The following is a 56,418-nucleotide window of genomic DNA, read 5'->3' on the forward strand; positions in this document are numbered from 1 at the left end:
AGTCGCCCGCGGTCGCGGACACGCTCGGGTCCGAGGACGAGGCGCTGGAGGGCGTCGAGTACCGGGAGTCGCTCAAGCCGCTGCTGGAGGACCTCCCGCCGCGCGAGAAGCGGATCCTGCTGCTGCGCTTCTTCGGCAACATGACCCAGTCGCAGATCGCCCAGGAGGTCGGCATCTCCCAGATGCACGTCTCGCGGCTGCTCGCCCGCACCCTGGCCCAGCTGCGCGAACGCCTGCTCGTCGAGGAGTAGGGGCGGAACCCGGGCATCCGGCCGGCGGGGACGTCCGGCCGGGTCGGGCGGCCCGCCGGTTCCCGGCCCGCCTCGGTCCCGCGGGCCCCGCCCGGCTCCCGGCAGGCTCTCAGGCGTCCGGGGTCGTGGTCCCGGGGCGGCGGATGCCGAGTTCCTCGATCGTCGTGGGCCTGAGCAGCTGGTAGAGCGAGGTCACGACCACCACGGCGAGCACGATCCCGGTCGGGATCAGCGCGCCGTGGGACCTCAGCAGCGTCCACGCCACCGGAAGCCCCATGATCTGCGTGATGAGCGCGGGGCCCCTGCTCCAGCCGCGCCGCAGCAGCAGACCGCGCGCCGCGATCAGCGGGATCAGGCCCAGCGCGATCAGGGTGAGGCCGCCCATCTCCGCCTGCTGCGGGCTCTCGGGGTGTCCGAGCATCCCCATCACCAGCATGTAGATCCCGCCGACGACGAGCGCCGCCCCCTCCAGGGCGGTGAGTGCCGCCACGAGCGTGATCCTGCTCGGCTTCGCCGGTCCGGCCGACGGCGAGGGCGACGAAGGCGACGAGTCGGGCGCGTTCTGCTGAGTACTCACCCCTGCAGGTTGGCATCCCGGCCCCGCGAAAGCGAAGCCGGGGTGGCGAACACCACGGGGCGCGGGCACCTGCCCGCCCCACCGCGCGTGGCTCGTCACCGAGCGTGAGGTCATGGCACAGGACTTCAGGGCGATACCACCGGGTAGGTACTCTGGCCGTCATGCGCGCACTTCTCGTGGTCAATCCAGCTGCTACCACCACCAGTGCGCGGACCCGTGACGTACTCATCCACGCCCTGGCCAGCGAGATGAAGCTGGAGGCCGTGACCACGGAGTACCGGGGGCACGCCCGGGACCTCGGTCGGGAGGCCGCGGACTCCGGGGAGATCGACCTCGTGGTCTCGCTGGGCGGCGACGGCACGGTCAACGAGATCGTCAACGGACTGCTCCACAACGGCCCCGACCTGGACGTCCTGCCCCGGCTCGCGGTGGTCCCCGGCGGCTCCACCAACGTCTTCGCGCGCGCCCTGGGCCTGCCGAACGACGCGGTCGAGGCGACCGGCGCGATCCTGGACGCGCTCGCCAACCGCACCGAACGCACCGTGGGCCTCGGACTGGCGGCCGGCACCCCGGGCACCGAGGACGAATCCGTCCCTGAACGCTGGTTCACTTTCTGCGCCGGGCTCGGATTCGACGCGAGCGTGATCGGCCGCGTCGAACAAAAGCGCGAACTCGGAAAACGATCGACACACGCGTTGTACGTGCGCCAGGTGGTCCGGCAATTCCTGGAGGAACCGCACCGTCGGCACGGAACGATCAGGCTGGAGGCCCCCGGCCTGGAACCGGTCGACGATCTCGCGCTGTCCATAATCTCGAACACCTCCCCTTGGACCTACCTGGGGAACCGCCCCATATACGCCTCCCCGACGGCCTCCTTCGACACCGGTCTGGACGTGCTCGGACTCAAGCGGCTCTCCACCTCGGCGGTCGCCCGCTACGCCACCCAGCTGCTCACGTCGAGCCCCGAGAAGGGCCCTCGCGGCAAGCACGCCGTCTCCCTTCACGACCTCACGGACTTCACCTTGCATTCAAAGGCGCCCCTCCCTTTCCAGATGGACGGCGACCATCTCGGAGTGCGCACGAGTGTGACGTTCACAGGCGTACGCCGTGCACTGCGTGTGATTGTGTGAGTGGAAGGGCCCAAAGTCCTTTAAGTCGAACGTTTGGGCTGGACTCCACCCCATAGAAGTACGGCTGTGACCTAGTCGACACCGAGGAATCAAAAAAAACTTTCCAGAAGGGGTTGTATCCGTCGCCGAGGTTTGCGAATCTCTACATGGCGATCGGGACGGCCCGCGACAACGGCCTCCACTGAGAGCCAGAACCCCTCCTCATTTCACAGGACCACAACCAGTTCATCTGGGCGTCGGCCCGTTACCTGCGGGGGGATTCGTGAAAGCGTTCACATTCACAAGCACTGTATGCAACACCAAGGAGAGGTAGCAGCCATGGACTGGCGTCACAACGCCGTTTGTCGTGAGGAAGACCCCGAGCTGTTCTTCCCCATCGGCAACACCGGTCCTGCGCTGCTGCAGATCGAGGAAGCCAAGGCCGTCTGCCGTCGCTGCCCCGTCATGGAGCAGTGCCTGCAGTGGGCGCTCGAGTCCGGTCAGGACTCCGGTGTCTGGGGTGGCCTCAGCGAGGACGAGCGCCGCGCGATGAAGCGCCGTGCCGCTCGCAACCGGGCGCGTAACGCCAGCGCCTGAGCCGACGCCACCGCTACGAGCCTCAGCCCGGCGGCGCGTACAGCGCGTACGCACAACCCCGCCCCCGAGTCGCAGCGCGCAGTACCCCCCAAAGCGCATGCATGAACAGCGAGCCCGGACCGTCCACCACGGTCCGGGCTCGCTGCCGTCTGTACCGCCGGAACCGGCACCCCTCTGCCGAACGGGACTACTTGTGGGACCGGACCGGGATGTCGAGGACGACCTGGGTGCCACGCCCCGGCGCCGGGATCATCGCGAAGGTCCCGCCCAGCTCCCCCTCCACCAGCGTCCGCACGATCTGCAGACCCAGGTTGCCGGCGCTCTGCGGGTCGAAGCCCTCGGGCAGACCGCATCCGTCGTCCTGAACCGTGATCAGCAGCCGCTGTTCGACGGAGGTGCCGCCGCGCACCGCGGACACGTCCACCGTGCCGTGCTCGGCGAGTGTGAAGGCGTGCTCCAGCGCGTTCTGCAGGACCTCCGTGAGAACCATCGCCAGCGGGGTGGCCACCTCGGCGTCGAGGATGCCGAAGCGCCCCGTGCGGCGGCAGGTGACCTTGCCCGGAGAGATCTCCGCGACCATGGCGATGACCCGGTCGGCGATCTCGTCGAACTCCACCCGCTCATCCAGATTCTGAGACAGCGTCTCATGGACGATGGCGATCGAACCGACGCGCCGCACTGCCTCGTTGAGGGCCTCGCGCCCCCGGACCGAGTCCATCCGCCGGGCCTGGAGCCGCAACAGGGCGGCGACGGTCTGGAGGTTGTTCTTCACCCGGTGGTGGATCTCCCGGATGGTGGCGTCCTTGGTGATCAGCTCCCGCTCGCGGCGGCGCAGTTCGGTGACGTCCCTCAGGAGGACCAGCGAACCGATCCGGACACCCTTGGGCTTGAGCGGGATGGCCCGGAGTTGGATCACTCCGCCCGCGCCCTCGACCTCGAACTCACGGGGCGCGTAGCCACTGGCCAGTTTGACCAGCGCCTCGTCCACCGGGCCCCGGGACGGGGCGAGTTCGGCGGTGATCGAGCCCAGGTGCTGGCCGACCAGGTCGGAGGCGAGACCGAGGCGGTGGTACGCGGAGAGGCCGTTGGGGCTGGCGTACTGCACGACGCCGTCGGCGTCGAGCCGGAGCAGCCCGTCGCCGACGCGGGGCGAGGCGTCCATGTCGACCTGCTGGCCGGGGAACGGGAAGGTCCCGGCGGCGATCATCTGGGCCAGGTCGGAGGCCGACTGCAGATAGGTGAGCTCCAGCCGGGACGGCGTGCGCACGGTCAGCAGGTTGGTGTTGCGGGCGATCACACCGAGGACCCGGCCCTCCCGGCGCACGGGGATCGACTCCACCCGCACCGGGACCTCCTCGCGCCATTCCGGGTCGCCCTCGCGCACGATCCGGCCCTCGTCCAGCGCCACGTCGAGCATCGGCCGGCGACCGCGCGGCACCAGGTGTCCCACCATGTCGTTCTGGTAGGAGGTCGGTCCGGTGTTGGGCCTCATCTGGGCCACGGACACGTAGCGGGTGCCGTCGCGGGTGGGGACCCAGAGCACGAGGTCGGCGAAGGACAGGTCGGAGAGCAATTGCCACTCCGAGACCAGCAGATGCAGCCACTCCAGGTCGGTGTCACCGAGGGCTGTGTGCTGGCGGACGAGGTCGTTCATGGAGGGCACGTGTGCGAGCGTACCCGCGCCCGGGGCATGGTTCCGAACCGGACGACGCCGTCGTACGTGGAAGGAAACGGGCCCGTGGAATTGCCGTGCCCCGATGGATGGACAGGGACGAATGGTCTAGTCCACAATGCTGGGGACAGAGCTTCCGCTCTCCCCGCACAGGAGGGCGGATCGAGGCATCCGCGCTCTCTGCCCTGACCGCGCGGGCGCCTCTCCCGGCCGACGGCACCGCACACCGCCGGCCGAGCGGGCCGTCCGGTGGACGGTCACATTCCGGGCTGCGGTGCCGGACGGGCTGAGGGTCCCGTCCCGGCGCCGCGGCCCGCGGGTGTTTCCGGGCCCCACGGCCCGCGGTGCCTCCCACGATCCGCGTGCTCCCCCCGGGCCCGATATGTAAGCGGGTCCGGGGGATCCGGCCCGGCGTCAGCGGGACCCGGCGAGCCGGGCCGCGTCAGCGGGTCTCGGTGATCTTGGCCAGGGCGCGCGGGGCGTCCGGGTCCTGGCCGCGCGCGATCGCCACCTCGTACGCCAGCCTCTGCAGCGGCAGGATCTCCAGCACCGGCTGGACCTCCTCGGCGACCCCGGCCGTCGGCAGTACGAAGCCCGCGGACGCCTCAGCCACCCGCGCCTCGGGACCGACCACGACGAGATCCGCGCCCCGGGCCCGCAGCCGGTTCAGGACCGGGCCGAGCGCCTCGCCGCCCCGGCCGTCGGTGACGACCGCGATCACCGGGGAGACGTTGTCCACCATGGCGAGCGGGCCGTGCAGCAGATCGGCGCCGGAGTAGGAGAGGGCGGGGATGTAACTCGTCTCCATCAGCTTGAGCGCGGCCTCCTTGGCCGTCGGATAGCCGTAGCCGCGCGAGGTGATGACCATGCGCTCCGCGAAGCGGTAGCGCGACGCCAGGGCCCTGACCTCCTCGCGGCGGGCCAGGACCGCCTCGGCCGTCTCCGGCAGGACCGCGGCCGCCGCGCCGTCGCCGCCGCGCAGGCCCTCCACGAAGAGATAGAGGGACAGCAGGGAGGCGGTGTACGTCTTGGTGGCCGGGAGGGCCCGCTCCGGGCCCGCCAGCACGTCGATGTGGTACTCGGAGACCGCGGCGAGCGGCGAGTCCGGGTTGTTGGTGACGGCCAGGGTGATCGCCCCGGCCTCCCGGGCCGCCCCGGTGGAGGCCACCAGGTCGGGCGAGCTCCCGGACTGGCTGACGGTGACGGCCAGGACGTCCGCCAGCCTGGGCCTGGCCCCGTACGCGGTCGTGGTGGACATCGAGGTCAGGCCGCAGGGCAGCCCGAGCCGGATCTCCAGCAGGTACTTGGCGTAGAGCGCGGCGTTGTCCGAGGTGCCGCGGGCGGCGAGGAGGGCGAAGCGCGGCTCGCGTGCCGCGATCTCGGCGGCCACCTCACGGATCGCGGGGGCGCCCCGGTCGAGGACACGCCGCAGCGCCGCGGGCTGCTCGGCCATCTCACGGGCCATGATCCGGCCCGGTTGCTCGCTCTCCCCCGCCGAGGACGTGGCTGCCATGTCGAGTGCCTCCCGGTCCTCCCAGGGGTGTTCCGATACGACCCCTGTCCGGAAAGTGTTCCCGTGCGCCGGAGACACCTCCCGGACCAGTCGAACACGGGGGCGCGCAGGCCCGCCAGCGGGGCGCGGCCGGGACGGGCACGGCCGCCCCCGTCCACGCCGTGTCCACGCCTTGTCCACGCCGTGTCCGCGTCGCCCGCTTCTGCTAGATTGGAAGCTTGATTGGTCTATACCACCTGATACCACTCTTCAGATCGGCAGGCCCAGCGTGGAAGTTGTCATCGTCCCGGACGCCAAGGCAGGCGGCGAACTCATCGCGGAGGCCATCGGCGCCCTGCTGAGCCGCAAGCCCGACGCCCTTCTCGGCGTTGCCACCGGCTCTACCCCGCTGCCCATCTACCGCGCGCTGGCGGAGAAGGTCCGCTCCGGTGCCGTGGACGTCTCGCGCGCCCGCATCTGCCAGCTCGACGAGTACGTCGGACTGCCCGCGGGCCACCCGGAGTCCTACCGCTCCGTGGTGCTGCGCGAGGTCGTCGAACCGCTCGGCCTGTCCGAGGAGTCCTTCATGGGCCCCGACGGCTCCGCCGAGGACATCCCGGCCGCCTGCGAGGCGTACGACAAGGCGCTCGCCGAGGCCGGCGGGGTCGACATCCAGCTCCTCGGCATCGGCACCGACGGCCACATCGGCTTCAACGAGCCGTGCTCCTCGCTCGCGTCCCGGACCCGGATCAAGACGCTCACCGAGCAGACCCGGATCGACAACGCGCGCTTCTTCGACGACGACGTCTCCCAGGTGCCGCACCACGTGATCACCCAGGGCATCGGCACCATCCTGGAGGCCCGTCACCCGATCCTGCTCGCCACCGGCGAGGGCAAGGCGGACGCCGTGGCGCAGACGGTGGAGGGGCCGGTGGCCTCGGTCGTGCCGGCCTCGGCGCTGCAGCTGCACCCGCACGCGACGGTGGTGGTCGACGAGGCCGCCGCCTCCAAGCTGAAGCTGGCGGACTACTTCCGTGCCACGTACGCGGCGAAGCCGTCCTGGCAGGGGCTGTAGACACACCGCGGCCCGGCCGGAGACGTCAGGAGGCCCGGAGCACCCGCCTCGGGTGCTCCGGGCCTCCTGGCATCCGGACCGGCACGATCCGCGCGAACGGACAGCCCAGCCCGTGCGGGCGGACGTCGTACGGGACCGGGGTGTGGTGCGGCCCCCTCTCCCCGCACCACGCCTCGGTTCTCAGTCCTCCGTGCCGCCCCGCGCGATGATCTCCGCGGCCGCCTGCCCGCAGACGCGGGCGGCGCCGTGCGTGGCGATGTGCAGGGCTCCCCTGGCGGGTGCCTGCGGGACACCCATCTCGACCACGACCGTGTCGGGGCGCCGCGCGACCAGGGCGTCCAGGGCCTCGCCCATCCAGGGGTGACGGTGGGCGTCGCGGACGACCACGACGATGCGCCGCTCCCCCGCCGCCCGCACCACGGCGGCCGCGGGCTCCCCCGTCCCGCCGTCGTACGTGCCCGTCCGCGTGCCCGGCACCAGCCGGTCCAGCTCTGCGGCCACGCCCCAGGGCGTCTCGTCTCCGACCGCGATGTTCGACGCGGAGGTGAACGAGGCGACGTAGGCGGGCGCGGTCAGCGGCTCGGCGGAGCCGGTCACGCGCACGGCGCGGCGGGCGGCGACCAGGCCGATGCCGGAACCGGCCGCGGTGCCGGGCGCGGTCCCCTCCTGCGCTGCCGCGCCCGGCTCCGAACCGGCCCCCTTCGCCGCCCGCGTCCAGGACGCGAGGGCGCGTACCCGCGCGGCCGCGTCCGCGAGCCGCTCCTCGGGGAGTTCACCGCTGCGCACCGCCGCGACCAGCGCGTCGCGCAGCCGCAGCACGGTGCCGTCGTCCTCCAGGCCGCCGCCGACGCACAGCGCGTCGGCGCCCGCGGCGATGGCGAGGACGGAACCGCGCTCGATGCCGTAGGTCCCGGCGATGGCCCGCATCTCGACGGCGTCGGTGACGATCAGGCCGTCGTAGCCCAGTTCCTCGCGCAGCAGGCCGGTGAGGATCCGCGGGCTGACCGTCCCGGGGCGGTCGGCGTCGAGCGCGGGGAGCAGGATGTGCGCGCTCATCACGCACTTGGAGCCCGCCTCGATGGCGGCGCGGAAGGGCACCAGCTCCCGGGCGTGCAGGGTCTCCAGGTCGACGTCGATGCGGGGCATCGCGTGGTGCGAGTCGATGGCGGTGTCGCCGTGCCCGGGGAAGTGCTTGGTGCAGGCCGCGACTCCGGACGCCTGGAGCCCCTCGATGTACGCGGCGGTGTGCCGGGCGACGAGCCGGGTGTCGGCGCCGAAGGCGCGCACGCCGATGATCGGGTTGTCCGGGTTGGAGTTGATGTCCGCGGACGGGGCCCAGTTGAGGTCGACGCCGCACTCGGCGAGCCGGCGGCCCAGCTCCTGGGCGACCGCGCGGGTCAGGTCCACGTCGTCGACGTACCCGAGCGCGAGGTTGCCGGGGAAGGAGGAGCCGGTGCGGACCTCCAGCCGGGTGACGTCGCCGCCCTCCTCGTCGATCGCCACGAGGAGGTCCTCGCGCTCGGCCCTGAGCTGGGTGGTGAGTGCGGTGACCTGCTCGGGCGTCTGGACGTTGCGGCCGAACAGCGCGACGGAGGCGAGCCCTTCGTCGACCCTGCGCAGCACCCAGTCCGGGGCGGTGGTGCCGGTGAATCCGGGCTGGAGGACGGCGAGGGCGTCACGGGTGAGGGTGTCCGTGGCAGAGGTCAGGGTGGTCATGAGGCAGCGTTATCCCTTCACGGCGCCGTCGGTGAGGCCGCTGACGGCCCTGCGTTGCAGGAAGACGAAGAGGATGAGGATCGGGATGGCGAAGATCGACGCCGCGGCCATGGTGGCGCCCCAGTCGTTGCCGAACTGGCTCTGGAACTGCGAGAGCCACAGCGGCAGCGTCTTGGCCTCGGGGTCCTTGTTGAGGATCAGGACCAGCGGGAACTCGTTCCACGCGGTGATGAAGCCGAAGAGCGAGGTGGCCATCAGTCCGGGCGCGAGGAGCGGCAGGATCACCTTGACGAACGCCTGCGGGCGGGTGCAGCCGTCGACCATGGCGGACTCCTCCAGTTCCTTGGGCACCGCGGCGACGTAGCCGCGCAGCGTGAGGAGCGTGAAGGGGAGCACCATCATCATGTAGAAGAGCGTCAGCGGGACCAGGCTGTTGAGCATGTCCGCGTCGCGCACCAGCATGTAGATCGCGATGACCATGACCTCCCAGGGCGCCATCTGGGCCACCATGAACGTCACGATCAGGCCCTTGCGTCCCCGGAACCGCATGCGCGCCACGGCGAACGAGGCGAAGAGCGCGAGGAACAGGGAGAAGATCACCGCGAGCAGGGTGACGGTCAGCGAGTTCCGGACCAGTGTCCAGAAGTGCTCCACGCCGACGGCCTTCTCGAAGTGCTCGAAGGTGATCTCGGTGGGGAACCAGACCGGGGTCTCGGTGATGATGTCGCCGGTGGGCTTGAAGGCCGTGGTGAACATCCAGTAGACGGGGAAGACCAGCCCGACGAACAGGATGACGGCGAGGGCGTTGGGCCAGACGCGGCCGAACAGCGAGCGCTTCACAGCTCGTCCTCCTCTTGCTTGAGAACGATGCGGAGGTAGTAGGAGGTCAGCCCCAGCATGATCAGGATGGTGAGCAGGGAGATCGCGGCACCCATGCCGTAGTGCTGGTTGCCGACACCCTCGACGAACGCGTAGATCGGCAGCGTCTCGGTGAGGCGGGTGGGTCCGCCCTGGTTGATGATGTAGATCTGCGGGAACGCCTTGAAGACCCAGATGACTTCGAGGAAGGTCGTGGCGTAGAGGAAGGGCCGCAGGAAGGGCATGGTCACGGAGGTGAAGCTCTTCCAGGCGCCGGCGCCGTCGAGCGAGGCCGCCTCGTACAGTTCCTTGGGGATGGTCGTGGTCGCCGCGTAGAGGTTGATCGCGACGAACGGGATCGACTGCCAGACGATCATCAGGGTGACCACGAAGAACGTGGAGAACTGCGATCCGGTCCAGTTGAAGTCGGCCATCGAGTGCCAGCCGAGCTTGTCCAGGACGTAGTTGACGACCCCGAAGCGCGAGGCGAACAGCCACTGGTACACCGTCGAGGCGGCCACGATCGGCATGGCCCAGGCGAGGATGAGCCCGAGCATCAGGGCGAAGCGCATCTTCTTGCCGAGGCGGGCGAGGAGCAGGCCTATGAGGGTGCCGAGCACCATGATCAGCCCGACGTTGACCGCGGTGAAGACGATGGTGCGGAGGGTGACTCTCCAGAAGTCCTCACCGGTGAGGATCTCCTGGTAGTTCTTGAAGCCGTTCCACTCGGTGACATGCTGGATGAGCTGCCCCATGTTGAGGTTCTGGAACGACAGCAGGATGTTCTTCACCAGGGGATACCCGAGGAAGACCGCCGTCACCGCGAGCGCGGGAACCATCAGCAGGTACGGCGCGGCGCCGGCACCCACTCTCCGCTTTCTGTCCCCGTGCTGCCCGACGGGTGGTGTCCCGCCCTGACCGCGGACCGCGGCCGTCTTGGCCACGTCCGAGGGATCGGTTTGCACTGCCATGCTCGCCATCTCTTCCAACAAAGCCCTACACGGAACGGCGCGTACGGCCGGGGCGGCGGGTGGTGACCCGCCGCCCCGGCGCGGGACGCGTGACTGCGATTACTGCTGCTGGCTGAGGCGCTTGTTGAGCTCGCCCTCGACCTGCTTGGCGGCGTCGGCCGGCGACTTGCCCTGCAGGACCAGCGTCATGTAGGTCTTGATCGGGTTCGGCGGGTTCTCGACCGGCGCCCACTCCGGGATCAGCGGCGTGGTACCACCGGACTTGGAGGCGGCCGGACCGGCTGCCTCGGCCGCGGGCTGGCCCACGGTGTACTTCTGCATGGCGTCGTTCTTCGGAGACCAGCCGACCTCCTTGATGAGCGCGCCGTCGTTCTTCTCGGAGAGCGCGATCTTCAGGAACTCCTTGGCCAGCTCCTGCTTCTTGCTGCCCGCGGCCACGGCGAGGTTGGAGCCGCCGAGGAACACGCCCTCGGGCTTGTCCGCGGTCTCACCGGGGATGGTGAAGAAGCCGATGTCGTCCTTGATGGCGGGGTTGGCCTGGATGGCGGTGCCGGCCTCGTAGCCCATCGCGATGATGGCACCGGTCTTGCCCTTGGCGAAGACCTCGGCCTGCTGCGGGGTGGCCTCGTCCTTGTCCTTGGGCGCCTTGGAGTAGGACTGGTACTGCTTGTAGACGTCCATGGCCTCGGCGACCTTCGGATCGGCCAGGTTGGAGACGTACTTGTCGCCTTCCTTCTTGACCGGCGAGACGTCCTTGCCGACGAGCAGGCCGTCGAAGAAGTACCAGTTCTGGCCGGGCAGGTAGACGGGCTCGGCGTTGCCCTTCTCCTTGATGGCGTCGAACGCCTTGAAGAGGTCGGCGCGGGTCTTCGGCGTCTCGGTGATGCCGGCTTCCTTGAAGACCTTCTTGTTGTACATGACGACGCGGTTGCCCACGTACCACGGCAGGGCGTACTGCTTGTCCTCGTAGATGGAGGGCGCGTTGACGCCGTCGGCCCAGGCGGAGCCGATCTCCTTCTTGAGGTCACCGAGCTCGGCGAGGCCACCGGTCTTGGCGTAGGCCGGGGTCTGGGTGTTACCGATCTCCAGGACGTCCGGCGGGTTGGACTCGGAGAGGGCCGTCGTGACCTTCTGCTGAATACCGTTCCATTCCTGGACCTCGATCTTCAGCTTGGCCTTGGTCTTCTGCTCGAACTCCTCGGTGACGGCCTTCGTCCAACCGGGCGGGTTCGATCCGGACATGGTCCAGACGGTGAGCGTCTCGCCCTTGTAGCCGTCCGCACCGGCCTTCTTGCCACCCTTGTCACCGTCGTCCGACCCGCACGCCGCGAGGCCGATCATCATGCCCGCGACGCCGATCGCCGCGATGAGCTTGCGCTTCACGCCAAACCCTCCTCAGGGATACTGCAACCCCGCCCACCACCGCGAAGACATTCGACGATTACTGCTGGGGCTGGACCTGGTCTTTAATGGTTTAGACCAGTACCCGGAGCTTGGCCTAGACCTTTATGGGTGTCAAGGGTGTATAAGAGGTGCACTCGCGTCCGTTATAGGACCGACATCAAAGGGAGGGCGACGACCCGTGACCGGACCGTGCCACCATGTGAGCCGCGACAGACGGAGGAACCGGTGACGGCAGCAGCGCAGCAGTCGGGAAGGCGGGCCATGGGCGCCGACGGGGGCAGTGCGGAGAACGAGACGGGTGCGGCCACACGGACGGCGCGCGTCCCGAAGTACTACCGACTGAAGCGGCATCTCCTCGACATGACGGACACCATGCCGCCGGGCACCCCCGTGCCGCCGGAGCGCACCCTGGCCGCCGAGTTCGACACCTCGCGCACGACCGTGCGCCAGGCGCTCCAGGAACTGGTCGTCGAGGGCCGGCTGGAGCGCATCCAGGGCAAGGGCACCTTCGTGGCCAAGCCGAAGGTCTCGCAGGCCCTCCAACTCACCTCGTACACCGAGGACATGCGTGCCCAGGGACTGGAACCCACGTCCCAGCTACTGGACATCGGCTACGTCACGGCCGACGACACGCTCGCCGGGCTGCTCGACATCACGACCGGCGGCCGGGTACTGCGGATCGAGCGGCTGCGGCTCGCCAGCGGGGAGCCGATGGCGATCGAGACCACCCACCTTTCGGCCAAACGCTTTCCGGCGCTGCGCCGTTCACTGGTGAAGTACACGTCGCTCTACACCGCCCTGTCCGAGGTGTACGACGTCAGGCTGGCCGAGGCCGAGGAGACCATCGAGACCTCGCTCGCCACCCCGCGCGAGGCGGGGCTGCTCGGCACGGACGTGGGTCTGCCGATGCTGATGCTCTCCCGGCACTCGCTGGACGGGAGGGGCGAGCCCGTGGAGTGGGTGCGGTCGGTCTACCGGGGCGACCGGTACAAGTTCGTGGCGCGCCTGAAGCGGCCGATGGACTGAACGGTCCCGAGCGCGGGCGCCCGCCGGGTGGTTCGGCGGTCTGCGCGTGTCCCGGTCGGCGAACGGTCCGTGCGCGAGCGCCCGCCGGGCCGCGCGACCGGCTCGCCCGGTGGACCGTCCCGTCCGGCCCCGCCCGTCCTCACGGTCCCGCCGGTCCGCCCGGCCCTCCCGACCGCCCCCGTGGAACGCGTCCACGGGGGCGGTTCGCATGCCGCACGTCCTCAACTCCCGTACGTCTGACCATATTCCGAATATGTGCACCCGACCGCGGACCCGATTCCGGGCGGAAATGCGGTCAGGGGGTGACGGCGACCGAATCCCTCCCCTAGATTTCCTGCGCGTCGCAGCAGGTGATCAGCGAGGGGACGGAGTCGCCGCATGACAGCAAGCCCGAAGGACGTGCCCGCAAGCCCGGACGGGAGGCCGCCCGCGATCACGCCGGTGCGGGTGGTCATCGCCCTCTGTCTCGCCGCGCCGTTCGTCGCGATGCTCTGGGTGAGTTCGTACGCGAAGGTGGATCCCGCCTTCATCGGTATTCCGTTCTTCTACTGGTACCAGATGCTCTGGGTGCTGATCTCCACCGCGCTCACGGCCGTCGCCCACAAGCTCTGGCAGCGCGACCAGCGCGCCCGCAAGGGGGGTGACCAGGCGTGAAGGACGGTGTGAACGGCGTCGCGCTCGGCGTCTTCGTCTTCTTCTTCGCGGCCGTCACGGTCATGGGCTTCCTGGCGGCGCGCTGGCGCAGGGCCGAGAACGGGGCCAGCCTCGACGAATGGGGCCTGGGTGGAAGGTCGTTCGGCACCTGGGTCACCTGGTTCCTGCTCGGCGGCGACCTGTACACCGCGTACACCTTCGTCGCCGTTCCCGCGGCGATCTACGCGGCGGGCGCGGCGGGCTTCTTCGCCGTGCCGTACACGATCCTGGTGTATCCGCTGATCTTCACCTTCCTGCCCCGGTTGTGGTCGGTCTCGCACCGGCACGGGTACGTGACGACGTCCGACTTCGTCCGCGGGCGCTTCGGCTCGAAGGGGCTGTCGCTGGCGGTCGCCGTCACCGGCATCCTCGCCACGATGCCCTACATCGCGCTGCAACTCGTCGGCATCCAGGCGGTGCTGGACGTGATGGGCGTCGGCGGCGGCGAGAACACGCACTGGTTCGTCAAGGACCTGCCGCTGCTGCTCGCGTTCGCGGTGCTCGCCGCGTACACCTACTCGTCGGGGCTGCGGGCCCCCGCGCTGATCGCGTTCGTCAAGGACGGCCTGATCTACCTGGTCATCGTGGTGGCGATCGTCTACATCCCGATCAAGCTGGGCGGGTTCCACGACATCTTCGCCGCCGCCCAGGAGAAGTTCGCCGGCCCGCCCGGCGGGAAGCCGACCGGCGCCCTGGCACCCGGCGAGGCGAGCCAGTGGGCTTACGCCACCCTCGCGTTGGGCTCGGCGCTGGCGCTCTTCATGTATCCGCACTCGATCACGGCGACGCTCTCCGGCCGCAGCCGTGACGTGATCCGGCGCAACACCACGATCCTGCCGCTGTACTCGTTGATGCTGGGCATGCTGGCGCTCCTCGGCTTCATGGCGATCGCCGCCGGGATCAAGGTGGAGAACGGGCAGCTGGCCATCCCGCAGCTGTTCGAGAACATGTTCCCCGACTGGTTCGCGGGCGTCGCGTTCGCCGCCATCGGCATCGGCGCGCTGGTGCCCGCCGCGATCATGTCGATCGCGGCGGCGAACCTCTTCACCCGCAACATCTACAAGGACTTCCTGAAACCGGACGCGACCCCGGAGGAGGAGACCAAGGTCTCCAAGCTGGTGTCGCTGCTGGTGAAGGTCGGGGCGCTGGCCTTCGTCCTCACCATGGACAAGACGGTCGCGATCAACTTCCAGCTGCTGGGCGGGATCTGGATCCTCCAGACCATGCCGGCCCTGGTCGGCGGCCTGTTCACCCGCTGGTTCCACCGTTGGGCACTGCTCGCGGGCTGGGCGATCGGCATGGTGTACGGGACCGTCGTCGCGTACGGGGTCTCCAGCCCGACCCAGTCGCACTTCGGCGGACCCTCCGCGAAGATCCCCGGCATCGGTGAGATCGGCTACATCGGCCTGACCGCGTTCGTGCTCAACGTGGTGGTGACGGTGGTGCTGACCCTCGTCCTGAACGCCGTGAAGGCGCCCGCCGGCATCGACGAGACCTCCCCCGCCGACTACACGGCGGACACGGGCGAGCCGGGTGTCCGGGTGGAGCTGCCGCCGGCCGTGCCGGAGCCGCCGAGCGCGGCGGCGGCACCGGGCGCGGATCGCTGAGGGTTCCCGCCACGACGGCCCGGAAGCGGCCCGCCACGCCCCTTGCCCGAGGGGTGCGGCGGGCCCGTCCGTCTTCCTCTCCCCAGGGCCGCAGTGCGCGTTCTACGGCCTCGACGCGAGTCGACCGACACAACATCTGGGGGCGGCGGCATCGGGCGGCCCCCACATGTATGCTCATGCTCGCTGTCGCCGCAGGGGAATCCGGTGTGAATCCGGAACTGTCCCGCAACGGTGTATTCGGTGTGCTTTTGCACACCCGAGCAAGTCCGACGACCTGCCGACAGCGCATCCGGCTCGACCGAACCGGATGCCAGACGTCCCGGGCCTCGCGGATGGGCCGGCGGACGCCGTACGCAGTGCCCCCGTCCCGGGCCCCGTACTGCCCGGCCGCCCGTCCCCGCAGGCCCCGAGCCGAGCGAGGGAGAGCACCGCGTGACCATCGCGCCAGCCGATCCGGCCTCAGTCGCAGTGTCCGAAGCGACCGTGTCCGAAGCGGCCGAGTCCGAAGCGGCCGAGTCCGGGGGAACCGCACACGACGGGCCCGGTACCGCACACGACGAGCCCGGGACCGCGCTGCTGCGGACCCTGACCGCCCTCACCGTCGACCTGCCCGACACCGACCCCGGCCGGGTGGCCGCCGCCGCGCTGCGCGGGCGCAGCGCCCGGGCGGACGAGGCCGAGTTGCGGGCGCTGGCGACCGAGGCCGCCGCGGGGCTGATCTCCGAGGACCCCGCCTACTCCCGGCTCGCCGCCCGGCTGCTGACCCGCGCCATCGCGGACGAGGCGGCGGGGCAGGGCGCGGTCTCCTTCTCCGCGTCCGTCGCCGTCGGCCACCGCGAGGGCCTGATCGCGGACCGCACCGCCGCGTTCGTCCAGGCGCACGCCGCCACCCTGGACGCGCTGGTCGAACACTCCCTCGCCGACGGCGCCGACGACCGGTTCGGCTACTTCGGGCTGCGCACCCTGCACAGCCGCTACCTGCTGCGCCACCCGCACACCCGTCAGGTCGTCGAGACCCCGCAGCACTTCATGCTGCGGGTGGCGTCCGGGCTCGCCGAGGACGACTCCCCGCGTGCCGTGGACGAGGTCGCGGCGCTGTACGGACTGATGAGCCGACTCGACTACCTCCCGTCCTCCCCCACGCTGTTCAACTCCGGTACCCGGCACCCGCAGATGTCGTCCTGCTATCTGCTGGACTCCCCGCTCGACGAGCTCGACTCGATCTACGACCGCTACCACCAGGTGGCGCGCCTCTCCAAGCACGCGGGCGGCATCGGTCTGCCGTACTCCCGCATCCGGGCCCGCGGTTCGCTGATCCGGGGCACCAACGGGCACTCGAACGGGATCGTGCCGTTCCTGAAGACGCTCGACGCCTCCGTGGCGGCGGTCAACCAGGGCGGCCGTCGCAAGGGCGCGGCAGCCGTCTACCTGGAGACCTGGCACGCGGACATCGAGGAGTTCCTGGAGCTGCGCGACAACACCGGCGAGGACGCCCGCCGTACGCACAACCTGAACCTCGCGCACTGGATCCCCGACGAGTTCATGCGCCGGGTCGACGCGGACGGCGAGTGGTCGCTGTTCTCCCCGTCCGACGTGCCCGGGCTGGTCGACCTGTGGGGCGAGGAGTTCGACGCCGCGTACCGGGCCGCCGAGGCGAAGGGGCTGGCCCGCAAGACGCTGCCGGCCCGGGAGCTGTACGGGCGGATGATGCGCACCCTCGCGCAGACCGGCCAGGGCTGGATGACGTTCAAGGACGCCGCCAACCGGACCGCGAACCAGACCGCCGAGCCGGGCCGCGTCGTCCACTCGTCGAACCTGTGCACCGAGATCCTGGAGGTCACCGACGACGGCGAGACGGCCGTCTGCAACCTGGGCTCGGTCAACCTCGGCGCGTTCGTCGCGGGCGGGGACATCGACTGGGAGCGGCTGGACGCCACCGTCCGCACGGCCGTGACCTTCCTGGACCGGGTCGTCGACATCAACTTCTACCCGACCGAGCAGGCCGCCCGCTCCAACGCCAAGTGGCGTCCGGTGGGCCTGGGCGCCATGGGCCTCCAGGACGTCTTCTTCCAGCTGCGGCTGCCGTTCGACTCCGCCGAGGCCCGCGTGCTCTCCACGCGGATCTCCGAGCGGATCATGCTGGCCGCGTACGAGGCATCCTGCAACCTCGCGGAACGGTCCGGTCCGCTGCCCGCCTGGGAGCAGACGCGGGCCGCTCGCGGCGTGCTGCACCCCGACCACTACGCCACGGAGCCGAACTGGCCGGAGCGCTGGGAGGCGCTGCGCGCCCGGGTCGCGAGGACCGGCATGCGCAACTCGCTGCTGCTCGCCATCGCGCCGACGGCGACGATCGCCTCGATCGCGGGCGTGTACGAGTGCATCGAGCCGCAGGTCTCCAACCTCTTCAAGCGCGAGACGCTCAGCGGTGAGTTCCTCCAGGTCAACGCGTACCTGGTGGACGACCTGAAGCGGCTGGGCGTGTGGGACGCGCGGACCCGCGAGGCGCTGCGCGAGGCGAACGGCTCGGTACAGGGCTTCGCCTGGATCCCCGAGGACGTGCGGGCGCTGTACCGCACCGCGTGGGAGATCCCGCAGCGCGGCCTGATCGACATGGCTGCGGCCCGTACCCCGTTCCTCGACCAGAGCCAGTCGCTGAACCTCTTCATGGAGACGCCGACCATCGGCAAGCTCTCCTCCATGTACGCGTACGCCTGGAAGAAGGGGCTGAAGACGACGTACTACCTGCGCTCGCGCCCGGCCACCCGGATCGCCCGCGCCGCCTCCGGCCGTACCGCGGCGACCGCCCCCGTCCCCGCCCAGCAGGCTCCGGTCCCCGACGCGGACGCGATCGCCTGCTCCCTGGAAAACCCCGAGTCCTGCGAGGCCTGCCAGTAATGACCGACATCAACTCCGAGAAGAACCTGCTCGACCCGGGCTTCGAACTGACCCTGCGCCCCATGCGCTACCCGGACTTCTACGAGCGCTACCGGGACGCGATCAAGAACACCTGGACCGTCGAGGAGGTCGACCTCCACTCGGACGTCGCCGACCTCGCGAAGCTCTCGCCGGGCGAGCAGCACATGATCGGCCGGCTGGTCGCGTTCTTCGCGACCGGCGACTCGATCGTCGCGAACAACCTCGTCCTCACGCTCTACAAGCACATCAACTCCCCCGAGGCGCGGCTGTACCTGAGCCGTCAGCTGTTCGAGGAGGCCGTGCACGTCCAGTTCTATCTGACGCTGCTGGACACCTACCTGCCCGACCCGGACGACCGGGCGGCGGCGTTCGCGGCGGTCGAGAACATCCCGTCCATCCGTGAGAAGGCCGAGTTCTGCTTCAAGTGGATGGCCGCCCTGGACGGGCAAGGAGGGGTCGAGAAGATCGACCGGCTGGAGACGAAGGCCGACCGCCGCCGTTTCCTGCTGAACCTGATCTGCTTCGCGGCGTGCATCGAGGGCCTGTTCTTCTACGGCGCGTTCGCGTACGTCTACTGGTTCCGTTCGCGGGGACTGCTGCACGGTCTCGCCACGGGCACCAACTGGGTGTTCCGTGACGAGACGATGCACATGAGCTTCGCGTTCGACGTCGTGGACACCGTCCGCAAGGAGGAGCCGGACCTCTTCGACGACGAGCTCCAGCAGCAGGTGACCGACATGCTGAAGGAGGCCGTGGCGGCGGAGCTGCAGTTCGGCCGCGACCTGTGCGGCGACGGCCTGCCCGGCATGAACACGGAGTCCATGCGGCAGTACCTGGAGTGCGTGGCCGACCAGCGGCTGGCGCGCCTCGGCTTCCCGACGGTCTACGGCTCCGAGAACCCGTTCTCGTTCATGGAGCTCCAGGGCGTGCAGGAGCTGACGAACTTCTTCGAGCGCCGGCCGTCCGCGTACCAGGTGGCGGTGGAGGGCTCGGTCGACCTCGACGAGGACTTCTGACCTCCTGCTCCGGAAGTGTCCGGACCAGTCCTGGGGCGGGTTTCGAGAGTGGCGCCGTCCGCCCGAAGGCCGGACGGGACTTTCGCAACCCGCCCTGGGACCGGAAACGTCTACCGGCTCGCGACGCCCGGCACGGCACCTCGCCGCGTTGTCGCATCACCCGAGTACGTCCAGTACGAGGGCGATCCTCGCCTTGCGATGCACCGCACCGGACGCCGCGAGCTTCCCGGCAAGCGATTCCGGCCACAGCACTAGACCCGGGCCCAGCTTCTGAGGTGGGGACGCCGCGCGGCCGTGACGGGCCGCGCGGCGTCCGCCGTTCCCGGCGGCGCCTCCGCGCGTCCCCGTTCCGCCTCCCGCAGCTCGCGGTCGATGCGGCGTTCCCGGGCGAGTCCGGCCAGGGTGGGCAGCAGGAAGAGAACGATGAGAGCGGAAATGCCAAGGATGTCCAGGAGCGTGTTCATGGCTCCACTCTCGTCCGCGCGCCCGCTCCCCGGCAGTGGCAGGACTGCCATACACCATCGATTTGCTGCCACACTGGTGGGATGCTGAACAACGTCGCCGCTCTGCTGCTCGACGAGGTCCACCCCTTCGAACTGGGGGTGCTGTGCGAGGTCTTCGGCCTCGACCGCAGCGCCGAGGGCCTTCCGGTCCACGATTTCGCCGTGGTGTCCGCCGAGGGCCCGGCGCTGCGGACGCACGCCGGGTTCACGATCGGCACCCCGTACGGCCTCGACCGGCTGGAGGAGGCGGATCTCATCGCCGTACCGGCCTCCGGCGACTCCGGTGGCCGGGACTACCCCGAGGAGGTCCTCGACGCCCTGCGCCGGGCCGTGGTCCGGGGCGCGCGGGTGCTGAGCGTCTGCTCCGGCGCGTTCGTCCTCGGTGCGGCCGGGCTGCTGGACGGCCGCCGCTGCACCACCCACTGGCGCCACACCGACCAGCTGGCCCGGCGCTTTCCACGCGCCGTCGTCGAACCCGACGTGCTGTACGTGGACGACGGCCCGGTCGTCACCTCGGCGGGCACGGCGGCCGGGATCGACGCCTGCCTGCACCTGGTCCGGCAGGCGTACGGCTCCGACACCGCCAACGCGATCGCCCGCCGCATGGTGGTGCCGCCCCACCGGGACGGCGGTCAGGCGCAGTACATAGAGCGGCCGTTGCCGCGCACCCGTTGCGACACGGTCGGGGAGACGCTGGTGTGGATGGAGCGCCACCTCGACCAGGAGATGACGGTCGACCAGCTGGCGGCACAGGCGCACATGTCACCGCGCACCTTCGCCCGCCGTTTCCAGCAGGAGACCGGCACGACGCCGTACCGCTGGCTGCTGCGCCAGCGGGTGCTGCTGGCCCAGCACCTGCTGGAGACGTCCGACGAGACGGTGGACACGATCGCCGGGCGCACCGGGTTCGGGACGGCGGCGGCGCTGCGCCATCAGTTCGTCCGGTCGCTGGGCACCACCCCGCACGCCTATCGCCGCACCTTCCGCGGCGCGGCCGCCTGACCCGGGACGGCCGTCGGTCGCGCTCCGGCCCGGACGCCCCGGCGGGCGCCCGGGCCGGGGCCGGGGTCAGACGCCGCAGTTCGGGGCCGACCAGTAGTGGCTGGGGCCCTGGTTGACGTGGATGTGGTCGCCGTGGTCCGGGTAGCCCGGGCCGAGGATCCCGTTGAAGCCGTGGTTGCGGGCCTGCTTGGCGAGGGTGCACAGGGAGTGCGGCCCCGCGCCGAGATCCGCCGCGTCCCCGTACATGTGACGGCTGTTGGCCGCGCCGCCGACCGCGCTGTTGCAGGTCCGGGACCGGAAGCCGCTGGTGACCCGGATCGACTGGTCACCGAGTGCGTGCCGCAGCGCCTCCAGCTTCCACATGGTGCTCAGCGCGTTCGCCTTCGCCGTGCCCGCCGCCACGGCACCGCCCGCCCAGGTGCTGTTGCACTGGTTGAGCTCGGCGTACGTGAAGTGGGCCGGGGTGCAGTCGTTGTCCTGGAGCTCGTAGATCTTGGCCTGGGTGGCCGGGCCCGCGATGCCGTCGGCCGCCAGGCCATAGGCGGCCTGGAAGCGCTTGACGGCGGCGGTGGTGGCCGGTCCGTAGGAGCCGTCGATGGCGAGTACGGAGTTGTACCCGGGGTAGCCGGCCACCCGGATCTGGAGCTGGACGACGTCGTTGCCGGTGGCGCCCGGGGACAACGTGCGGGTCCAGGTGTAGCAGCCGTCCGCCTGCGCGGTGCCCGCGGTGACCACGGCCCCACCCCACGCGAAAGCCATGGTCATGACAAGGCCGAGCAGGAGTCGCGCGGTGCGTCTGAGCATGAAGGGCTCCCTGTCGCTGCGAAGGCATGATGAGGATGTGGTCAGAGAGCCTGTCGGAGGAGTCGACGCGCGTCAACCACTCTTGGGCGAAAGGAAGTTGACGAACCGGTGAGCGCGGAACGCGGTGGGCCCGACTCCTCCGTGAGCGGGAGGAACCGGGCCCACCGGTGGACCGCGATCAGCGCTCTCAGTCGTTCGGCACGGTCTCGTAGCGCGGCGTGCCCTCCGCCATCTGCCGCAGCGCGTCCTTGCGGTCGCGCTTGGACAGCCGGTCGATGTACAGGTATCCGTACAGGTGGTCCGTCTCGTGCTGCAGGCAACGGGCGAAGTAGCCGGTGCCCCGCACCTTGATCGGGTTGCCCTTGGCGTCCTGTCCCCGGACCACCGCGTAGTCCGGGCGGGCCAGCGGGGCGTACGCCGTGGGCACGGAGAGGCAGCCCTCGTTGGAGTCGTCCAGCACCCGGTCCTCGGGCGCCAGCTCCTCCAGCACGGGGTTGCAGACGGCGCCCACGTGCCGCACGCCCTCGTCGTCGGGGCAGTCGTAGACGAAGACCTTCAGGTCGACGCCGATCTGGTTGGCGGCCAGGCCCACGCCCTCCGCGGTCCGCTGACTGGCGAACATGTCGTCGATCAGCCGGGCCAGGTCGTCGTCGAACTCGGTGACGTCCTTGCACTCCTTGTGCAGCACCGGGTTGCCCACGACCGTGATCGGACGGGAGGTGCCGCGCTCGCGATGCGCCGTCTCACGCTCCTCGCAGTCCTCGGTGTCGACGACGAATTCCTCGTCGTCGGCGCTGATCCGCTCGTCCGTCTCCTGCTGCGCCATGTCCGCCGTACGCCTTCCTCAAAAACCTGAAACCCGGGCATCCGAAACCATCCGTGGCGTCCGGGCCCCGAGCACCCGGGCACCGCGACGGTGCCCGTACAGCCTACGGGCACCGGTCAGCAGACTTCTTCGAGATCCCGCCACTCGCGGCTGTCCGGGCTGTCCGCGACCCAGCCGTCCAGCAGCCCGCGCACCAGCCCGGCCGGGGCCGCTATCCCGCACTCCCGCTCCGGCACCCACAGCTCACCGGCCGTGCGGTGCCCCAGCGGGCCCGGGTGCCCCGGCTCGCTGTGGTCGTGCGGATCCAGGTGCTCGCCGTCGCCCTCGTCGCTCTCCATCCGGCTCTCCGAACAGGCCCGGCACAGCAGGCGCACGGACGACGACCAGTCCTCCGCGGCGAACCCGGCGTCGGACGCCAGCCGCTCCAGCGCGTCCCGGTCCGCCTCCGTGGCCGCCTCCAGCAGCACCACCCAGGTGGGGACGGGCGACGGCGCCCACAGCTCGATCTCGTCGAAGACCGGGTAAGCGGGCCCGGCGGCGGTCACCCGCTCCCCGTTCGGCACACCGTCGTGGAGGACGACCTCGCCCCAGCGGCGGCCGGACGACGGCAGCGGGATGGAGAGCACTTCCATCCTGGCCGGATCGAGCCTGCGCCCCCACACCACCTCGGCCTCGCCCTCCGGCGACAGCCGTACCGCGGCGCTGCCCAGCTCCATGCCGACGGGCTCGCTGCCCGCCGCCGACGTGTGCTGGCCGGCACCCGGCACCTTCAGGCCGTACGCCTGCCAGGCGCGGCGCGCCAGCGGCCAGTCCTGGAGCGCGGTGGCGGCGATCCCGACGTTCCACCAGTCGGGAGCGCCGGAGTCCTTGTCGAGCAGCGCGACGGCCCTCAGGCCGGCGGCCCTCGCCTGTTCCCAGTCGTGCCGGAACTTGTGCAGCAGTGCCAGGTTGAACCACGACTCCGAGAGCCAGGGCTCCAGGTCCGCCGCGCGTGTCAGCAGCGCGCCCGCGTCCTCGTACCGGCCGTCGCCGATCAGCGTGAACGCGCGGTCCGTGGCCTGCCGCCAAGAGGCGGAGGGCCGATGCCGTACCTTCCCGAAGATCCTCACGATTCCCGCCCGTCCCGAGTGAGAGCACGCCCTCGTTTTCCGCTCTCTCTTCGCATCCAACCATGCCGGGCCGGACGCCCGCTCATTACCCATGGGTTACCCGGACGGGGCGGGAAGCAGACCGCCCCGGGCCAGAACACGGGCCAGCGATTCCACGACCTCGGGCTGGTAGTCGTGCCCGGTACCGAGCCTGAGTTGTTCCAGCGCGCCGAGCGGCCCGCTGAGACCTTCCCCGGCCAGGTCGTCGTATGCGTTGACCGCCCGGACGATCCTGGCGGACAACGGCTGCTCGCGGTAGGGGTCGGCCTGCCGTTCCACCACGACCGCCACCTCCCCGTCCACCCCGGTCTGCCGGACGACCGCCCCGCCGAGCAGCGCGATGCGGCGCTGCTCGGCGGCGGGCAGGGTGGCGGTGGCCCCGTCCGGGACCGGATCGACGAGCGAGAGCTGGCCGATGTCGTGCATCAGGGCCGCGTACTCCAGCACCAGCAGCCGGTTCCCGGACAGGCCCAGCTCGCGGCCGACGGCGACGGAGAGCTCCGCGACCCTGCGGGCGTGCCCCGGCCGGGTGTGTCCGGCGATCTCGGTGGAGCGGGCGAGCGAGGTGATCGTCTGCCGGTAGGTGGTGCGCACCGCGACGAACCTGCGGAACGCGACCTGGGTCAGCAGCAGCGGCACGCACAGCACGGGCAGCGCCCACAGCCCGGCGACCGCGACCCCGAGGGCCATCACGACACCGGTCGCGCAGACCGCCGAGCCGATGCCGACGAGCCCCCGAAGCTCGTCGCGGAGCAGCGGCCCGTACGGCGCGGGGGCGCCGGCCGCGCCCCGGCGGCCGTGCGGGACGGACCGCGAGCGCGCCAGCAGGGCGGCGAGCACGGCGTCGCACAGCCCGGTCAGGACGAGGAGCAGCAGCGGGAGGAGCACGTGGTACGGCCCCTCGCCGAACCGGCCCACGGTGTGCGCCGAGCCGTACAGCGGCTGGAAGCACACGGCGGCGAAGGCGACGGTCAGGACGCGGCGGGCGACCCGGTCGGGCGTCGGCGCGCTGCCGCGCGCCAGGTGCGGCACGCAGGCGACGAGCTGCGCCGCGAGGAGCACGGCGATCACCTGGAGGACGTCGTGCCCGGCCGGTTCGCCGCCGACCCGGCCGAGGAGGGCGTACGCCAGCGCGCCCGCGGCCCCGAGCGGTGCGGGCTCGCGCTCGCCGGGCAGCGCGCCCCAGCGGGCCAGCTCACCGACGGCGATCAGCAGCCCGAAGGCGAGGGCGGTACCGGGGTCGTGGACTCCGGCCCAGAGCGTGTGGCCGAGCCCGCCGAGGGCCAGGAGCCCGGCGGCGGCGCGGACGGCGAGCACGGCGGGCGGCACCGCGCCGGGCCGGACGCGGGCGCGGATCACCGCGTACGGTCCGCGGTCCGTGGCGGACCGGGGACGGCGGGTGCCTCCCCGTGGGGCGCACCGGGCCGTTCCGGCGCACGCGGCCCGTCCGGCCCGTATCGCGCGTCCGTTCCGTCCCTCGGGGAGGGCGGAAGCGGCGTTCCGGCGCCGCCCGTGCCGGGGGCCTCCGCCCCGGCGCTCCGGGGCCGCGGAACGGTCTCGTCCGCCGTCACCGCCGGGGTCCCCGGCCAGCCGTGCCGGTCCAGGGCGCGCGCCAGTGCCCGCACCATCCGCGGGTCGAACTGCGTGCCCGCGCACCGCTTCAGTTCCGCGAGCGCCGCGTGCACCGGCCGTCCCCGCCGGTAGGACCGGGTCGACGTCATCGCGTCGAAGGCGTCGGCCACCGCGACGACCCGGGCGAACTCGGGGATCTCCCGCCCGCTGAGACCGTACGGATATCCGCTGCCGTCCAGCCGTTCGTGGTGGTGCAGGATCGCGGCCCGCGCCTCGCCCAGGAAGCCGATCCCCCGGACGATCTCGTGCCCGTACTCCGGATGCAGTTCGATCACCCGCCGCTCCTGCGGGGTGAGCGGTCCGTCCTTGCGGAGCACCCGGGTCGGCACGCCGAGCTTGCCGACGTCGTGCAGGATGCCGGCGAACCGCAGAACCTCCAGGCGGCCCCGGCCCATGCCCAGTTCACGGGCGATGAGGACGGACGCGTGGCCCACCCGTTCGCTGTGGCCCCGGGTGTAGGCGTCCTTGATGTCGACGGCCTGCACCAGTGCCCGGATGGTGGCGCGGTGGGCGGCGTGCTCACGGTGGGACTGGGCGAAGACCCAGCACGAGATGTACATCGGCAGCAGCACGATGAGGGCGGAGGGCGGTCCGTACGGGCCGCGCCACAGCACGGCCATCATCAGTCCGGCGAGCCCGTGCACCAGGTGCGGCCCCAGCGCGCGGGACAGCAGTCCGCTCCAGGCGTGCCGGACCGGCACCCGTTCGGCCACGGCCAGGATCGAACCGTCCAGCACGGTCAGCACGAGGCTGAAGACCAGGGCGGCGGCGCAGGCCGGCACCAGGGCGTACGGGAAGTCGGGGAGCCGGTCGCCGCCGGCAGCGGTGCCGCCGAGCGCGGCCCGGCCGCCGAGCAGGGCGTGGACGGTCGAGGCCACCCAGACCGTGAGGGCGAGCTGCGCGGCCCGCCAGACGCGCCGGGCCGTGGCGGGCGGATCCTCCGCCCGGCCGACCAGCGAGCCGGGGACGGCGACCAGGGCCGCCGCGGCGGGTGGTAGCAGAAAGGCTCCGGCCAGCAGCAGCGGGAAGAACGATCCGGCGCTGATCGGCACGGAGCCCAGGAACGGCCAGCGCCCCGGCAGTTCACAGACGAGGTAGAGGCCGGTGAGCAGTCCGAGGGTGACCCACGGTGTCCCGGCCCCCGGCCGCAACGCGGGAAGCCCGCACGTCAGGGCGACGGCCGCGGCCGTCCCGATGTAGGCGCGTGTCGTCCCGCGTGTGGTTGCCACCCGCCCCGCCGCCCCTCAGCTCCATCGATGGAGGCGTCACGCTAGCGAGTCGCGCGTCCTGCCGAGCGGCAATAAAGCCGATTAGCGCATTCGGGTGATGCTGTTCGGGCCGACGATCGTTCGGGCCGGGAAGCGGCCGGACGTCACTCCTTGGCGGCGGTCGGCCGGTCGGTCCCCGGGGACGTCACGTCCTGCTCCGGGACGACCTGGCCCGAGCGGATCAGCTCGATCCGGCCCATCACCTTGGACCGCAGGTCGCTCGGTACGTCGTCCTGGCCGCAGCAGCGCTTCACCAGCTTCTTCACCGCCTGCTCCAGGCCGTACTTCTCCAGGCACGGGGAGCACTCCTCGAAGTGGACCTCGAACTTGGTGCAGTCGCTGTCGGGCATCTCGTGATCGAGGAACTCGTAGAGATGATCGAGGACCTCTGAGCAGTCCGTCTCATGCGGCTCTCCGCAGCTCATGAGCCCGAGCCTTTCCGATCGTCCGACCCTCCGGCACCGGCCGGGACGAGCCCGCGCTCCCGGGCGTAGTCCTCCAGCATGCCGCGCAACTGGCGGCGGCCCCGGTGCAGTCGGGACATCACCGTACCGATGGGAGTCCCCATGATGTCCGCGATCTCCTTGTAGGCAAAGCCCTCGACATCGGCGAGATACACGGCGATGCGGAACTCTTCGGGGATCGCCTGGAGGGCGGCCTTCACGTCGGAGTCCGGCAGGTGGTCGAGCGCCTGCGACTCCGCGGAGCGCAGCCCCGTCGACATGTGCGACTCGGCGCGCGCCAGCTGCCAGTCCTCGATCTCCTCGGCGGCGCTGCGCTGGGGTTCGCGCTGCTTCTTGCGGTACGAGTTGATGAACGTGTTGGTGAGGATGCGGTACATCCACGCCTTGAGGTTGGTGCCCTCACGGAACTGGTGGAAGGATCCGTACGCCTTGGCGTACGTCTCCTGGACCAGGTCCTCGGCGTCCGCGGGGTTGCGCGTCATGCGCAGCGCGGCCGAGTACATCTGGTCGAGGTAACCGAGAGCGTCCCGCTCGAAGCGCGCGTTGCGCTCGGCGGCCGTCTCCGGCGCGCGGCCGTTGTCGGTACCTGTGTCGGTCCCAGTGACCGGACCCACCTCCTCCAACGCTGGGGCGGAGCCGAAACCGGACCCGCTCGAATCGGAGAATAGTCGACCCTGCCCGGGGACGGGCTGTCGTTCCGAGCCGCTCAGCGGGCGTTCCGGTGCGGTCCTCGCCGCGTGCAGAACCGTCCACTCCAGGTCAGCGGCGTTCGAGCGACGTGGGCAGATGGTCGAACCCATGCGACGGACTCCCTCTCCACAAACGACGTTGATGTACCGATGTCACCGACAACAGCCGCCCCTGGCTCAACATTCCCGGGTTCTCCCGGGGCCGGGACGCATGCCCGCGCGCGAGGCCGGCCCTCCACCTCGAGAAGTCCGGATTGGGATGAATGTCATACGAGGCGGGTCAGCCAGGCGGTCACGGCGTCGGTCAGGATCTCCATCGCCCGGTCCTCGGTCAGGCCGGACTTCTTCGGTACGGCGAACCCGTGGTCGCCGTACGGCACCTCGGTGATCCCGTACTCCCCCGGCGGGAACTCGGCGGGCCGACCGAACGGGTCGTTGCCGCCCTGCACGACGAGCGTGGACACACCGGCCCCGAGGAGTTCGTCCGCGCGGGACTTCTCCGGCTTCCCCGGTGGGTGGAGGGGGAAGGCGAGCGCGAGGACGGCACGGGCGCCGAGTTCCGTCGCCGTCCGGCAGGCGACCCGGGCCCCGGCGCTGCGACCGCCCGCGACGACGGGCAGGCCGGGCGCGGTGAGCGCCGGCCACACGCCCCGCCATCCGGTGTCCAGGGTCCTGGGGGCGGGCGCGACCTTCTTCCCGGCGACTCGCCAGGGCTGTTCCACGAGCGCGACGGTCACCCCGTGCGCCGGGAGCGCGGCGCCCAGGGCCCGCAGGTCACGGCTCTCGATGCCGCCGCCCGCCCCGTGGCCGACGGCGAGCACCAGCCGGGGCTCGCGCGCGGTCAGCCAGGTGATCCGGGCCGGCCCGGCGTCCGTGTCGACCGTCTCGACCCTGCGTTCCGTCTCCGTGGCACTCACGGTTCCCATCCTGCCCCGTCCGGGCGGGGCGTCGTTCCCGGAACGAACACACCGGAACGCGAAGCGTCATCTCTCGGAAGGCGGCCCCGCAGGGAGCGCCCCGGAAGGGGGCCTCAGAAGAGCGTGCCCAACTCCGGACCGGCCAGCTCCGCCAGCAGCTCGGGACCGTTGTTGCGCACGTTGCTGACGGCCGTGGCCACCGGATAGGCGCGCATCAGCCCGCCCGGCGGCGGCGCCAGCAGCGCCCGCAGCTCCTCGACGTCCGTGAGCGACGGGTCGAGCCAGGCGTCCCAGCGGTCCGGCGTCAGCATCAGCGGCATCCGGGGGTGGATCTCGGCGAGTGTGGCCGGACCCTCCGCGGGGGCGACGGCGAGCGGTGCGGTCTCCGCCTCGGTCGTGATCACCGTGCAGGTCGCCCACCAGGCCATCGGGTGATCGTCCGGCAGGGTCCGGTCGCGCCAGAACTCGTACAGCCCGGCCATCGCGAAGACCGATCCGTCGGCGGGCGTCACGAAGTAGGGCTGCTTGCGCGGCCGCTTCTTCCTCCCCTTCTCCTCCAGCTGCCGCTCCTCCGAGCCGGTGACCCATTCGTAATAGCCGTCGGCGGGCAGGATGCAGCGCCGGGAGACGAAGGGGCGGCGGAAGGACGGCTTCTCGTGGACGGTCTCCGCCCGGGCGTTGATCATGCGCGCCGCCCCCTCGGGGGACTTCGCCCACGACGGCACGAGTCCCCACTTCAAAGCCCGCAACTGGCGAACCGGACGCCGGTCGGCGGCGTCTTTGAGAGGACGCTCCAATATGACGTGGACCTCCTTGGTCGGCGCCACGTTCCAGTCGGGCACCAGGGTCTCCTCCGGTTCCCACTTCTCGACGTGGAAGAGTCCGGCCAGATCCTCGGGCCGCCGGCTCGCCGCATACCGTCCGCACATGAGTGCCAGACTGCCACGACCGTCCCGGCGACAGGACGCCGATACCGCAAGCCGCTACCAGGAGGAGCCGCCCTCACCATGGACAGCACCGATCCGGGAAACCTGTGGGACCGCCTCCTCGGCACCCAGCCCGTGCCCGAACAGTGGCTCGTGGTGGTGACCGGGACGCTCGCGCTGATCGCCGTCGTACCGAATCCGCTCTGGCGGCTGAGCCGCAACGCGATCACGATCGCGCACGAGGGCGGGCACGGGCTGGTGGCGCTGCTCACCGGACGGCAGCTGTCCGGGATACGGCTGCACTCGGACACCAGCGGACTGACGGTCAGCCGCGGCAGACCGACCGGCATGGGGATGATCCTGACGGCCGTGGCCGGGTACACCGCCCCGCCGCTGCTGGGCCTCGGCGGGGCCTGGCTGCTGGCCGACGGCCGGATCACGCTGCTGCTGTGGCTGACCACCGCGCTGCTCGCGGCGATGCTGGTGATGATCCGCAACGTGTACGGGGCGCTGGCCGTGATCTCCACGGGGGCGGCGTTCCTGCTGGTCTCCTGGCTGGCCCCGCCCGCCGTGCAGTCGCTGTTCGCGTACGGCGCGGTCTGGTTCCTGCTGCTCGGCGGGGTGCGCCCGGCCTTCGAGCTCCAGGCGAAGCGGCGGTACGGCGGTGCGCCCGACTCGGACGCGGACCAGCTGTCGCGGCTGACGGACGTGCCGGCCGCGCTCTGGCTGTTCCTGTTCCACGCGGTGTCGCTCTGCTCGCTGATCGGCGGGGGCCGTCGGCTGCTCGGACTGTGAGCCGGCGCGCGAGGACGGCACCCGACCGGTGCGTGGCGGCATCCGCACGAAGGGGTGATGCCCGGCGCGGTGTGCGTCGGCGCCCGGTTGACGCCCGGCGGCACCCGGCACGACGCGATCGTGCCGGGTTGGCGCCCGGTTGCCGTCCACCACGGTTTGATTGCGCGCCGGTTTCGGACCGTTTGATCGAGATTCCGGTTTGCGGTGAACCACTAAAGTGAGGTTCATGACCGAAACCCCCGTGCACCCCGACCTCTGGCCCGCCCCGCATGCGAGCGGAGCCGTCGACGCGACCGTCACCGTGCCCGGTTCGAAATCGGTCACCAATCGCGCGCTCGTCCTGGCCTCTCTCGCCGCCGAGCCGGGCTGGCTGCGCCGCCCGCTGCGCTCCCGCGACACCCTGCTGATGGCCGAGGCACTGCGCGCCATGGGCGTCGGCATCGAGGAGACGGTCTCGTCGAGCTCCTCCGCCCCGGGCACCCCGGACGCCTCCGGCGAGGCGTGGCGGGTCATCCCGGCCGGGCTGCACGGCCCCGCCACGGTCGACGTCGGCAACGCCGGTACGGTCATGCGCTTCCTGCCGCCGGTCGCGGCCCTGGCCGACGGCCCGATCCGCTTCGACGGCGACCCCCGCTCCTACGAGCGCCCGCTGAACGGTGTGATCGACGCGCTGCGCGTGCTCGGCGCCCGGATCGACGACGACGGGCGCGGCTCGCTGCCGATGACCGTGCACGGCGGCGGGGCGCTGGACGGCGGGGCGGTGGAGATCGACGCCTCCTCATCCTCCCAGTTCGTCTCGGCGCTGCTGCTGTCGGCGCCGCGCTTCAACCAGGGGGTGGAGGTGCGCCACACCGGCGCCCGTCTCCCCTCCATGCCGCACATCCGGATGACCGTCGACATGCTGCGGGCCGTCGGCGCCCAAGTCGACGAGCCGGAGACGGGCGGCGAGCCGAACGTCTGGCGGGTCTCCCACTCCGCGCTGCTCGGCCGCGACCTGACCATCGAGCCCGACCTCTCCAACGCGCAGCCGTTCCTCGCCGCCGCGCTGGTCACCGGCGGCCGGGTCACCATCCCCGACTGGCCCGAGCACACCACGCAGCCGGGCGACGCGCTGCGCGAGATCTTCACCGCGATGGGCGGCAGCTGCGAGCTGACCGAGCGCGGCCTCACGTTCACCGGCTCGGGCCGTGTCCACGGCATCGACGTCGACCTCGGCGAGGTCGGGGAGCTCACCCCGGGCATCGCGGCGGTCGCCGCCCTGGCCGACGGCCCGTCCACGCTGAGCGGAGTCGCCCACCTGCGGCTGCACGAGACGGACCGGCTGGCCGCGCTCACCAAGGAGATCAACGAACTCGGCGGCGACGTCACCGAGACCGCCGACGGGCTCCACATCCGCCCGCGCCCGCTGCGTGGCGGCGTCTTCCACACGTACGACGACCACCGGATGGCGACGGCGGGCGCGATCATCGGCCTCGCCGTCCCCGGAGTGGAGATCGAGAACGTGGCGACGACCGCCAAGACCCTGCCGGACTTCCCGCAGATGTGGACCGGAATGCTCGGGGCCTGAGACATGCGCCGCTACGGCAAGAACCCCGACGAGGACGACGTCCGGATCCGCCCCAACCGCAAGGGCAACCGGCCCCGTACCAGCATCCGCCCCAAGCACGAGGACGCCGAGGAGGGCATGGTCCTCACCGTCGACCGGGGCCGCCTCACCTGCCTCGTCGACGGCCGTACGGTCGTCGCGATGAAGGCCCGTGAGCTGGGCCGGAAGGCGGCCGTGGTCGGTGACCGGGTCTCCCTCGTCGGCGACCTGTCCGGCGACAAGGACACGCTCGCCCGCATCGTCCGCATCGGTGAGCGCCGCTCGGTGCTGCGCCGCACCGCGGACGACGACGACCCCTTCGAGCGGGTGGTCGTCGCCAACGCGGACCAGTTGGCGATCGTCACGGCGCTGGCCGATCCGGAACCCCGTCCGCGCATGATCGACCGCTGTCTGGTCGCCGCGTACGACGGCGGGCTGTCCCCGCTCCTCGTGCTCACCAAGTCCGATCTCGCCCCGCCCGACAAGCTGTTGGAGGCGTACACACCGCTGGGTGTCCCGTTCGTCGTCACCAGCCGCGAGGAGCTGGAGAACGGCGAGGCCGCCGAGCGGGTGCGCGAGCAGCTGGCCGACCGGATCACCGCCTTCGTCGGGCACTCCGGTGTCGGGAAGACGACGCTGGTCAACGCGCTCGTGCCGGCGGACCGCCGACGTACCACCGGGGTCGTCAACGCGGTCACCGGCCGCGGCCGGCACACCACCACGTCCGCGCTGGCGCTGCCGCTGTCCGGCCGCCGGGGCTGGGTGATCGACACCCCTGGCGTGCGGTCCTTCGGGCTCAACCACATCGACCCGTCCCGGGTGATCCACGCGTTCCCCGACCTGGAACCCGGCACCGAGGACTGCCCCCGCGGCTGCACCCACGACGGCAACCAGCCGGAATGCGCCCTGGACGCCTGGGTGGCGGACGGGCACGCGGACCCGGCGCGCCTGGACTCGCTGCGGCGGCTGCTGTCCACCCGGGAGCGGCGCGAGGGCGACTGATCGGCGCCGGTCCGCGCGGTGGCCCGCGGCCTTCGCGACCGGCCGGACGCGTGCACGACCTGCCGGGGGTGGTGACGACCGACCGAGCGGGTGCACGACCGGCCCGGCACGTTTGTGATCGCTCCGGTACGTTTGCGATCTACCGAGACCGGTAAGTGCATAATCACACTCAAGTGGCAAGCCGGTCACCGACGTGGGAGGGCACTGACGATGGCGTGGCTGCTGGTCGTGGTCGCGGGACTTCTGGAGACCGGCTTCGCCGTCTGCCTGAAGCTGTCGCACGGTTTCACCCGGCTCTGGCCGACCATCGCGTTCGCCGCCTTCGCCCTCGGCAGCTTCGGGCTGCTGACGTTGTCGCTGAAGAAGCTCGACGTGGGCCCCGCGTACGCCGTGTGGACCGGCATCGGGGCTGCGGGCACCGCGATCTACGGCATGGTCTTCCTCGACGACGTGGTCTCCACCCTCAAGCTGGTCTCGATCTCGCTGGTGATCATCGGGGTCATCGGACTCCAGCTCTCCGGCTCGTCCCACTGATCCGCCCCGCCCCGGGGCGCACCCGGGCCGCCGACGCGCCCCGGGAACCGTCCACGATGCGGGCGGCCACGCGGTCGTGTGGCTCCGTTCACCCGCGGTCGATACTGTGACGACATGCCCGATTACCACGATGACCTGCGGCTCGCCCATGTGCTTGCGGACGCCGCCGACGCCGCGACCATGGACCGGTTCAAGGCCCTGGACCTCAAGGTCGAGACCAAGCCGGACATGACGCCCGTGAGCGAGGCCGACAAGGCCGCCGAGGAGCTGATCCGCGGTCACCTCCACCGGGCGCGCCCGCGCGACGCGATCCTCGGCGAGGAGTTCGGGGTCGAGGGGACCGGGCCGCGGCGCTGGGTCGTCGACCCGATCGACGGCACGAAGAACTACGTGCGCGGTGTGCCGGTGTGGGCGACGCTGATCTGTCTGATGGAGGCCGACGACGCCGGGGACTTCCAGCCGGTGGTCGGCGTGGTCTCCGCGCCCGCGCTGAACCGGCGCTGGTGGGCGGCGAAGGGCGCCGGGGCGTACACCGGGCGCAGCCTGAGTTCCGCGACCCGCCTCCAGGTGTCGAAGGTGGAGCGGATCGCGGACGCCTCGTTCGCGTACGCCTCGCTGGACGGCTGGGAGGAGCGGGGCCGGCTCGACGGCTTCCTGGACCTGACCAGGGCCTGCTGGCGCACCCGCGGATACGGGGACTTCTGGCCGTACATGATGGTCGCCGAGGGTGCGGTCGACATCTGCGCGGAGCCGGAGCTCTCGCTCTGGGACATGGCCGCGAACGCGATCGTCGTCCAGGAGGCGGGCGGCACGTTCACCAGCCTCGACGGGGTGTCCGGCCCCGGCGGCGGCAACGCGGCGGCCTCGAACGGGCTGCTCCACGACGAGCTGCTCGGCTACCTCGGCCGACGCTCCTGAACCCCGGCAACCAGCGCCCCTGACCCCGGCCGCGCCCCCCGAGGGGCGTCGCGCACCACCGCGCGCCCCTCGGACGGCCCCATTCCCCCCTTGTTGCGGTCCCGCATCGATGCGAGCCTGAGAGTCCACCCAGCTTGTGAACTTGTGAACCGACTCGCGTGGTCGTTTCACGAAGGAGGTGACTCCCCTCATGCTCGTCCGTGACGCAATGAGCACCCTGGTCCTCACCATCGGACCGACCCATACGCTCCGCCAGGCCGCCCGGCTGATGTCGGTCCGCCGCATCGGGGCGGCTGTCGTCCTCGACCAGGACAACAGCGGGCTCGGCATCCTCACCGAGCGCGACATCCTCGACGCGGTCGGCTCGGGACGGAATCCCGACGTCGAGACCGCCGCCGCCCACACCACCACCGACGTGGTCTTCGCGGCCCCCACCTGGACCCTGGAGGAGGCCGCCGAGGCCATGACGCACGGCGGGTTCCGTCATCTGATCGTGCTCGACGACCACGGCCCGGTCGGCATCGTCTCGGTCCGCGACATCCTGCGCTGCTGGACGCCCACCAGACGCCGTCAGCGCGTGAAACTCGCTGGCTGACCCCCTGGGGGCCGTCCAGCGGACCCTCACGGACCCGTGCACCGACCCGCACGGACCAACGAGGACCGCGAGGACCCGCCGGTCGGCCCCCAGGACGACCGGCGGACCGGCCCCGAAGAGCGCCGTACCGCCCCCTCCGACGACCGGTGGGCCGGGCCCCTCCGAGGAGGAACCCGGCCCACCGTCGACGGCGGACGCCCGGATCAGCCGCGCAGGGCCTGGACCGCGGCCTCCAGACGCTTGCCGAAGTCGCCGTCCGCCTGGCGGAAGTTGTTGATCGCCCGCTCGGCGATGTCGTCGCGCGACACCTTGGCGATGAACCCGGCGAGGTTGTCGACCAGCCGGCCCTTCTCGTCCTCCGAGAGCAGCCGGTAGAGGTTCCCGGCCTGGACGAAGTCGTCGTCCTCGGCGTGGCTCGGGGCCACGTGCGTACCGATCTCGCCCGTGACCGGCGTGGACTCCCACAGCGGCCGGTCGGTCTGGGCCGGTCCGCCGAAGCTGTTCGGCTCGTAGTTCTTCGCACCCTTGTGACGGCCGTCGTACAGGAAGCCGTCGCGGCTGTAGGTGCGCGCCTCGGCGGCGTGCGGACGGTTCACCGGCAGGTGGTCGGCGTTGATGCCGACGCGGTAGCGGTGCGCGTCGCCGTAGGCGAAGAGCCGGCCCTGGAGCATCTTGTCCGGGGAGGGACCGATGCCCGGCACGAAGTGCGCGGGGCTGAAGATCGACTGCTCGACCTCGGCGAAGATGTTCTCCGGGTTGCGGTTGAGCTCCAGCTTCCCGATCTCGATCGGCGGGTAGTCCTCGTGCGGCCACACCTTGGTGAGGTCGAACGGGTTGAAGCGGTACGTGGCCGCCTCGGCCGCCGGCATGATCTGGACCTGCACCGTCCAGGACGGGAAGTCACCGCGCTCGATCGCCTCGCGCAGGTCGCGCTGGTGGCTGTCGGGGTCCTCACCGGCGAGCTTGTTGGCCTCGGCCTGGGTGAGGCTCTTGATGCCCTGGTCGGTCTTGAAGTGGTACTTCACCCAGAAGACCTCGCCCGCCTCGTTGCTCCACTGGTAGGTGTGCGAGCCGTAGCCGTTCATGTGGCGGTACGAGGCCGGGATGCCGCGGTCGCCGAAGAGCCAGGTCACCTGGTGGGTCGACTCGGGCGACAGACCCCAGAAGTCCCAGACGTTGTCCGCCTCCTGCGAGCCCGTGTACGGGTCGCGCTTCTGGGTGTGGATGAAGTCGGGGAACTTGATGGCGTCCTTGATGAAGAACACCGGGGTGTTGTTGCCGACGAGGTCGTAGTTGCCGTCCTCGGTGTAGAACTTCAGCGCGAAGCCGCGGGGGTCGCGCACCGCGTCGGCCGCCCCGAGGTTGCCCGCGACGGTCGAGAAGCGTAGGAACGTCTCCGTCTGCTTGCCGACCTCGGAGAGGAACTTCGCCCGCGTCCACTGCGTGACGTCGCGGGTCACCGTGAACGTGCCGTACGCGCCGGCGCCGCGGGCGTGCACGATGCGCTCCGGAATGCGCTCACGGTTGAAGTGCGCGAGCTTCTCCAGCAACGACTGGTCCTGGACCAGCACCGGCCCACCGACGCCTGCGGTCTGGCTGTTCTGGTTGTCGGCGACCGGCGCCCCGGCCTCCGTGGTGAGCGGTCCCTGCGTCACGTGCGCCTCCTGCGTCGTTCCTGCACATTCGTCATGTCGTGCACAGCCTGTCCCTTGGCGTATGCCAAAGCCGATCCTACAATGGACTTAGTCCAAGTCAAGGGAACATCCAAACTCACACTCGTTCGGGACCTGGTCCCCCCACTGTTAGGCTTGTGCTTATGAGTGACCTGTTGGAACGACTTCGCGGACGCGGCTGGCGCATGACCGCCCAGCGGCGCGTCGTGGCCGAGGTCCTCGACGGAAACCATGTGCACCTGACGGCCGACGAGGTCCACGCGCGAGCTGTCGCGAAGCTGCCCGAGATCTCCCGCGCCACCGTCTACAACACCCTGGGTGAGATGGTTGCGCTCGGCGAGGTCATCGAGGTCTCCACCGACCGCCGCGCCAAGCGCTACGACCCGAACGCGCATCGCCCCCACCACCACCTGGTCTGCGCGAACTGCGGCACCATCCGCGACGTGCACCCGGCGGGCGACCCGTTGGCGGACCTGCCGGCGGACGAGCGGTTCGGCTTCACGGTGTCCGATGTCGAGGTGACGTACCGCGGCATCTGCCCGGGCTGCGCGGCCGGCGGCTGAATCCCGCTTCCCCGCAGGACCTCGTTTCCCCGCGGGACCCCGGCTCTTCTGGAGGGCCCCGGCGCACATGCTCCCGTGTGCGCCGGGGCCCTCCGTGCGATGCGCCGGGGCGCACGTCGGCCCGGCAGGGCACGGCTCATGGGGGAACCGGTCCACCGGGAAGGGCAGCCGGAAATGCGGGAAGCCGGATCCCTTGAAGGATCCGGCTTTCCGTCTGCAGTAGCGGGGACAGGATTTGAACCTGCGACCTCTGGGTTATGAGCCCAGCGAGCTACCGAGCTGCTCCACCCCGCGTCGTTGTGCGTACAACAGTACGTCACCGCTCAGGACCTGCGCAAATCAGATTCGGCTCACCGGATGCGCGGGCGGCAGCACGGCCCCGGGGCCCGTCGGTGCCCGGCCCCGGCTCCCCGGGTGCCGGGCCACCGCCTCACGCGGTGAGCTCCTGGTGCAGCGCCTCCCGCAGGCGGGCGGCCCGCTCGGCGACCTCGGCCGGCCCCAGCTCGACCGCCCGCGCGCACCAGCGCTGCCCCTCCGTGAGTTCGCCCCGGCGCGCGGACAGCAGGGCGAGCCGCAGAGCCGCCCGCCCGTGCCCGTCGTTCGCGGCCCGGGTCCACCACAGCGCGGCCTCCCGCTCACTGCCCTCCCGGGCGAGCAACAGCCCGAGGTTGAAGGCCCCGTTGCGGCTGCCCGCCTCGGCGGCCTCTCGGTACCAGCGGGCCGCGCTGTCCACGTCGCCGCGAGCCGCCGCGAGCATCCCGACCCGTACCTGGGCCCGGCGGTGCCCCTGCTCGGCGGCCCGCTCGTACCACTCCTCGCACTCGGTCTTCACCGGAATCGGCTCCCCGAGCGCGGGCGGGCCGGGCGGCCGCCGCGAGTCCAGCACCCCGGCCAGCCGGAAGGCGGCCTCCGCACTGCCGCCCCCGGCGGCGCAGCGCAGATGGCGTTCGGCCTCCTGCTCCTCGCCCCGCTGCAGCAGGGCCATGCCGACCTGGAGCGCGGCCTCCGTATGACCGGCCGCCGCGGCGCGCTCGTAGCAGACCAGTGCCGTACGCTCCTCGCCGCGCCCGGAGTACAGGATGCCGAGGTTGAAGGCCGCGTCGACGCTGCCCGCCTCGGCGGCCTTGGAGAACCAGGGCTCGGCGCCGGTCGTGTCGCCCGCCTGGAGGAGGAGCACGGCCAGCGCGTTGGCGGCCTCGCGGTGGCCCGCGTACGCGGCGCGCCGGTACCACTGCTCGGCCTGTGCCGTACGGTCCTGGGCGGCGCAGAGCAGCCCCAGGTTGTAGGCGCCGTTGACGTCCCCCGCGGTCATGGCGGCCCGGTACCAGCGCTCGGCGGTCTGCTGCTCACCCCGGGCGGCGTGCAGGGCCCCCAGGGCGTTGGCGGCGTTCCCGTCGCCGTCCTGGGCGGCGCGCAGCCACCACACGGCGGCGCTCTCCACGTCCCCCGCGTCGCGCAGCAGGAAGCCGAGGGCGCAGGCGGCGCGCGGCTCGCCGGCCTTCGCCGAGATCAGGTACCAGCGGCCCGCCTCCTTGGGCTCGCCGCGCTGTTCCAGGAGGGCACCGAGGCGCAGCGCGGCGCGCTGGTGGCCGCGCGCGGCGGCCTGCCGGTACCACTGCTCCGCCTCGCCCGCCCGGCCGGCCGTGCGACCCGCCGGACCGCCGCCCTTGCGCACCGCGAAGCCGCCCGTGGCTCCCGGGCGCACGGAGGTGGCGTGGCGCGGGCCCTGGTGGCCGAACCGGTCGTACGGATCGTCGTCGGCCTCGGGGTCCAGCATCCGCGCCAGGCGGTACGCAGCCTCCCGGTGCCCCTGTTCGGCGGCGGCGCGCAGCCAGCGCTCGGCTCCCACGTCGCCACGGTGCTCCAGCAGGTCGGCGAGGGCGTACGCGCCCAGCGCGTGGCCCTGCTCGGCGGACTGCCGCAGCCAGTACTCGGCACCCGGCTCGTCCCCGCGCTCGCGGTAGTACCGGCCGAGGGCGTGCGCGGCGGCGGCGGACCCGGCGACGGCCGCGACGCGCCACCAACCGGCGGCCTCGTCGGTGTACCCGCGCTGATGCAGGAGGACGCCCAGGTTGTTGGCGGCGGCCCGGTCGCCGTCGGCCGTGGCGGCACGCAGATAGGGCTCGGCCCCGTCCAGGTCGCCGCGCCGCAGCAGCAGCGCGCCGAGGGTGCTCATGGAGGTGGTGTCACCGGCGTCGGCGGCGCGGCGGTGGCGCGCCTCGTGCTCGTCGCTCCCCGGGGTCTCCGCCGGGTCCTGGTCCACCGGGTCCCCGGAGACGTCCCCGGCGGCCTCGAAGCCCTCCTGGCTTCCGGCGGCTCCGGGGCCCTCCCCCGCCCCGGAGTCCTCACGACCCTCCTGGGTCCCGGTGTCCTCGACAAGCCCGGGAGTCCCGCGGGCCCCAGCACTCTCCGCGGCGGCCGGGCCTCCCGTGCTCTCCGTACCCGCTGCGTTCTCTGTCTCCGTGCTTTCGAAGGTCGCGGCACACCCCGCAGTCTCTGCAGTCCCAGTGGTCTCGGTGGTCTCGCTGTTCTCCGTGGTGGCAATACCAAAAGCCGCATTCACCACGCTATCCGGCCGATGAACGCGGCGTCGTGCAAACCGCCCTGTCTCCAACAGAGTTGCCCTGTCCCCCATAAATATCATCGTCGCACCACCCGCACCCCGCGCACACTGGTATACCGCGACCAGTGAGGTCACTTCAGCGTTTTGTCGACATGCCCACAGAGAGACAAGTCAAACACGTTCGGGCCCAACTCGCGCCCCGCGAACCGCCCTTCGCCCCATCCCACGAGAAAGTCACGCGGCACGACGAAGGCCCGGATCCTCGAAAGGATCCGGGCCTTCGTCTTCCAGTAGCGGGGACAGGATTTGAACCTGCGACCTCTGGGTTATGAGCCCAGCGAGCTACCGAGCTGCTCCACCCCGCGTCGTTGTGTGGAAACCGTACCACGACGCGGGGTGGAGCCTTTACCGGGTTACCCGGCCGGGGAGCCCGTCACCGTCAGCCGCTGTCGCCGCCCGGCTTCGCGGCACCGCCGCCACCCGGCTTCGAACCGCCGTCGTCCGGCTTCGCGCCCCGGTCGCCGGAACCGCCGGAACGGTCCGCGTCGTTCCCGCCGCCCGACTTGGGCTGGGCCGCCGCCGCGCGCTCCAGCGCGTCCTGGAGCTCCGCCTGGGCCTTGCCGTAGGCGGTCCAGTCCTGTTCCTTCAGGGCCGCCTCGCCCGCCGCGTACGCCTTCTGCGCGTCGGCGATCGCCTTCTTCAGCGCCGCCTCACCGGTGGCCGGCGGCTGAGTGGTCTCGCCCGGCGGCCGACTGGTCTCCTCGGACGGCGGAGTCTCGCCCGTCACCCCGAAGACCTCGTTGAGCGCCTCTCCGAGGCTGTTCTTGAAGACGGTCTTCGAGCCGTACGAGGCGGCGACCTTGCGCAGCAGCGGGTAGTTCTGCGTGCCACCGCGGGTGTACACCGGCTCGATGTAGAGGAATCCGCCTTCGAGCGGCACGGTCAGCAGGTTGCCGTACTCGATGTCGGAGTCGGTTCCCTTGAGGTTCCTCACGAACTCGGCGACGTCGTCGTTGCCGTTGAGCTCGCTCTGCACCTGACCGGGGCCCTTCACCGTGGTGGTGACCCTGAGCAGCCTTATCGTTCCGTAGTCCTTGCTGGCGGCGTCCGCGTCCACCGCCATGAACGCCCCGAGGTCGGGACGCCCCTTCGGCGTGAACGTGGTGGTCAGCGAGAACTTCTGGGCCGACTGGTCCGGCATCTTTATGCTCAGGTAGTACGGCGGGACGGCACCCGAGTCCTTGTTGGTCGGGTCGTCCGGGACCTGCCACGCGTCACTGCCACTGTAGAACTGGGCGGGGTTCGTGACGTGGTAGCGGGTGAGCAGCTCGCGCTGGACCTTGAACAGGTCCTGCGGGTAGCGCAGGTGCTCCAGGAGTTCCTGCGGGATGTCCGCCCTGGACTCCACCGTTCCGGGGAACGCCTTGCGCCAGGTCTTGAGGACCGGGTCCTTGGTGTCCCACTCGTAGAGCTTCACCGTGCCGTCGTAGGCGTCGACCGTGGCCTTCACGGAGTTGCGGATGTAGTTGACCTGGTTCTGCTGGGCGACGACCGCGCGCTGGTTGGTGGTCAGCGAGTCGGCCGTGGTGTCGCCGAGCGTGGTCCGCGAGGCGTACGGATAGCCGTTGGTGGTGGTGTACGCGTCGACGACCCACTGGATCCGCTTGTTCACCACGGCCGGGTAGGCGTCGCCGTCGATGGTCAGCCACGGGGCGACCGCCTCGACGCGCTCCTTGGGCGTGCGGTTGTAGAGGATCCGCGAGCCGTCGCCGATGGCGCCGGAGTAGAGGATCTGCGGCTCGCTGAACGCCACCGCGTACGCGGCACGGTTGAAGGTGTTGGAGAGGCTGACCCCGCTGTCGCCCTTGTAGCTGGTGGTCTTCTCGCCGTCCTCCTCGTAGTCGAGCTCCTTCTGGGGCCCGCCGACGATGGAGTACTGCTCGGTCTTCTCGCCGTAGTAGATCCGCTGCTCGTACGTGCCCAGGTCACCCGTGGTCGGCAGGCCCGACTCGGTGAAGTCCGGGGAGCCCTTCGGGTTCTTGCCCGTCGTCGTGCCCCGGGCCGCGATGGCGCCGTAGCCGTGGGTGTAGGTGAAGTGGTCGTTGATCCAGTTGCGCTTGGGGATGCCGTCGAGGTTCAGCTCGCGCAGACCGATGACCGTGTCCTGGTCCTTGCCGGCGGCGTCCTTGTAGCGGTCCACGTCCAGCGTCTTGGGGAACTGGTAGTAGTTCCTCTTCTGCTGGAGCTGCTGGAAGGCCGGGGAGACGACGTTGGGGTCCATCACCCGGTAGCTGGCGGCGGTGTCCGCGCTCGCGCGCAGTTCGGCGTTGTCCTCCGTCGTGCTCTTGCCCGAGTAGTCCTGCACCTGCGCCCGGTCGATGTCGTACGCGTCACGCGTCGCTTCGATGTTCTTCCGGATGAACGGGGCTTCCTTGGCCTGCTCGTTCGGCTGGACCTGGAACTTCTGCACGATGGCCGGGTACAGCCCGCCGATCAGGATCGCCGAGAGCACCATCAGGCCGAAGCCGATCACCGGAAGCTGCCAGGTGCGGCGCCAGAGCGTCGCGAAGAAGAGCAGGGCGCAGATCGCGGCGATGCAGAACAGGATGGTCTTCGCCGGGAGGTAGGCGTTGGCGTCGACGTAACGCAGACCCGCCCAGTTGTCCGTCGCCTTGAAGTCGCTGGACTTCACGGCCAGGCCGTAGCGGTCGAGCCAGTACGCCACCGCCTTCAGCGAGACGAAGACGCCGAGCAGCACCGACAGATGGCCGGTGGCCGCGCCGGTCGCCCGCGCGCCGGGGCTGGTGATGCGGAGCCCGCCGTACAGGTAGTGGGTCAGCGCGGCGGCGATCAGCGAGAGCACGGTGGCCGCGAAGCCGAAGCCCAGCAGGAAGCGGTACCAGGGCAGGTCGAAGGCGTAGAAGGAGACGTCCAGGTGGAACTGGGGATCCTTCTGGCCGAAGGCCACGCCGTTCACGTACATCAGCCAGGTGCGCCACTGCCCGGAGGCGGACGCTCCGGCGATCAGTCCGACGACCGCGGCGATCGCGAGCAGCACCCACTTCTTGAAGGGGGCGAGGCTCATCCGGTACCGGTCCAGGCTCTGCTGCTCCAGCGACATCGCGCTCAGCGGCGGCCGGAGCCGGTGCGCGAGCCAGATGTTCAGGCCGACGACGAGCGCCATCAGCAGTCCGAAGACGAGAAACAGTCCGATCTTGGTCCACAGGGTGGTGGTGAAGACGGACGAGTACGAAACCGACCGGTACCAGAGCCAGTCGGTCCAGAACCCGGCGAACATGACGAACGCCATGGCGAGGACCGCCAGGACGCCCAGTGTCATGAGCAGGGTACGGGCGCGCCGGGACGGGCGGCCGACTCTGATCCGTGGCCCGGTCGGGCCTCCGCCGCGGTCCGGCATCTGGAAAGCCAACGTGCGCACCTCGTAGTTCGCGGGTCGTATGAAGCGGGCCCGGAAATCGTAGGACCCACCTATGCAACTTACTGACCCTTTACCTAGTTCCCGATCCCGGGGCGGAAGGAGGCAGGATATTGGTCATGTCCAACGTTTCCGCCTCAGGCCCCCCGATGGCCGCGAGCCCCCTCACCGTCGCCGTGCTCGAGATCGACGAGTACGTCTCCGGCCTCGGCTGGGACCGGCCCGCCCTGCTGTTCGCCCTCGTCGACACGGCCCGGCTGCGGGTCCAGGAGCCCGGCCTCGCCGCCCAGCTCGGCCTGGACTCCGACGCCCCCGCCTCCTCCCTCACCCCCATCGAGCAGGAGGAGCTTCCGGCGGGCACCGCCCTGGACGACTTCCTCGCCACGATCGCGTGGCCCGACGCGGTGGCGGGCTGTGCGCTGACCGTGGAACGGTTGATGCTGCCGCCGTCCGCCGAGGCGTCCGTGCCCGAGGGGCTCGACGAGGCCCAGCTGGCCAAGTGGGTCGCGAAGCACCCTGAGCGCCAGGAGGTGCGGATGACCGTGGCCGTGCTCCGTGACGGTTCGCGCGAGTGCGCCGTGCGCCTGCGCGAGAAGGACTCGCCGAGTGAGGTGCGGACGGGCGCGGGCCTGGTGCCCGGGCTGGCCGACGCGCTGGCCGCGACCTTCGAGGACTGAGCGGCCGCCCTCGATGACTGCGGGACTGTCGTGCTCCTTCGGGGAGCGCGGCCTCCCGCGCGGGGCACGGTCAGCCGGCCGAACAGCTCGGCAGACCGGCCGTGTCCCCCGTCCGGATCTTCTCCAGCGACTTCCTCGCGTCGTCGAGCGTCTTCACCTTGACCAGTGTGAGTCCGCCCGGGGTGTCGGAGGCGGCCGCCTTGCAGTTGTCGGCCGGGGTCAGGAAGTAACGTGCGCCCGCGTCCCGCGCGCCGACCAGCTTCATGGTGATGCCGCCGATCGGGCCGACCTTGCCCTTGTCGTCGATCGTGCCCGTGCCCGCGATGAACTTGCCGCCGGTCAGGTCGGTCGGCGTCAGCTTGTCGACGAGACCGAGGGAGAACATCAGGCCCGCGCTCGGGCCGCCGACGTCGGCGAGCTCGATGTCGATCCGGAACGGGAACGTGTGGTCCGTCGCGGCCTGGATGCCGACGATCGCGCGCTTGTCCCCCGGGGCCTTCGCGGTGGTGATGACGACCTTCCGGCTGCCCTCGGGCTCCTTGCCGGCCTTCTCGGCCGCCTGCGCCGTCTTCGCCGGGACGATCGTGAACGTGACGTCCTCACCGGGCTCGTGCCGGGTGACGAGCTTCGCGACGTCCTCGGGCTGCTTGATGTCCGTGCCGTCGACCTTCTTGATCACGTCTCCGGCGTGCAGCCTGCCCTGGGCGGGGCTGTCCTTGACGACCGTGGAGACCACGACGCGCGACGCCACCGGGATGCCCAGTTCGTTCAGGGCGGCGACCTTGGCGCTCTCCTGTGACTGGGTGAACTCCTCGGCGTTCTCCTGCGTGGACTGCTGCTCCGTCTTGCCGTCGGGGTAGAGGGTGTCGTGCGGCACCACCACGCTGTCGTGGGACAGCCACCCGTACACGGCCCCGACGAGATTCATGCGGTAGTCGGCGCCGGTGACCCTGACGGTGGTCATGTTGAGATTGCCCGATGTCGGATACGTCTTGTGCCCCGAGATCTGCAGGACCGGCTCGCCCTTGACCTTGCCGAGGGTGTTCACGGTCGGCCCGGGAGACATCTCGGAGTACGGCACCTTGATCAGCAGCGCCGCGCAGAGCAGCGCGATGAGCATCAGGGTGGCGGCGAGCATCGTCGCGGTGCGGCGTGGCATGGAACGACAGTACGGGAAGGGTCTGTCAGTGCGCTGTCGGGGCCGATGCCCGGGAGGCAGGAAGCCCGGTGCGGTACGGCCTTGCGCGGAAGCGTCGGCGGTCGGCACCGGAACACGGGTGCCGTCCTCTCAGGGGCACGGATTGGCGACTGCGTATGCGCCGCGACGACTGCGCGGGGCGCGAGAAGCGTCAGACGGCATCGGAACCGGAATGCGATTTCTCCATCGCTTCACGGAACCGCGCGTACCCGGCCAGTTCCGAGACATCACCGGGCGTGTGATCACGAGTGACCCAGCTGCCCCATATCGCCGCACCGAGCGCGGCGAAAAGCGGAATCAACAACCAGGCAAGTGCTGCCATTACGACCTCCCTGCCCCATGAGCGACCGCAACTGACCGGTCAGCAGATTAACCGTCTGCAGGACCCACGCTCATGGCAGGGGGACGATTACGCAAATCGGGGCGGCCAACCACTCGATCGGCTTGCGCTCAGCAAGCGCCGACCCATTCCTCGGTGCCGTCCGAGAACCGCTGGTGCTTCCAGATCGGGACCTCGCGCTTGAGGTCGTCGATGAGCTTGCGGCACGCCTCGAACGCCTCCGCGCGATGCGGGCAGGAGACGGCGACGACGACCGCGGTATCGCCCACTCGGAGGTCACCCACACGGTGGACGGCGGCGAGCGCCCGGACCGGGAATTCCGCCACGACCTTCTCGGCCACCCGGCGCAGTTCGTCCTGCGCCGACGGATGGCAGGAGTATCCGAGCGCGCTGACGTCCTGACCGCCGTCGTGGTTGCGCACCGTGCCGGCGAAGAGCGCGGTGCCTCCTGCGGCGTCGTCGCCGACGGCACGCAGGACCTCGTCGACCGACAACGGTGTGTCGCGGATCGCCAGCAGCCGGACGGGGTCGGTCGACGCCCGCTCGCCGGGGTGGTCGTGCATGGGAACCATGGGGCCCATGGTGCCGTACCGTGCCGGCAAAGGGGGAGCGCGTATGCGACGTCGGTCCGCGCGGTCCCGGGTCCGCGCACGGACCGCCTCGACCCGGAGAGCCCCGTACGGGCCCCGGGGCCGGGGGTCAGATGCGGCGGCGGGCCTTGCGGGCCCTGCGGACCAGGGCGGCGGTGCCGAGCAGCGCCACGGTCGCACCGGCGGCACCCGCCGCGGTCGCGTCCTTGCGGCCGAGGCGGCGTCCGGCGACGGTGTGCCGTCCCGCCACCTCTTCGAGGAGCGCGGCGAGCACGTCCTCGTTGGTCCAGCGCGGACGCCAGCCCGCGTCGTGCAGCCGGCTCACGCTGACCACCCAGGGGTGCATCGTGTACGCCAGATCCCCCGCCGGCGACGGGGTGAGCCCGATCCTGTGCAGCCGGGCGGCGGCGCCGAGGGCGACGGCCGAGGGCAGTTCCATCCGGCGGACACCGCTGAGCTCCTCGACCTCCTCCTGCTCCAGCCAGCCGTCGCAGCCGACCGCGAACTCGCCGTCGATCTTCTCCAGCGCCGCGTACTCCAGGGCCGTGACCAGGTCCTCGACATGGCAGAACTGCCAGGTGGGACGCGACCCGGCGACGACGAGGAGGCGCGGCGACTCGAAGTAGCGGGTCAGCGCGGTGTCCGTGCCGCCGACCAGGACCGCGGGCCGGATCACGGTCACGTTGAGTCCGGGATGGGCCCGGGGCGCACGGCGGCCGAGGCGTTCGATCTCCAGGAGGTCCCCGACACCGGTGGCCTCGGCCGTGGCGCGCAGCTCGGCGTCCTCGGCGAGCGGCAGGTCGTTGTCGGGCAGCGCCCCGTAGACCATCGCCGAGGTGCACAGGACCACCCGGTGGACCCCCGCGGCCGCGGCGGCCGTGAGCACGGTCTGGGTTCCGCGCACGTTGTAGGCGGTGCGGGCGGCGGGGTCGGTCTCCAGGTCGAGATCGAGTGCCAGGTGCACCACGACGTCCGCGCCGCGCAGCTTCTCCGCGATGGCCGGGTCCCGTACGTCGAGGAGGTACCACGTCGCGTCGGGGACCTCCCCGCGGCGCTCGTCGATGGCGATGACCTGCTTGATCTCCTCGGAAGCCACGAGGCGTGCGACGAGCAGCTCGCCGACGCCGCGCGCGGCTCCGGTGACCGCGACGACGGGGCCACGGCTCCCTGAACGGCTCTTCACGGGTTTGCTCTCGGTCGAGGGGGCGGAAAGGTTTCGCGCTGCGCGAACCTGAGGATCTGGGGAACTCACCGGGCGTCTCCAGCGGTTGTCTTCAGTACGTACCCGAATGACGCGTACGTACCAGGTGGCGTCCATCCTGCCGCAGGCCGGGGCCGAGGAGCACCGAGCCCCCGAGCGGACTTTTGGTGTCTACGCTGGATGGTGATGTCGGGCAGTCGCCGTCGGTTCGCGCCGGCGGCCCTAAGAGCCGAGGAAACCCGTGAGTGACACCCCATTCGGATTCGGCCTTCCGCCGGAGGAGCCGGAGAACGGCGACGAGGGCAAGAAGAAGGACCCCACCGGAGGTGGGCAGGGTTCGGGCGGGCCGGCGAACCCGTTCGGCTTCGGGCCCGGCGCGGGCGGGGACAACCCGTTCGCGGCGATGTTCGGCACGCTGAACCCCAACGACCTGGGGGCGGCCTTCCAGCAGCTCGGCCAGATGCTGAGCTACGAGGGCGGTCCCGTGAACTGGGACATGGCCAAGCAGATCGCCCGCCAGACGGTCGCGCAGGGCACGCCCGACGGTTCCAAGGACGCGAGCGTCGGCCCGTCCGAGCGGTCCGCGGTCGACGAGGCGCTGCGCCTGGCCGACCTGTGGCTGGACGGTGTGACGTCGCTGCCCTCCGGTTCGGTCTCGACGGTGGCGTGGAGCCGTGCGGAGTGGGTGGAGGCGTCCCTTCCCGCCTGGCAGAAGCTGGTCGACCCGGTGGCCGAGCGCGTGGGCGTCGCCATGGGCGACGTGCTGCCCGAGGAGATGCAGGCGATGGCGGGCCCGCTGATCGGCATGATGCGGTCGATGGGCGGCGCGATGTTCGGCCAGCAGATCGGACAGGCCGTCGGCGTGCTGGCGGGCGAGGTGGTCGGGTCGACCGACATCGGACTGCCGCTGGGCCCGGCGGGCAAGGCCGCGCTCCTTCCGTTGAACGTTGAGCGTTTCGGCAAGGACCTCGGTGTCCCGCAGGACGAGGTCCGGCTGTACCTCGCGCTGCGCGAGGCCGCGCACCAGCGCCTCTTCGCCCACGTCCCGTGGCTGCGCTCGCATCTGTTCGGTGCCGTCGAGGGATACGCGCGCGGCATCAAGGTCGACACCAGCAAGCTGGAGGACGTGGTCGGTCAGTTCGACCCGTCGCAGCCCGAGCAGCTGCAGGACGCCCTCCAGCAGGGCATGTTCCAGCCGGAGGACACGCCGGAGCAGAAGGCGGCCCTGGCCAGGCTGGAGACGGCGCTCGCGCTGGTCGAGGGCTGGGTGGACGCGGTGGTGCACGAGGCCGCCAAGTCCCGTCTGACGTCGGCCGACGCCCTGCGCGAGACCATGCGGCGGCGGCGCGCCTCCGGTGGTCCGGCCGAGCAGACGTTCGCCACGCTCATCGGCCTCCAGCTGCGTCCGCGGCGGCTGCGCGACGCCTCGCGCCTGTGGGCCTCGCTCACCGACGCCCGCGGGCTGGACGGGCGCGACGCGCTGTGGGAGCACCCCGACATGCTGCCGACGGCACAGGACCTGGACGATCCGGACGGGTTCGTCCACCACGAGCAGCTGGACTTCTCCGAACTGGACAAGATGCTCGGCGAGGCCGCGCAGGAACCGAAGAAGCCCACGACCGGCACGGACGAGGCGTCCTCCGGAGAGGCCGACGACCGCGGGAGCGACAGCAAGGGCGACAGCGACCGGTGAGCCTGCACGACGACGCCGTTCTCGTGCTCAAGGGTTACGAGGACGCGCAGGACCCGGACCAGGACGGGCTGCGGCAGGTCTACCTGGACCACCTGGCCCGGCATCCGGACGGCATGTGGAAGGCGTGCGACGCCGGGCATCTGACGGCCAGCGCACTGGTCGTCGATCCCGAACGCGGCCGCGTCCTGCTCACCCTGCACCGCAAGCTGCGGATGTGGCTGCAGATGGGCGGCCACTGCGAGCCGCAGGACGGCACGCTGGCCGCGGCGGCGCTGCGCGAGGCCACCGAGGAGTCCGGGATCAGCGGCCTCGCACTGCTCCCGGGCGGGCCGGTGACGCTGGACCGCCACCGCATTCCGTCGCCCTGCCACTGGCATCTCGACGTGCAGTACGCGGCGCTGGCGCCGCTGGGCGCCACGGAGCAGATCAGTGACGAGTCGCTGGACCTGCGCTGGTTCACGTACGACGAGGTCCCGTCGGTGGCCGACGCCTCGGTCGTACGGCTCATGACGCGCGTCCGCGCCGTGTTGGAGCAGCGTCCCTAGAACCGATCGGTACGCGCGGCCGGGAACGGCGTCGTCGACGCGCTCCGGGCCCTTCCGGCTCCACGTCGGCCCGTACACCGCTTCGGGCCCGCACGTTTCGGCCCGCGCGGAGGGGACGGCTTTCAAGGCCGTCCCCTCCGTGCTGCCGTCGGTGTCGGCCCGCGCGGCTCAGTTCCAGGCGTTGTTCCTGTTCTGGCCGTAGGCGCCCTGCTGGCCCATCCCGTACTGGGCGCGGATCCCCTGGCCGATCTGCGCGTTCTGCGGCGGCAGCACCTCGCTGGGCTGGACCAGCGCGTAACCCTGGCCGAGGAAGCTGAGCTCCCAGCCCTCGCCGGTGCTGCCGCGGCGCCGCCAGACACCCGAGGAGTGCGTCTGGGCCTGCATCTGCACCCGCAGCGAGCTGGACCAGGCGACTATCGCGTCGGCGTCGGCGTTGACGTACTTGTCGGGCGTGACCTGCACCATGAGCGGCTGCCCGGAGGTCATCAACGCGACCTTGCCGCTTCCGGTGATGTTGAGCTGGTACTTCCCGGACCCGGCGATGCCGTACTGGCTGTCCACCGCGATGACCTCGTGGTGCAGCCCGGAGTCCAGCGCGAGCACATAGGCGCTGTCCACGGTCAAACCGTCGTGGTCGACGTCCACCACGTGCACGTACTGCGCGAGGTTGGCGAGGAACACGGTGCCCTGGCCGGAGCACCGCATGAGGTCGAGTCCCTCACCGGTGTGCGAGCGGGAGCGCTGTTGTCCCCTCGACTGGTACTCCCCGTCGAACTCGATCAGGCCCTGGTACGCGACCATGCTGCCCTTGCGGGCGAGGACGTCGTCGTGGCCGCTGAGCGAGACCCGCAGCATCTGCGCGTTCTGCAGGGTGTAGCGGTCCGCGGACTGCTGTTCGGTGTGCTGGAAAAGCGGGCTCTGCATGGTGTCCTCTCGCTCCCCTCAGCCCCGGGCCCGCAGGCGGTCGGTGCTGTCCTCGCTCGGCTGTACGACGACGATGCCCTGGCCGGAGAAGGCCATCTGAAACGCCTCACCGCTGCCGCGGCCGATCAGGGACGCCGCCTTGAAACTGCGTTTGCCCTTCACCTTCAGGTTCGGGGACCAGGCGATGAGCGCGTCGGGGTCGACGTACGTCTCGTCCTCGCCGCTGCCGCAATTGACGACGACGGGGGTCCCGCGCGAGGTCAGCGCGACCCAGCCGGTACCGGAGATCGACACGTTCCACAGGCCCTGACCGGCGAACTTGGCGAGACCCTTGACCCGCTCGACACCCCACTGGAGCTGCGCGTCGAAAGCGAGGACGTTCGTGCCGTTGACCGACAGCGCCTCGTTGTCGAGGTGGACGACGACGACGTCCGCGCCGTAGTCGGCGAGGTAGAGCAGTCCGTCCCCGCTGCACTTCATGAGGGGGGCGCCTTCGCCGGTGATCCAGTCGCGTGCGATCTGGCGTACGGCGGGCGGGTTCGGCTCGTACTGGATGAACCCCTCGTACGCGACCATCGAGCCCACGCGTGCGAAGAGGTCCTGGCCCGTCGCCATCGCCACCTTCAGCATGGCGCTGCCGTGGTTCTCCATACGGGCGGTGACCGGTGCGGGGCCGTACCCCGCGAGCTGCTGGTTCATGCTTCGGCTTCCTCAGACCTCGTACGGCTGGACGACGATGAAGTTGCCCGGTGCACCCCGGAACTGAAGGTTCACCGACTCTCCGCTGTGTCCCGGGTAGGCGTTGTAGCGCAGCCGCACCTGACTGGAGACGATCACCTGGGACGCCGCGGACCAGGCCACGATCGCGTCGCTGTCGGCGAACGTCGTCGGCGTGACGGGCAGGACCACCGGGGTGCCGTGCGTCATCACCACGACGGTGCCGGTCCCCTGGAAGACCATCGTGAACAGCGCCCCGCCCGGGATCCCGTGCCCCTCGATGCGCCGCACCTCGTACTGGAGGGACTCGTCGAAGGCGAGGACGCGCTCGGCCGAGACGCAGATGCTGTCGCCCTGCAGCTCGATGGGGTGCAGATGGGCGCTGTTCTCCGCGAGGAACACCTGACCGCGGCCGGTGCAGCGCATCAGCTGCATCTCCTGGCCCGTGGCGTTCCCCACGATCCGGCCCGCGAAGCCCGCGCCCTTGTAGCTGAAGTCGACCTTGCCCTGGTACATGACCATGCTGCCCTGGCGGGCCAGCACGGGGGCGCTGTCCTGGCCGAGGTCCACCCGGACCAGCTGGTGGTTCTGCGCCGTCCAGCGGCGGCCGGTCGCCACCTCCTTGTAGAGGTTGACGGCCGCCTGGAGTCCGCCGCCGGACTGCGGTACGCCGTGCGGCACTCCCGTGGCCATGCCCGTGCCCGGGGGCTGCTGGCCGTACGGCGCCGGGTACGGCTGAGCGGGGGGAGCCGCGACGGGCGCGGGCTGACCCGGAGCCTGGCCGAACTGCGGCGGCTGCGGCGGCTGTCCGTAAGGGGCCGGGGCGGGGGCGGGGGCGGGCGGGGGAACGGTGCCACCGGGCGGCGTCATGGGCACCATCGGCGCCACCATCGTCGGCGCACTGTGGATCTGCTGCGGGGTGGGTGCGGCCGGGGCACCGAACGACGGGGCGGGCTGCGGAGCCTGGGGCGCGGCCGGGGCGCCGAAAGAGGGATCGGGTGTCGGAGCCTGGGGCACCTGTGGGGCCTGAGGCACCTGTGGAGCTTGCGGCACCTGGGGCGCGGCGGGAACTCCGAACGACGGGGCCGGCGCCGGTGCGGACGCCTGCGCGGGCGGGGCGAACGGCGGTGGGGACCCCTGCGGCTGGGGGGCGGCGGGCTCCTCCTCGGCGACCTCGCCGCCGAAGTTCTTCAGGAGCGCTTCGAGACCGCCGTCGAAGCCCTGGCCGACGGCGGCGAACCGCCAGACGTCCTTCAGGTAGAAGTCGCCCAGCATCACGGCGCGTTCGGTGGTGAACTCCGAACCGTCGAAGGCATACCGGGCGACTTCCTCGCCACCGGCGACGATCCGGATGTATCCGGGGCCGATCGCGGACATCTGGCCGGCGCCGTCGATCGTCGCGGTGAATGAAAGCTTCCGGATGTGCGCCGGAATACGCTCCAGGGTGACGCGGAACGACTCGGTGTCGCCGGCCTGGGAACCGAGGAGCTGAATGGACTCTTCGGGCGATTTAGGCTGATTGAAGAAGATGAAATACCGGTCGTCCGAGAGCCGCTCGTCGGCGTCGAGACCGAAGCAGCTGATGTCGACGGTCAGCCCCGGGCCACCGATCTGCACGCCTACGTACAGGTCCGTCCCCGGGGTGAGATCGCCGATCCTGGCCTTGTGGCCGCGCTGGAATTCCCTGGCCATGCGTAACGACCGTCCCCCATCCCGAAGGTGAATACGTCGCGCCAGGCTAACCGCAATCTCGGACATCGGGCCAAGCCGGTACACATCCGGTACAGAATCGCCGGACGTCACTCGCCCCGTGCGGCGGGCAGATGCGGCAGCCGGTCCGCCGCCACCACGCCCTCCAGGTAGCCGCGGGCCCGTTCGGTACGGGGATACGCCTCCAGCAGCCGCCAGAACCGGGGGCCGTGACCGGGCACCAGGAGATGGGCCAACTCGTGCACCAGTACGTAGTCGACGACGTACTCGGGCATGCCCTGCAAACGGTGCGAGAGCCGGATGCTGCCCTCCGCCGGGGTGCAGGATCCCCATCGGGTGTTCTGATTGGTCACCCACCGCACCGACACGGGCCTGGCCCGGCCGTCGAAGTACTGGGCGGACAACCACTGGGCACGGTCGGCGAGTTCACCGTCGCCGAGAATGCTCCTGCTCTCCTGGGCGGCGAGCTTGTCGAGCATCACGTTCACCCACCGCTGCTCCTCGGCCTTCGACATCCGGGCCGGGATGAGCACGATGGTGCGGTCCCCCTCGCGATACGCGGAAACCGTCCTGCTGCGGCGATTGCTCCTGCGGACCTCGACCGCGCTCGTGGCCGAGGCGCGGGGCGGACGGTCCACCGCGCCGCGGTGGCGTGGTCGGGCGCTGCGCGCAGAGGGATCTCCGGCGATTCCGGGCGGCGGGTCGGCGGGCACGCCATGACGTTACCCGGTCACGGTGGAGGAAGTCCCGCCTGCGGACGGTTCACACAAGATCCACTCCGCAACGTGCAGCATTTGAACGACAAATACACCGCACCTGTGGACAACTTTCCGCACGATTCGGCGCCGCCCCGCATTCTGACAACGCGTCCCGCACAGGTCCGGCGCGTGAGTCATGAGTGGATCAGGCGCGGCGATCTTCGTCGGCGGGCGCACGGATATCAGAACGAGGAACAGAACTCGCAGAACTCAGACCGGGGGAAAGCCGTGTATCCGATGTTGAAGCCCGCGCTGCGCCGCGCGTGGCGCGGCCGAGGGACGGTCCAATTCGGGGTGACACCCGCTCATGCGGTGACGCTCGGGCCGATGGATATCGCGACGAGCAGTTTTCTGGAACTGCTCGACGGTACGCGCGGCCTGCCACTGCTGCGCGAGGAAGCACGGGCACTGGATCTGTCCGACCATCAGGTCGACACCCTGATCCGGCGGCTGACCGATGCGGGCCTGATCGAGGACGTACGGTCCGCCGGTCCCGCGAGCGACGCGTTGAGGAACCGGCCCGGCGCCCTGGAGCGGCACCGTCCCGATCTGGCGTCGCTGTCGGTCGTCCATCCGGAGCCGGGCGGTGGAATGCGCCGGCTGGCGGCCCGTCGGGCGATGCGGGTGCAGGTCCGGGGTGCGGGCCGGGTGGGCGCCGCGATCGCGGCGGTGCTGTCCGGGGCCGGGGTGGGCCGGGTGGAGGTGCTGGACGGCGGACACACCGAGCCCTGGGACGTCTCGCCGGGCGGACTGCCACCGGCGGCGGTCGGGGAGCGCAGGGACACCGCCGCCCGGCAGTTGGTGCGCAGATCCGCGGGCGGCTCGGCTCCTCGGACGGCGGAGACCGCGGGTGCTTCGGGGAGCGGGGAGCCGGGGCTCTCGTTGATCGTGGTGGCTCCCCGTGACGGCTTCGGCGTGTACGTCCCGGACCCACGGTCGGCGGAACAGTGGATCACCTCCGGCACTCCCCACCTCTACGCCGGAGTGGTGGAGGCGACAGGGGTGGTCGGTCCCCTGGTCCTGCCTGGGGGGACGGCGTGCGCCGGGTGTCTGGCGCTGGCCCGCGCGGAGGCGGACGAGGAGTGGCCCCGGATGCTGTCCCAGTGGCGTTCCGGGCGGCGGACCGCCGTGCAGGCGTGCGACCTCGGCCTGGCGACGGCGGTGGCCGGTCTCGCCGCCGCGCACGCGCTGTGTTTTCTGGACGGGGATCTGCCCGCGAGCACGGGGACCCGCTGGGAGACCGCGCTGCCGCTGTTGGACTGGCGGTCGGAGCGGATCACGGCGCATCTCGACTGTTGCTGCGGAGCGGCTGGGCACACTGTCAGGGAGCGCGTCTCCGGTGTCGACACGGCGCACGACACAATGGCCGGGTAACCGCCGCACGCGGTACGGCAGTCTGGGATATGGAGGGGCTCATGTCTGATCTTCCCCGGAAAGCGGTCACGCGTACCGCCAAACTGGCAGCCCTGCCGTTGGGCTTCGCCGGCCGCGCCACCTGGGGCCTGGGCAAGCGGATCGGCGGGAAGTCCGCGGAGCTCGTGGCCCGGGAGGTGCAGCAGCGGACGGCCGATCAGCTCTTCAAGGTGTTGGGCGAGTTGAAGGGCGGCGCGATGAAGCTGGGCCAGGCGCTGTCCGTCTTCGAGTCGGCGCTGCCCGAAGAGGTGGCCGGACCGTATCGCGCGGCGCTCACCAAGCTCCAGGACGCCGCGCCTCCCATGCCCAGCGGCACGGTCCACGAGGTGCTGGCCGCCCGGCTCGGCGAGGACTGGCGGGAGCTGTTCCTGGAGTTCGAGGACAAGCCGTCGGCCGCCGCGTCGATCGGCCAGGTGCACCGGGCGGTGTGGCACGACGGGCGGGACGTCGCGGTGAAGGTGCAGTACCCGGGCGCGGGAGAGGCACTGCTCTCGGACCTGACACAACTCAGCAGATTCGCCCGGCTGCTCGGTCCGTTGATTCCCGGCATGGACATCAAACCGCTCATCACGGAGTTGCGCGACCGCGTCTCGGAGGAGCTGGACTACGAGCAGGAGGCACGGTCGCAGCAGGCCCACGCCGAGGAGTTCGCGGCCGATCCGGACATGGTGATCCCCGGTGTGGTGCACCAGTCCGACCAAGTACTGGTGACGGAGTGGATGGATGGCGTTCCGCTGGCCGACGTGATCGCGAAGGGCACGCCCGAGCAGCGTGACCGGGCCGGTCAGTTGCTGGCTCGCTTCCTCTTCTCGGGACCGGCCCGTACCGGGCTGCTGCATGCCGACCCGCATCCGGGCAACTTCCGGTTGCTTCCTCCGGAGGAGGGGGCGGACGGGGCCGACGAGTCCGGCGAGAACGCCGGGACCGTGCAGTGGCGGCTCGGGGTACTGGACTTCGGCACGGTGGACCGGCTGCCGGGTGGTCTCCCGCAGCCGATCGGGGACTCGTTGCGGCTGGCACTGGCGGGTGAGGCGCGGGCGGTGTACGAGCTGCTGTGCGAGGAGGGGTTCGTCAAGGAGTCGGTCGAACTCGACCCGGACGTGGTGCTGGACTACCTTCTCCCGATCATCGAGCCGGCGCAGGCGGAGGAGTTCACCTTCACCCGGAGCTGGATGCGCAACCAGGCGGCACGGATCGGCGATCCGCGCTCCCCCGCCTATCAGCTGGGCAAGCAGTTGAATCTGCCGCCCGCCTATCTGCTGATACATCGGGTGACACTGAGCACGATCGGGGTGCTGTGCCAGCTGGGCGCGACGGTACGGCTGCGTGACGAACTCGAATCCTGGTTGCCGGGATTCCTCTGGGAGTACGAGCAGGAGCCCGTGATCGCGGAGGAACCGGCCGACGACGTGGTCGCCGGGGCATAGGCGGCGGCCGTCGGCCCGGCCGGCGCAATCGAGGACCGGGAGGGGCAGCCCGGGCGGCCGGGCGGAGACGGCAGGCTCCGGGGCCCTGGCCGCGCGTCCCGGACGTCACCACCAGGCGGGGTCGAGACGGCTCTCGATCGCCCTGATGTGCGTGCGGGCGCATGTGTCGCAGACGTACTGGTGGCTGCCGTTCTCCACGGAGCAGGTCCAGGTCGCGGGTGGGGTCTCGCTGTTCGCGGACGCGCCGCACAGGGCGCAGACGACCACCGCGGCGTCCTGCCCGTCGGGCCGCTCGTTCCGGGGATGCGTCTCCTCGTCCACCTCGTGACGATAACCCGATGGTCACCGCACCGCGCCGCACCGCGCAGCACGGCGCGTACGGCGGCGGGCCGTGGTCCGCGC

Annotated in this window: 51 protein-coding genes, 2 tRNA genes and 1 riboswitch (1 of these 54 only partly in view); of the genes, 22 read left to right on the plus strand and 31 right to left on the minus strand. The window is 70.9% G+C overall.

From position 1 onward, the window contains the following. Positions 1-251: the 3' portion of an RNA polymerase sigma factor SigF gene (locus tag AB0E67_RS02390; protein ID WP_351524799.1), read on the plus strand. Its footprint begins 676 nt before the window's first position; 251 of the gene's 927 nt are visible here — the last part of the coding sequence; its start codon lies off the left edge, out of view; its stop codon occupies positions 249-251. Positions 252-360: 109 nt separating this feature from the next. Here the strand turns inward: AB0E67_RS02390 and AB0E67_RS02395 are convergent, their stop codons facing one another. Then, a complete protein-coding gene (locus AB0E67_RS02395) occupies positions 361-741 on the minus strand; it encodes a hypothetical protein (RefSeq protein ID WP_362021400.1) in 381 nt (126 codons plus the stop codon). A gap of 248 nt (positions 742-989) precedes the next feature. On the opposite strand from AB0E67_RS02395, the gene AB0E67_RS02400 reads away from it, so the two are divergent. Next, positions 990-1,958, plus strand: a complete 969-nt coding sequence (locus tag AB0E67_RS02400) for a diacylglycerol kinase family protein (protein ID WP_362019842.1) — start codon at positions 990-992, stop codon at positions 1,956-1,958. A 318-nt stretch (positions 1,959-2,276) separates the two neighbouring features. Further along, complete coding sequence (locus AB0E67_RS02405; protein ID WP_003953983.1) at positions 2,277-2,534, plus strand: WhiB family transcriptional regulator; 258 nt, start codon at positions 2,277-2,279, stop codon at positions 2,532-2,534. A 187-nt stretch (positions 2,535-2,721) separates the two neighbouring features. Here AB0E67_RS02405 and AB0E67_RS02410 read toward each other — a convergent pair whose 3' ends face one another. Together AB0E67_RS02410 and AB0E67_RS02415 are read right to left on the minus strand one after the other, a co-directional pair. Beyond that, positions 2,722-4,188: a PAS domain-containing sensor histidine kinase gene (locus AB0E67_RS02410; RefSeq protein WP_362021402.1), complete on the minus strand. Its 1,467-nt coding sequence runs from the start codon at positions 4,186-4,188 to the stop codon at positions 2,722-2,724. Between the two features lie 460 nt (positions 4,189-4,648). Continuing rightward, positions 4,649-5,719 (minus strand): SIS domain-containing protein, encoded by a 1,071-nt coding sequence (locus tag AB0E67_RS02415; protein ID WP_362019844.1) that lies wholly within the window; start codon positions 5,717-5,719, stop codon positions 4,649-4,651. 268 nt (positions 5,720-5,987) lie between these two features. Between AB0E67_RS02415 and nagB the strand changes: the two genes are divergently transcribed. Continuing rightward, complete coding sequence (nagB, locus tag AB0E67_RS02420) at positions 5,988-6,773, plus strand: glucosamine-6-phosphate deaminase (protein WP_362019847.1); 786 nt, start codon at positions 5,988-5,990, stop codon at positions 6,771-6,773. Positions 6,774-6,953: 180 nt separating this feature from the next. On the opposite strand, the gene AB0E67_RS02425 is transcribed toward nagB, so the two are convergent. From AB0E67_RS02425 to AB0E67_RS02440, 4 genes are all read right to left on the minus strand, one after another. Further along, the gene (locus AB0E67_RS02425) at positions 6,954-8,489 is read right to left on the minus strand and encodes a glycoside hydrolase family 3 N-terminal domain-containing protein (RefSeq protein ID WP_362019850.1); all 1,536 of its coding nucleotides are present in this window, start codon (positions 8,487-8,489) and stop codon (positions 6,954-6,956) included. A gap of 9 nt (positions 8,490-8,498) precedes the next feature. Continuing rightward, entirely contained in the window at positions 8,499-9,329 is an 831-nt protein-coding gene (locus tag AB0E67_RS02430) for a carbohydrate ABC transporter permease (protein ID WP_362019853.1), read from the minus strand. Further along, on the minus strand, positions 9,326-10,312 hold the full coding sequence (locus AB0E67_RS02435; RefSeq protein WP_351520337.1) for a sugar ABC transporter permease: 987 nt from the start codon (positions 10,310-10,312) through the stop codon (positions 9,326-9,328). Before AB0E67_RS02435 ends, AB0E67_RS02430 begins: the two co-directional genes overlap by 4 nt. Positions 10,313-10,417: 105 nt before the next feature. Beyond that, entirely contained in the window at positions 10,418-11,701 is a 1,284-nt protein-coding gene (locus tag AB0E67_RS02440; protein ID WP_362019855.1) for an extracellular solute-binding protein, read from the minus strand. A 282-nt stretch (positions 11,702-11,983) separates the two neighbouring features. Here AB0E67_RS02440 and AB0E67_RS02445 point away from each other — a divergent pair, with 282 nt between their 5' ends. The 5 genes from AB0E67_RS02445 (at position 11,984) to AB0E67_RS02465 (ending at position 18,980) form a co-directional block, all read left to right on the plus strand. Further along, positions 11,984-12,748 (plus strand): GntR family transcriptional regulator, encoded by a 765-nt coding sequence (locus AB0E67_RS02445; protein WP_362021405.1) that lies wholly within the window; start codon positions 11,984-11,986, stop codon positions 12,746-12,748. 378 nt (positions 12,749-13,126) lie between these two features. Next, complete coding sequence (locus AB0E67_RS02450; protein WP_362019857.1) at positions 13,127-13,402, plus strand: DUF3311 domain-containing protein; 276 nt, start codon at positions 13,127-13,129, stop codon at positions 13,400-13,402. Continuing rightward, positions 13,399-15,048 carry a monocarboxylate uptake permease MctP gene (gene mctP / locus AB0E67_RS02455; RefSeq protein WP_362019860.1) on the plus strand — a complete coding sequence of 550 codons (1,650 nt, stop codon included), beginning with the start codon at positions 13,399-13,401 and terminating at the stop codon, positions 15,046-15,048. Before AB0E67_RS02450 ends, mctP begins: the two co-directional genes overlap by 4 nt. A gap of 163 nt (positions 15,049-15,211) precedes the next feature. After that, positions 15,212-15,345, plus strand: a riboswitch (cobalamin riboswitch). 276 nt (positions 15,346-15,621) lie between these two features. Continuing rightward, positions 15,622-17,943 (plus strand): ribonucleoside-diphosphate reductase subunit alpha, encoded by a 2,322-nt coding sequence (locus tag AB0E67_RS02460; RefSeq protein ID WP_362021408.1) that lies wholly within the window; start codon positions 15,622-15,624, stop codon positions 17,941-17,943. After that, positions 17,943-18,980: a ribonucleotide-diphosphate reductase subunit beta gene (locus AB0E67_RS02465; protein ID WP_362019863.1), complete on the plus strand. Its 1,038-nt coding sequence runs from the start codon at positions 17,943-17,945 to the stop codon at positions 18,978-18,980. Before AB0E67_RS02460 ends, AB0E67_RS02465 begins: the two co-directional genes overlap by 1 nt. A gap of 251 nt (positions 18,981-19,231) precedes the next feature. Here AB0E67_RS02465 and AB0E67_RS02470 read toward each other — a convergent pair whose 3' ends face one another. Beyond that, complete coding sequence (locus AB0E67_RS02470; RefSeq protein WP_351631992.1) at positions 19,232-19,444, minus strand: hypothetical protein; 213 nt, start codon at positions 19,442-19,444, stop codon at positions 19,232-19,234. An 81-nt stretch (positions 19,445-19,525) separates the two neighbouring features. On the opposite strand from AB0E67_RS02470, the gene AB0E67_RS02475 reads away from it, so the two are divergent. Then, positions 19,526-20,485, plus strand: coding sequence for a helix-turn-helix domain-containing protein (locus AB0E67_RS02475; protein WP_362019866.1), 960 nt, complete (start codon positions 19,526-19,528; stop codon positions 20,483-20,485). Positions 20,486-20,551: 66 nt separating this feature from the next. Here AB0E67_RS02475 and AB0E67_RS02480 read toward each other — a convergent pair whose 3' ends face one another. The 9 genes from AB0E67_RS02480 to AB0E67_RS02520 form a co-directional block, all read right to left on the minus strand. After that, complete coding sequence (locus AB0E67_RS02480; protein ID WP_362019869.1) at positions 20,552-21,289, minus strand: D-Ala-D-Ala carboxypeptidase family metallohydrolase; 738 nt, start codon at positions 21,287-21,289, stop codon at positions 20,552-20,554. A 187-nt stretch (positions 21,290-21,476) separates the two neighbouring features. Further along, positions 21,477-22,115: a peptide deformylase gene (gene def / locus AB0E67_RS02485; protein WP_351520317.1), complete on the minus strand. Its 639-nt coding sequence runs from the start codon at positions 22,113-22,115 to the stop codon at positions 21,477-21,479. 116 nt (positions 22,116-22,231) lie between these two features. Further along, positions 22,232-23,224 (minus strand): hypothetical protein, encoded by a 993-nt coding sequence (locus AB0E67_RS02490; RefSeq protein ID WP_362019872.1) that lies wholly within the window; start codon positions 23,222-23,224, stop codon positions 22,232-22,234. A 96-nt stretch (positions 23,225-23,320) separates the two neighbouring features. Next, entirely contained in the window at positions 23,321-24,619 is a 1,299-nt protein-coding gene (locus AB0E67_RS02495) for an HD domain-containing protein (RefSeq protein ID WP_362021411.1), read from the minus strand. Next, complete coding sequence (locus AB0E67_RS02500; RefSeq protein WP_362021414.1) at positions 24,619-26,067, minus strand: HD domain-containing phosphohydrolase; 1,449 nt, start codon at positions 26,065-26,067, stop codon at positions 24,619-24,621. Before AB0E67_RS02500 ends, AB0E67_RS02495 begins: the two co-directional genes overlap by 1 nt. A 200-nt stretch (positions 26,068-26,267) precedes the next feature. Further along, complete coding sequence (gene rsrA / locus AB0E67_RS02505) at positions 26,268-26,588, minus strand: mycothiol system anti-sigma-R factor (RefSeq protein WP_073781858.1); 321 nt, start codon at positions 26,586-26,588, stop codon at positions 26,268-26,270. Next, positions 26,585-27,241 carry a sigma-70 family RNA polymerase sigma factor gene (locus AB0E67_RS02510; protein ID WP_362019875.1) on the minus strand — a complete coding sequence of 219 codons (657 nt, stop codon included), beginning with the start codon at positions 27,239-27,241 and terminating at the stop codon, positions 26,585-26,587. Before AB0E67_RS02510 ends, rsrA begins: the two co-directional genes overlap by 4 nt. A 341-nt stretch (positions 27,242-27,582) precedes the next feature. Then, positions 27,583-28,233: an alpha/beta family hydrolase gene (locus AB0E67_RS02515; protein WP_362019877.1), complete on the minus strand. Its 651-nt coding sequence runs from the start codon at positions 28,231-28,233 to the stop codon at positions 27,583-27,585. Between the two features lie 113 nt (positions 28,234-28,346). Next, the gene (locus AB0E67_RS02520) at positions 28,347-29,162 is read right to left on the minus strand and encodes an SOS response-associated peptidase (RefSeq protein WP_362019880.1); all 816 of its coding nucleotides are present in this window, start codon (positions 29,160-29,162) and stop codon (positions 28,347-28,349) included. A 78-nt stretch (positions 29,163-29,240) separates the two neighbouring features. Here AB0E67_RS02520 and AB0E67_RS02525 point away from each other — a divergent pair, with 78 nt between their 5' ends. From AB0E67_RS02525 to AB0E67_RS02550, 6 genes are all read left to right on the plus strand, one after another. Further along, a complete protein-coding gene (locus AB0E67_RS02525) occupies positions 29,241-29,954 on the plus strand; it encodes a M50 family metallopeptidase (RefSeq protein ID WP_362019883.1) in 714 nt (237 codons plus the stop codon). Positions 29,955-30,180: 226 nt separating this feature from the next. Beyond that, complete coding sequence (gene aroA / locus AB0E67_RS02530; protein WP_362019886.1) at positions 30,181-31,521, plus strand: 3-phosphoshikimate 1-carboxyvinyltransferase; 1,341 nt, start codon at positions 30,181-30,183, stop codon at positions 31,519-31,521. 3 nt (positions 31,522-31,524) lie between these two features. Beyond that, on the plus strand, positions 31,525-32,541 hold the full coding sequence (rsgA, locus tag AB0E67_RS02535; RefSeq protein ID WP_362019889.1) for a ribosome small subunit-dependent GTPase A: 1,017 nt from the start codon (positions 31,525-31,527) through the stop codon (positions 32,539-32,541). A 210-nt stretch (positions 32,542-32,751) separates the two neighbouring features. Next, positions 32,752-33,075 carry a multidrug efflux SMR transporter gene (locus AB0E67_RS02540; protein ID WP_073781852.1) on the plus strand — a complete coding sequence of 108 codons (324 nt, stop codon included), beginning with the start codon at positions 32,752-32,754 and terminating at the stop codon, positions 33,073-33,075. A 114-nt stretch (positions 33,076-33,189) separates the two neighbouring features. Then, entirely contained in the window at positions 33,190-33,993 is an 804-nt protein-coding gene (hisN, locus tag AB0E67_RS02545; RefSeq protein ID WP_362019892.1) for a histidinol-phosphatase, read from the plus strand. 190 nt (positions 33,994-34,183) lie between these two features. After that, positions 34,184-34,588 carry a CBS domain-containing protein gene (locus AB0E67_RS02550; RefSeq protein WP_073781850.1) on the plus strand — a complete coding sequence of 135 codons (405 nt, stop codon included), beginning with the start codon at positions 34,184-34,186 and terminating at the stop codon, positions 34,586-34,588. A 203-nt stretch (positions 34,589-34,791) separates the two neighbouring features. On the opposite strand, the gene AB0E67_RS02555 is transcribed toward AB0E67_RS02550, so the two are convergent. Continuing rightward, positions 34,792-36,243, minus strand: a complete 1,452-nt coding sequence (locus tag AB0E67_RS02555) for a catalase (RefSeq protein ID WP_362019895.1) — start codon at positions 36,241-36,243, stop codon at positions 34,792-34,794. A 161-nt stretch (positions 36,244-36,404) separates the two neighbouring features. Here AB0E67_RS02555 and AB0E67_RS02560 point away from each other — a divergent pair, with 161 nt between their 5' ends. Then, positions 36,405-36,824, plus strand: a complete 420-nt coding sequence (locus AB0E67_RS02560) for a Fur family transcriptional regulator (RefSeq protein ID WP_362019898.1) — start codon at positions 36,405-36,407, stop codon at positions 36,822-36,824. Between the two features lie 220 nt (positions 36,825-37,044). Here AB0E67_RS02560 and AB0E67_RS02565 read toward each other — a convergent pair. The 4 genes from AB0E67_RS02565 to AB0E67_RS02580 all read right to left on the minus strand — a co-directional run bounded on the left by AB0E67_RS02565 (position 37,045) and on the right by AB0E67_RS02580 (position 42,805). After that, a tRNA-Met gene (locus tag AB0E67_RS02565) sits at positions 37,045-37,118 on the minus strand. Positions 37,119-37,254: 136 nt separating this feature from the next. Next, positions 37,255-39,468, minus strand: a complete 2,214-nt coding sequence (locus tag AB0E67_RS02570; protein ID WP_362019901.1) for a tetratricopeptide repeat protein — start codon at positions 39,466-39,468, stop codon at positions 37,255-37,257. Positions 39,469-39,678: 210 nt separating this feature from the next. Then, positions 39,679-39,752, minus strand: a tRNA-Met gene (locus AB0E67_RS02575). Between the two features lie 74 nt (positions 39,753-39,826). After that, positions 39,827-42,805, minus strand: a complete 2,979-nt coding sequence (locus AB0E67_RS02580; protein WP_362021416.1) for a UPF0182 family protein — start codon at positions 42,803-42,805, stop codon at positions 39,827-39,829. A gap of 137 nt (positions 42,806-42,942) precedes the next feature. Between AB0E67_RS02580 and AB0E67_RS02585 the strand changes: the two genes are divergently transcribed. Continuing rightward, on the plus strand, positions 42,943-43,500 hold the full coding sequence (locus AB0E67_RS02585) for a PPA1309 family protein (RefSeq protein ID WP_242433825.1): 558 nt from the start codon (positions 42,943-42,945) through the stop codon (positions 43,498-43,500). A 70-nt stretch (positions 43,501-43,570) separates the two neighbouring features. On the opposite strand, the gene AB0E67_RS02590 is transcribed toward AB0E67_RS02585, so the two are convergent. The 4 genes from AB0E67_RS02590 to AB0E67_RS02605 all read right to left on the minus strand — a co-directional run bounded on the left by AB0E67_RS02590 (position 43,571) and on the right by AB0E67_RS02605 (position 46,880). Further along, positions 43,571-44,659: a PDZ domain-containing protein gene (locus AB0E67_RS02590; RefSeq protein ID WP_362019903.1), complete on the minus strand. Its 1,089-nt coding sequence runs from the start codon at positions 44,657-44,659 to the stop codon at positions 43,571-43,573. A 190-nt stretch (positions 44,660-44,849) separates the two neighbouring features. Further along, a complete protein-coding gene (locus AB0E67_RS02595) occupies positions 44,850-45,020 on the minus strand; it encodes a hypothetical protein (protein WP_362019906.1) in 171 nt (56 codons plus the stop codon). 128 nt (positions 45,021-45,148) lie between these two features. Beyond that, on the minus strand, positions 45,149-45,610 hold the full coding sequence (locus AB0E67_RS02600; protein ID WP_362019908.1) for a molybdenum cofactor biosynthesis protein MoaE: 462 nt from the start codon (positions 45,608-45,610) through the stop codon (positions 45,149-45,151). A gap of 127 nt (positions 45,611-45,737) precedes the next feature. Next, positions 45,738-46,880 (minus strand): SDR family oxidoreductase, encoded by a 1,143-nt coding sequence (locus tag AB0E67_RS02605; RefSeq protein ID WP_362019909.1) that lies wholly within the window; start codon positions 46,878-46,880, stop codon positions 45,738-45,740. Between the two features lie 190 nt (positions 46,881-47,070). Here AB0E67_RS02605 and AB0E67_RS02610 point away from each other — a divergent pair, with 190 nt between their 5' ends. Continuing rightward, positions 47,071-48,522 (plus strand): zinc-dependent metalloprotease, encoded by a 1,452-nt coding sequence (locus AB0E67_RS02610; RefSeq protein WP_362019912.1) that lies wholly within the window; start codon positions 47,071-47,073, stop codon positions 48,520-48,522. After that, on the plus strand, positions 48,519-49,067 hold the full coding sequence (locus AB0E67_RS02615; RefSeq protein ID WP_362019914.1) for an NUDIX hydrolase: 549 nt from the start codon (positions 48,519-48,521) through the stop codon (positions 49,065-49,067). Before AB0E67_RS02610 ends, AB0E67_RS02615 begins: the two co-directional genes overlap by 4 nt. A 168-nt stretch (positions 49,068-49,235) precedes the next feature. On the opposite strand, the gene AB0E67_RS02620 is transcribed toward AB0E67_RS02615, so the two are convergent. From AB0E67_RS02620 to AB0E67_RS02635, 4 genes are all read right to left on the minus strand, one after another. Next, positions 49,236-49,991, minus strand: a complete 756-nt coding sequence (locus tag AB0E67_RS02620) for an AIM24 family protein (protein WP_362019917.1) — start codon at positions 49,989-49,991, stop codon at positions 49,236-49,238. 18 nt (positions 49,992-50,009) lie between these two features. Further along, the gene (locus AB0E67_RS02625) at positions 50,010-50,690 is read right to left on the minus strand and encodes an AIM24 family protein (RefSeq protein WP_362019920.1); all 681 of its coding nucleotides are present in this window, start codon (positions 50,688-50,690) and stop codon (positions 50,010-50,012) included. Between the two features lie 12 nt (positions 50,691-50,702). Continuing rightward, positions 50,703-52,400, minus strand: coding sequence for a TerD family protein (locus AB0E67_RS02630; RefSeq protein WP_362019923.1), 1,698 nt, complete (start codon positions 52,398-52,400; stop codon positions 50,703-50,705). A gap of 107 nt (positions 52,401-52,507) precedes the next feature. Then, on the minus strand, positions 52,508-53,131 hold the full coding sequence (locus tag AB0E67_RS02635) for a M48 family metallopeptidase (RefSeq protein WP_362019925.1): 624 nt from the start codon (positions 53,129-53,131) through the stop codon (positions 52,508-52,510). 273 nt (positions 53,132-53,404) lie between these two features. On the opposite strand from AB0E67_RS02635, the gene AB0E67_RS02640 reads away from it, so the two are divergent. Both AB0E67_RS02640 and AB0E67_RS02645 read left to right on the plus strand, forming a co-directional pair. Continuing rightward, positions 53,405-54,550: a ThiF family adenylyltransferase gene (locus AB0E67_RS02640; RefSeq protein ID WP_362019928.1), complete on the plus strand. Its 1,146-nt coding sequence runs from the start codon at positions 53,405-53,407 to the stop codon at positions 54,548-54,550. A gap of 41 nt (positions 54,551-54,591) precedes the next feature. Next, positions 54,592-56,016, plus strand: a complete 1,425-nt coding sequence (locus AB0E67_RS02645; RefSeq protein ID WP_362019930.1) for an AarF/ABC1/UbiB kinase family protein — start codon at positions 54,592-54,594, stop codon at positions 56,014-56,016. Between the two features lie 105 nt (positions 56,017-56,121). Here the strand turns inward: AB0E67_RS02645 and AB0E67_RS02650 are convergent, their stop codons facing one another. Continuing rightward, the gene (locus AB0E67_RS02650; RefSeq protein WP_362019933.1) at positions 56,122-56,337 is read right to left on the minus strand and encodes a hypothetical protein; all 216 of its coding nucleotides are present in this window, start codon (positions 56,335-56,337) and stop codon (positions 56,122-56,124) included. Positions 56,338-56,418 lie beyond the last annotated feature (81 nt).

It is taken from the genome of Streptomyces sp. NPDC032161 (assembly GCF_040636995.1).
Taxonomy (GTDB): domain Bacteria; phylum Actinomycetota; class Actinomycetes; order Streptomycetales; family Streptomycetaceae; genus Streptomyces.

Coding starts and splice junctions, on each gene's coding strand:
- AB0E67_RS02400 (WP_362019842.1), top strand. CDS start 990: ATGCGCGCACTTCTCGTGGTCAATCCAGCTGCTACCACCACCAGTGCG.
- AB0E67_RS02405 (WP_003953983.1), top strand. CDS start 2,277: ATGGACTGGCGTCACAACGCCGTTTGTCGTGAGGAAGACCCCGAGCTG.
- AB0E67_RS02410 (WP_362021402.1), bottom strand. CDS start 4,188: ATGAACGACCTCGTCCGCCAGCACACAGCCCTCGGTGACACCGACCTG.
- AB0E67_RS02415 (WP_362019844.1), bottom strand. CDS start 5,719: ATGGCAGCCACGTCCTCGGCGGGGGAGAGCGAGCAACCGGGCCGGATC.
- AB0E67_RS02425 (WP_362019850.1), bottom strand. CDS start 8,489: ATGACCACCCTGACCTCTGCCACGGACACCCTCACCCGTGACGCCCTC.
- AB0E67_RS02445 (WP_362021405.1), top strand. CDS start 11,984: ATGGGCGCCGACGGGGGCAGTGCGGAGAACGAGACGGGTGCGGCCACA.
- AB0E67_RS02450 (WP_362019857.1), top strand. CDS start 13,127: ATGACAGCAAGCCCGAAGGACGTGCCCGCAAGCCCGGACGGGAGGCCG.
- AB0E67_RS02465 (WP_362019863.1), top strand. CDS start 17,943: ATGACCGACATCAACTCCGAGAAGAACCTGCTCGACCCGGGCTTCGAA.
- AB0E67_RS02470 (WP_351631992.1), bottom strand. CDS start 19,444: ATGAACACGCTCCTGGACATCCTTGGCATTTCCGCTCTCATCGTTCTC.
- AB0E67_RS02475 (WP_362019866.1), top strand. CDS start 19,526: ATGCTGAACAACGTCGCCGCTCTGCTGCTCGACGAGGTCCACCCCTTC.
- AB0E67_RS02480 (WP_362019869.1), bottom strand. CDS start 21,289: ATGCTCAGACGCACCGCGCGACTCCTGCTCGGCCTTGTCATGACCATG.
- def (WP_351520317.1), bottom strand. CDS start 22,115: ATGGCGCAGCAGGAGACGGACGAGCGGATCAGCGCCGACGACGAGGAA.
- rsrA (WP_073781858.1), bottom strand. CDS start 26,588: ATGAGCTGCGGAGAGCCGCATGAGACGGACTGCTCAGAGGTCCTCGAT.
- AB0E67_RS02520 (WP_362019880.1), bottom strand. CDS start 29,162: ATGTGCGGACGGTATGCGGCGAGCCGGCGGCCCGAGGATCTGGCCGGA.
- AB0E67_RS02525 (WP_362019883.1), top strand. CDS start 29,241: ATGGACAGCACCGATCCGGGAAACCTGTGGGACCGCCTCCTCGGCACC.
- aroA (WP_362019886.1), top strand. CDS start 30,181: ATGACCGAAACCCCCGTGCACCCCGACCTCTGGCCCGCCCCGCATGCG.
- rsgA (WP_362019889.1), top strand. CDS start 31,525: ATGCGCCGCTACGGCAAGAACCCCGACGAGGACGACGTCCGGATCCGC.
- AB0E67_RS02540 (WP_073781852.1), top strand. CDS start 32,752: ATGGCGTGGCTGCTGGTCGTGGTCGCGGGACTTCTGGAGACCGGCTTC.
- hisN (WP_362019892.1), top strand. CDS start 33,190: ATGCCCGATTACCACGATGACCTGCGGCTCGCCCATGTGCTTGCGGAC.
- AB0E67_RS02550 (WP_073781850.1), top strand. CDS start 34,184: ATGCTCGTCCGTGACGCAATGAGCACCCTGGTCCTCACCATCGGACCG.
- AB0E67_RS02560 (WP_362019898.1), top strand. CDS start 36,405: ATGAGTGACCTGTTGGAACGACTTCGCGGACGCGGCTGGCGCATGACC.
- AB0E67_RS02570 (WP_362019901.1), bottom strand. CDS start 39,468: ATGATATTTATGGGGGACAGGGCAACTCTGTTGGAGACAGGGCGGTTT.
- AB0E67_RS02580 (WP_362021416.1), bottom strand. CDS start 42,805: ATGCCGGACCGCGGCGGAGGCCCGACCGGGCCACGGATCAGAGTCGGC.
- AB0E67_RS02585 (WP_242433825.1), top strand. CDS start 42,943: ATGTCCAACGTTTCCGCCTCAGGCCCCCCGATGGCCGCGAGCCCCCTC.
- AB0E67_RS02590 (WP_362019903.1), bottom strand. CDS start 44,659: ATGCCACGCCGCACCGCGACGATGCTCGCCGCCACCCTGATGCTCATC.
- AB0E67_RS02595 (WP_362019906.1), bottom strand. CDS start 45,020: ATGGCAGCACTTGCCTGGTTGTTGATTCCGCTTTTCGCCGCGCTCGGT.
- AB0E67_RS02600 (WP_362019908.1), bottom strand. CDS start 45,610: ATGGTTCCCATGCACGACCACCCCGGCGAGCGGGCGTCGACCGACCCC.
- AB0E67_RS02620 (WP_362019917.1), bottom strand. CDS start 49,991: ATGCAGAGCCCGCTTTTCCAGCACACCGAACAGCAGTCCGCGGACCGC.
- AB0E67_RS02625 (WP_362019920.1), bottom strand. CDS start 50,690: ATGAACCAGCAGCTCGCGGGGTACGGCCCCGCACCGGTCACCGCCCGT.
- AB0E67_RS02630 (WP_362019923.1), bottom strand. CDS start 52,400: ATGGCCAGGGAATTCCAGCGCGGCCACAAGGCCAGGATCGGCGATCTC.
- AB0E67_RS02645 (WP_362019930.1), top strand. CDS start 54,592: ATGTCTGATCTTCCCCGGAAAGCGGTCACGCGTACCGCCAAACTGGCA.